Source organism: Denitromonas iodatirespirans, from assembly GCF_018524365.1.
GTDB lineage: Bacteria > Pseudomonadota > Gammaproteobacteria > Burkholderiales > Rhodocyclaceae > Nitrogeniibacter > Nitrogeniibacter iodatirespirans.
The window spans coordinates 1-57245 of record NZ_JAEKFT010000016.1 but is presented as its reverse complement, the minus strand read 5'-3'; the positions used below and the strand labels follow the sequence as shown (position 1 = coordinate 57245).

At 67.7% G+C, this 57245-nt stretch carries 50 protein-coding genes (1 of these 50 running past the window's edge); 23 read left to right on the top strand and 27 right to left on the bottom strand.

Annotated features, from left to right (window positions below; genetic code table 11):
- From I8J34_RS14505 to I8J34_RS14480, 6 genes are all read right to left on the bottom strand, one after another.
- Nucleotides 1–246 carry the 5' portion of a hypothetical protein gene (locus I8J34_RS14505; RefSeq protein ID WP_214362337.1) on the bottom strand. It extends 45 nt beyond the left edge of the window, so only the first 246 of its 291 coding nucleotides appear in the window; it begins with the start codon at nt 244–246; its stop codon lies beyond the left edge, outside the window.
- Between the two features lie 329 nt (nt 247–575).
- On the bottom strand, nt 576–1022 hold the full coding sequence (locus I8J34_RS14500; protein WP_214362336.1) for a hypothetical protein: 447 nt from the start codon (nt 1020–1022) through the stop codon (nt 576–578).
- Between the two features lie 253 nt (nt 1023–1275).
- On the bottom strand, nt 1276–2688 hold the full coding sequence (locus tag I8J34_RS14495) for an HlyD family type I secretion periplasmic adaptor subunit (protein WP_214362335.1): 1413 nt from the start codon (nt 2686–2688) through the stop codon (nt 1276–1278).
- Between the two features lie 4 nt (nt 2689–2692).
- Nucleotides 2693–4831, bottom strand: coding sequence for a type I secretion system permease/ATPase (locus tag I8J34_RS14490; RefSeq protein ID WP_214362334.1), 2139 nt, complete (start codon nt 4829–4831; stop codon nt 2693–2695).
- Between the two features lie 311 nt (nt 4832–5142).
- Entirely contained in the window at nt 5143–5928 is a 786-nt protein-coding gene (locus tag I8J34_RS14485; RefSeq protein WP_214362333.1) for a slipin family protein, read from the bottom strand.
- Nucleotides 5925–7352: an NfeD family protein gene (locus I8J34_RS14480; protein WP_214362332.1), complete on the bottom strand. Its 1428-nt coding sequence runs from the start codon at nt 7350–7352 to the stop codon at nt 5925–5927. Before I8J34_RS14480 ends, I8J34_RS14485 begins: the two co-directional genes overlap by 4 nt.
- A gap of 182 nt (nt 7353–7534) precedes the next feature.
- On the opposite strand from I8J34_RS14480, the gene I8J34_RS14475 reads away from it, so the two are divergent.
- The 8 genes from I8J34_RS14475 (at nt 7535) to I8J34_RS14440 (ending at nt 14348) form a co-directional block, all read left to right on the top strand.
- Nucleotides 7535–9277, top strand: a complete 1743-nt coding sequence (locus tag I8J34_RS14475) for a vWA domain-containing protein (RefSeq protein WP_230411846.1) — start codon at nt 7535–7537, stop codon at nt 9275–9277.
- Nucleotides 9274–9846: a sigma-70 family RNA polymerase sigma factor gene (locus tag I8J34_RS14470; RefSeq protein ID WP_214362331.1), complete on the top strand. Its 573-nt coding sequence runs from the start codon at nt 9274–9276 to the stop codon at nt 9844–9846. The genes I8J34_RS14475 and I8J34_RS14470 overlap by 4 nt, the downstream gene beginning before the upstream one ends.
- The gene (locus I8J34_RS14465) at nt 9843–10910 is read left to right on the top strand and encodes a hypothetical protein (protein ID WP_214362330.1); all 1068 of its coding nucleotides are present in this window, start codon (nt 9843–9845) and stop codon (nt 10908–10910) included. The genes I8J34_RS14470 and I8J34_RS14465 overlap by 4 nt, the downstream gene beginning before the upstream one ends.
- Before the next feature lie 94 nt (nt 10911–11004).
- Entirely contained in the window at nt 11005–11472 is a 468-nt protein-coding gene (locus tag I8J34_RS14460; protein WP_214362329.1) for a hypothetical protein, read from the top strand.
- Nucleotides 11473–11476: 4 nt separating this feature from the next.
- Nucleotides 11477–11992, top strand: coding sequence for an ankyrin repeat domain-containing protein (locus I8J34_RS14455; RefSeq protein ID WP_214362328.1), 516 nt, complete (start codon nt 11477–11479; stop codon nt 11990–11992).
- Between the two features lie 96 nt (nt 11993–12088).
- On the top strand, nt 12089–12643 hold the full coding sequence (locus tag I8J34_RS14450; RefSeq protein ID WP_214362327.1) for a VTT domain-containing protein: 555 nt from the start codon (nt 12089–12091) through the stop codon (nt 12641–12643).
- 14 nt (nt 12644–12657) lie between these two features.
- On the top strand, nt 12658–13308 hold the full coding sequence (locus I8J34_RS14445; RefSeq protein WP_214362326.1) for a Vat family streptogramin A O-acetyltransferase: 651 nt from the start codon (nt 12658–12660) through the stop codon (nt 13306–13308).
- Nucleotides 13305–14348: a DUF418 domain-containing protein gene (locus I8J34_RS14440; RefSeq protein WP_214362325.1), complete on the top strand. Its 1044-nt coding sequence runs from the start codon at nt 13305–13307 to the stop codon at nt 14346–14348. The genes I8J34_RS14445 and I8J34_RS14440 overlap by 4 nt, the downstream gene beginning before the upstream one ends.
- Here the strand turns inward: I8J34_RS14440 and I8J34_RS14435 are convergent.
- A complete protein-coding gene (locus tag I8J34_RS14435; protein WP_214362324.1) occupies nt 14345–15583 on the bottom strand; it encodes an MFS transporter in 1239 nt (412 codons plus the stop codon). The two genes, I8J34_RS14440 and I8J34_RS14435, sit on opposite strands and share 4 nt — an antisense overlap.
- A gap of 289 nt (nt 15584–15872) precedes the next feature.
- Between I8J34_RS14435 and I8J34_RS14430 the strand changes: the two genes are divergently transcribed.
- The 3 genes from I8J34_RS14430 (at nt 15873) to I8J34_RS14420 (ending at nt 18241) form a co-directional block, all read left to right on the top strand.
- Complete coding sequence (locus I8J34_RS14430; protein WP_214362323.1) at nt 15873–17192, top strand: sensor domain-containing diguanylate cyclase; 1320 nt, start codon at nt 15873–15875, stop codon at nt 17190–17192.
- Nucleotides 17193–17328: 136 nt separating this feature from the next.
- On the top strand, nt 17329–17661 hold the full coding sequence (locus tag I8J34_RS14425; RefSeq protein WP_214362322.1) for a hypothetical protein: 333 nt from the start codon (nt 17329–17331) through the stop codon (nt 17659–17661).
- Entirely contained in the window at nt 17648–18241 is a 594-nt protein-coding gene (locus tag I8J34_RS14420) for a hypothetical protein (protein WP_214362321.1), read from the top strand. Before I8J34_RS14425 ends, I8J34_RS14420 begins: the two co-directional genes overlap by 14 nt.
- A 48-nt stretch (nt 18242–18289) precedes the next feature.
- Here I8J34_RS14420 and I8J34_RS14415 read toward each other — a convergent pair whose 3' ends face one another.
- The 3 genes from I8J34_RS14415 to I8J34_RS14405 are packed head-to-tail and all read right to left on the bottom strand — an operon-like array spanning nt 18290 to nt 20311.
- Entirely contained in the window at nt 18290–18652 is a 363-nt protein-coding gene (locus I8J34_RS14415; RefSeq protein WP_230411845.1) for a hypothetical protein, read from the bottom strand.
- Nucleotides 18649–19419: an SIR2 family NAD-dependent protein deacylase gene (locus I8J34_RS14410; protein WP_214362320.1), complete on the bottom strand. Its 771-nt coding sequence runs from the start codon at nt 19417–19419 to the stop codon at nt 18649–18651. The genes I8J34_RS14415 and I8J34_RS14410 overlap by 4 nt, the downstream gene beginning before the upstream one ends.
- Before the next feature lie 52 nt (nt 19420–19471).
- Nucleotides 19472–20311: a DMT family transporter gene (locus tag I8J34_RS14405; protein WP_214362319.1), complete on the bottom strand. Its 840-nt coding sequence runs from the start codon at nt 20309–20311 to the stop codon at nt 19472–19474.
- 90 nt (nt 20312–20401) lie between these two features.
- On the opposite strand from I8J34_RS14405, the gene I8J34_RS14400 reads away from it, so the two are divergent.
- Nucleotides 20402–22840, top strand: coding sequence for an O-antigen ligase family protein (locus tag I8J34_RS14400; protein ID WP_214362318.1), 2439 nt, complete (start codon nt 20402–20404; stop codon nt 22838–22840).
- 50 nt (nt 22841–22890) lie between these two features.
- Here the strand turns inward: I8J34_RS14400 and I8J34_RS14395 are convergent, their stop codons facing one another.
- The 3 genes from I8J34_RS14395 to pyrE are packed head-to-tail and all read right to left on the bottom strand — an operon-like array spanning nt 22891 to nt 26268.
- On the bottom strand, nt 22891–24960 hold the full coding sequence (locus I8J34_RS14395) for a molybdopterin-containing oxidoreductase family protein (protein ID WP_214362317.1): 2070 nt from the start codon (nt 24958–24960) through the stop codon (nt 22891–22893).
- A gap of 29 nt (nt 24961–24989) precedes the next feature.
- Nucleotides 24990–25619 (bottom strand): hypothetical protein, encoded by a 630-nt coding sequence (locus I8J34_RS14390; RefSeq protein WP_214362316.1) that lies wholly within the window; start codon nt 25617–25619, stop codon nt 24990–24992.
- A gap of 4 nt (nt 25620–25623) precedes the next feature.
- Entirely contained in the window at nt 25624–26268 is a 645-nt protein-coding gene (gene pyrE, locus I8J34_RS14385; protein ID WP_214362315.1) for an orotate phosphoribosyltransferase, read from the bottom strand.
- 36 nt (nt 26269–26304) lie between these two features.
- Between pyrE and I8J34_RS14380 the strand changes: the two genes are divergently transcribed.
- Nucleotides 26305–27087 carry an exodeoxyribonuclease III gene (locus I8J34_RS14380; protein ID WP_214362314.1) on the top strand — a complete coding sequence of 261 codons (783 nt, stop codon included), beginning with the start codon at nt 26305–26307 and terminating at the stop codon, nt 27085–27087.
- Nucleotides 27088–27167: 80 nt separating this feature from the next.
- Here I8J34_RS14380 and I8J34_RS14375 read toward each other — a convergent pair whose 3' ends face one another.
- Nucleotides 27168–28610 carry a sensor domain-containing diguanylate cyclase gene (locus I8J34_RS14375; protein ID WP_214362313.1) on the bottom strand — a complete coding sequence of 481 codons (1443 nt, stop codon included), beginning with the start codon at nt 28608–28610 and terminating at the stop codon, nt 27168–27170.
- Nucleotides 28611–28878: 268 nt separating this feature from the next.
- Entirely contained in the window at nt 28879–29826 is a 948-nt protein-coding gene (locus tag I8J34_RS14370) for a helix-turn-helix domain-containing protein (protein WP_214362312.1), read from the bottom strand.
- A 117-nt stretch (nt 29827–29943) separates the two neighbouring features.
- On the opposite strand from I8J34_RS14370, the gene I8J34_RS14365 reads away from it, so the two are divergent.
- Complete coding sequence (locus I8J34_RS14365) at nt 29944–30471, top strand: cysteine hydrolase family protein (RefSeq protein WP_214362311.1); 528 nt, start codon at nt 29944–29946, stop codon at nt 30469–30471.
- Nucleotides 30472–30596: 125 nt separating this feature from the next.
- Nucleotides 30597–31838 (top strand): nitronate monooxygenase, encoded by a 1242-nt coding sequence (locus I8J34_RS14360; protein ID WP_214362310.1) that lies wholly within the window; start codon nt 30597–30599, stop codon nt 31836–31838.
- A 58-nt stretch (nt 31839–31896) separates the two neighbouring features.
- On the opposite strand, the gene ribA is transcribed toward I8J34_RS14360, so the two are convergent.
- The 3 genes from ribA to upp form a co-directional block, all read right to left on the bottom strand.
- Complete coding sequence (gene ribA, locus I8J34_RS14355; RefSeq protein WP_214362309.1) at nt 31897–32556, bottom strand: GTP cyclohydrolase II; 660 nt, start codon at nt 32554–32556, stop codon at nt 31897–31899.
- Between the two features lie 113 nt (nt 32557–32669).
- Nucleotides 32670–33914: a uracil-xanthine permease family protein gene (locus I8J34_RS14350; RefSeq protein WP_214362308.1), complete on the bottom strand. Its 1245-nt coding sequence runs from the start codon at nt 33912–33914 to the stop codon at nt 32670–32672.
- Nucleotides 33915–33978: 64 nt separating this feature from the next.
- Nucleotides 33979–34611, bottom strand: a complete 633-nt coding sequence (gene upp / locus I8J34_RS14345) for a uracil phosphoribosyltransferase (RefSeq protein WP_214362307.1) — start codon at nt 34609–34611, stop codon at nt 33979–33981.
- Between the two features lie 163 nt (nt 34612–34774).
- Here upp and I8J34_RS14340 point away from each other — a divergent pair, with 163 nt between their 5' ends.
- The 3 genes from I8J34_RS14340 to I8J34_RS14330 are packed head-to-tail and all read left to right on the top strand — an operon-like array spanning nt 34775 to nt 37180.
- On the top strand, nt 34775–36067 hold the full coding sequence (locus tag I8J34_RS14340; RefSeq protein ID WP_214362306.1) for an NCS2 family permease: 1293 nt from the start codon (nt 34775–34777) through the stop codon (nt 36065–36067).
- Between the two features lie 2 nt (nt 36068–36069).
- Nucleotides 36070–36612 (top strand): adenine phosphoribosyltransferase, encoded by a 543-nt coding sequence (locus I8J34_RS14335; RefSeq protein ID WP_214362305.1) that lies wholly within the window; start codon nt 36070–36072, stop codon nt 36610–36612.
- 10 nt (nt 36613–36622) lie between these two features.
- Nucleotides 36623–37180, top strand: a complete 558-nt coding sequence (locus I8J34_RS14330) for a hypoxanthine-guanine phosphoribosyltransferase (RefSeq protein WP_214362304.1) — start codon at nt 36623–36625, stop codon at nt 37178–37180.
- A 258-nt stretch (nt 37181–37438) separates the two neighbouring features.
- On the opposite strand, the gene I8J34_RS14325 is transcribed toward I8J34_RS14330, so the two are convergent.
- From I8J34_RS14325 to I8J34_RS14310, 4 genes are all read right to left on the bottom strand, one after another.
- Nucleotides 37439–38779 (bottom strand): sigma-54-dependent transcriptional regulator, encoded by a 1341-nt coding sequence (locus tag I8J34_RS14325; protein ID WP_214362303.1) that lies wholly within the window; start codon nt 38777–38779, stop codon nt 37439–37441.
- 4 nt (nt 38780–38783) lie between these two features.
- Nucleotides 38784–40697, bottom strand: coding sequence for a sensor histidine kinase (locus I8J34_RS14320; RefSeq protein ID WP_214362302.1), 1914 nt, complete (start codon nt 40695–40697; stop codon nt 38784–38786).
- 53 nt (nt 40698–40750) lie between these two features.
- On the bottom strand, nt 40751–42787 hold the full coding sequence (locus I8J34_RS14315) for a TRAP transporter permease (RefSeq protein WP_214362301.1): 2037 nt from the start codon (nt 42785–42787) through the stop codon (nt 40751–40753).
- Between the two features lie 88 nt (nt 42788–42875).
- On the bottom strand, nt 42876–43832 hold the full coding sequence (locus tag I8J34_RS14310; RefSeq protein ID WP_214362300.1) for a TAXI family TRAP transporter solute-binding subunit: 957 nt from the start codon (nt 43830–43832) through the stop codon (nt 42876–42878).
- A 351-nt stretch (nt 43833–44183) separates the two neighbouring features.
- On the opposite strand from I8J34_RS14310, the gene I8J34_RS14305 reads away from it, so the two are divergent.
- Both I8J34_RS14305 and I8J34_RS14300 read left to right on the top strand, forming a co-directional pair.
- A complete protein-coding gene (locus I8J34_RS14305; RefSeq protein WP_214362384.1) occupies nt 44184–45278 on the top strand; it encodes a response regulator in 1095 nt (364 codons plus the stop codon).
- Nucleotides 45265–48219, top strand: a complete 2955-nt coding sequence (locus tag I8J34_RS14300) for a PAS domain S-box protein (RefSeq protein WP_214362299.1) — start codon at nt 45265–45267, stop codon at nt 48217–48219. Before I8J34_RS14305 ends, I8J34_RS14300 begins: the two co-directional genes overlap by 14 nt.
- Nucleotides 48220–48236: 17 nt before the next feature.
- Here the strand turns inward: I8J34_RS14300 and I8J34_RS14295 are convergent, their stop codons facing one another.
- A complete protein-coding gene (locus I8J34_RS14295; RefSeq protein WP_214362298.1) occupies nt 48237–48782 on the bottom strand; it encodes a hypothetical protein in 546 nt (181 codons plus the stop codon).
- 2 nt (nt 48783–48784) lie between these two features.
- Entirely contained in the window at nt 48785–49273 is a 489-nt protein-coding gene (gene bamE, locus I8J34_RS14290) for an outer membrane protein assembly factor BamE domain-containing protein (RefSeq protein ID WP_214362297.1), read from the bottom strand.
- 178 nt (nt 49274–49451) lie between these two features.
- On the opposite strand from bamE, the gene I8J34_RS14285 reads away from it, so the two are divergent.
- From I8J34_RS14285 to I8J34_RS14275, 3 genes are all read left to right on the top strand, one after another.
- Nucleotides 49452–50564, top strand: a complete 1113-nt coding sequence (locus tag I8J34_RS14285) for a branched-chain amino acid ABC transporter substrate-binding protein (RefSeq protein WP_214362296.1) — start codon at nt 49452–49454, stop codon at nt 50562–50564.
- A gap of 96 nt (nt 50565–50660) precedes the next feature.
- Nucleotides 50661–51725 (top strand): calcium/sodium antiporter, encoded by a 1065-nt coding sequence (locus I8J34_RS14280; RefSeq protein WP_214362295.1) that lies wholly within the window; start codon nt 50661–50663, stop codon nt 51723–51725.
- Nucleotides 51726–51746: 21 nt separating this feature from the next.
- The gene (locus tag I8J34_RS14275; protein WP_214362294.1) at nt 51747–53054 is read left to right on the top strand and encodes a hemolysin family protein; all 1308 of its coding nucleotides are present in this window, start codon (nt 51747–51749) and stop codon (nt 53052–53054) included.
- A gap of 266 nt (nt 53055–53320) precedes the next feature.
- Here I8J34_RS14275 and I8J34_RS14270 read toward each other — a convergent pair whose 3' ends face one another.
- The 3 genes from I8J34_RS14270 to I8J34_RS14260 form a co-directional block, all read right to left on the bottom strand.
- Nucleotides 53321–54160 carry a T6SS immunity protein Tli3 family protein gene (locus tag I8J34_RS14270; RefSeq protein ID WP_214362293.1) on the bottom strand — a complete coding sequence of 280 codons (840 nt, stop codon included), beginning with the start codon at nt 54158–54160 and terminating at the stop codon, nt 53321–53323.
- A complete protein-coding gene (locus tag I8J34_RS14265; protein WP_214362292.1) occupies nt 54150–56279 on the bottom strand; it encodes a T6SS effector phospholipase Tle3 domain-containing protein in 2130 nt (709 codons plus the stop codon). The genes I8J34_RS14270 and I8J34_RS14265 overlap by 11 nt, the downstream gene beginning before the upstream one ends.
- A partial coding sequence (locus tag I8J34_RS14260) for a DUF2345 domain-containing protein (protein ID WP_214362291.1) occupies nt 56276–57245 on the bottom strand: 970 nt, incomplete at its 5' end. The genes I8J34_RS14265 and I8J34_RS14260, both read right to left, overlap by 4 nt.

Genomic DNA, 57245 nt, shown 5'->3' with positions numbered 1-57245 from the left:
AATTATCCCCAACAATGCAGCAGTAATTTCATCACTCCGAACCACCTTCTTTACCCTGCCACTCTTAGCGCCCATCTCAATCAGGTAGAGAACAGCAACAGAAACAATAACTAGACCCCTAAAAAATGGATCAACAACAGCAATAATTGAACGCCTCTCCTCCTGTTCAAAGAAAAACCACACCACCCAGTACATCACTGCCGGAACAATTGACGCACATATAAATAAAGTAGCTACTCGACGCACCAATAGGCTCCATTTACAGAAGTTCATTCAACAACACACTTACAGAAAGCAGGAACTCTCATTAGATTAAATCTGCGGCTTTGAAGCACAAACGACGCTCGAGTACGCCAGAACCGCGACGGCAACAGCGGCTGCCAATGTGATGCGGAAACCCCACAATGCCAATGTCGTTACACCAAACACGGGATTTGAAGCTTCCAGTTTCCGGAAGATAGTCGGAGTTGAATCGGAAAAGAACACGCCGAAGGTGAAGAAGCATAGTTTGCAGCAGCTTCACCGGCTACGGCCCCAACCTCCCCAGCCAAAACAACACCACCCATTATCTTCTCCTATCTAAACATTGATGCAACAAGCCCACACGCAAAAAATATCCCTAAGAACTGAACAGGAAGCACGACCCATACGTACAAAAACACCCCAATTTTATTCTTAATAGATTTAGATTCAACAACATACAGACCAATCTCATCTGCACACGGAAATTTAAATCTAGAATCATCACTCAAGCGAGGGAGCCATGCCGTCGCAACAGCCACCGCAATAGCCCCAAAAAAGCAATAAGCAACCAAAATGGCCTTTCCAATAAAATCAATCGAAGTTATAGACTCCCAAAAACCATAAACAAGCGCAAATAAGGCGTACGGATTATCTTGAAAAAACAATGGCGCACAAAAGAAAACGACGCCCGCAAGGAAAGATCCTGCAGCGAAATAATATTCATACTTGGCAAACAGCGGGACATTGACACCCTCAGAGCCGACAGAAGAGGAAACCATATCAACTCAACCCTTACAGAAAGTCTTAAAAAAACTCAAACAAAAAAAACCATCGCCAGACACGCCCATCACCTGACGACTTCGAAACAAGATACACCAGACATCTGCCAATTTCAGGAGCAGCGATACAATCATGACCCATGGCAAATAGATGATGCCCGTCACCAATTCAAAATCCTAATTAACGCCACGTCCGATCGGCCTAAACAGGGAATACAGCGCTTCATACATTTAATTAATCCGTCAAATTAATTTACCTTTCCCCCAAACTCTCATCAATCGTCGTCATCACCGGACTCAAGAAATACTCGATCACCCGCCGCTCACCGGTCTTGATCTCGGCAGTAATCGCCATGCCCGGTGTCAGATTCACGACCCGTTCATCCACCTTGAGCGTGCTGCGTTCGAGCTTGAGCCGGGCCGGAAAGACGAGGCCGCGCTGTTCGTGCTCGACGGCGTCGTTGGAGACGAAGGTGACCTGGGCGGGGATGGTGCCGTAGCGGGTGAAGGGGAAGGTTTCGATCTTCACTTCGGCCGTCTGGCCGGCCTGGACGAAGCCGACATCTTTGTTCTCCAGCACGGCTTCGACTTCGGCGGCGTAGTCGCTGGGGACGATGACCATCAGGGGTTGGGCTTCAGTGACCACGCCGCCTTTTGTGTGGATGGCCAGTTGTTGCACGGTGCCGGCGACCGGGGCGGTGAGGTGCATGAGGCGGGATTTGTTTTCGGTTTTTGCCACTTCGGCGGTGAGGCTGGCCACTTGTTGTTTGGCTTCGGCCAGCTCGCTGGTGACGGTGCGCAGGTATTCGGCTTGCCAGGCGTCGCGGGCGCCTTTGGCCTGGGCGATGGTTTGCGAAAGCTCGGCGGCCTTGGCGCGCTGGTAGGCCAGATCCCGTTCGGTTTCGATGCGGGCTTGCTGTTGTTCGAGGTAGGCGTGGCGGGAGACGAAGGCTTTGTCCACCAGGCCTTTGTAGTCTTGCTCGCGTTGTTGGTGGATGGGCAGCGTGGCTTCGAGCTTGGCGACGAGTTGGTCGGTGGCGTGTTGCTCGGCACGGGCGCGGGCGTGTTCGGATTCGAGTGCGGCAAGGCGGGTGCGGTATTCGGCGACCTGGCGCACGAGTAGGTTGGCTTCGGCGGCGTGGCGCGTGGGCGGGATGCCATCCATGGCCGGAAGTGCCGGCGGGCGATGGCTGTCGAGCGCGGTGAGCAGCGCCTCGGCGCGGGCGGCGCGCAGGCGGGCGGTTGTCAGGGCTTCCCGGGCCTGGGTGTCTTCGGCGCCGGCCGCGGTGGCGTCGAGCTCGACCAGCAGATCGCCAGCCTTGACGGTTTGCCCGTCGGTGACGTGAATGGCGCGCACGACGGCGGTGTCGATGGGCTGGATGATCTGCGCGCGGGTGCTGGGGATGACCTTGCCGGTGGCGACGGCCACGGTGTCGATGCGCCCGAAGGTGGCCCACAGCAGTGCGATGAGGAAGGCAGCCATCAAGGTCCACAAGATGACGCGCGGCAGCGGGTTGGGCGGGGAGTCTTGCAACTCCAGCGCGGCGGGGAGGAATTCGCGCTCCAGCGCGCCACGTTTGGGCGGGGTCATCTGGCGACGGGCTTGCCAGGCGGCGGTGAAGACGCGGCGGTATTTGCCGAGGAGGTCGAGGGTGGCCGAACTCATCGCCTCACCCCTGCTGCAGCGCGTAGAGCTTGGCGTAGGTGCCGTTGGGGCGCTCCTTGAGCTCGCCGTGGTGGCCTTCTTCGATCAGCTCGCCTTTGTCGAGCACCAGGATGCGGTCGGCGTCTTTTACGGCCGAGAGGCGGTGGGCGATGATGATCACGGTGCGGCCTTTGCAGATGTCGCGCATGTTCTGCTGGATGATGTGTTCGGATTCATAGTCGAGCGCACTGGTGGCTTCATCGAAGATGAGGATGCGCGGGTTGGTGAGCAGGGCGCGGGCAATGGCGATGCGCTGGCGCTGGCCGCCGGAGAGCGTGGCGCCGTGTTCGCCCACGGCGGTGTCGTAGGCTTCGGGCAGCTGCATGATGAACTCATGCGCGCCGGCCAGTTTGGCGGCGGCGATGACCTGCTCGATGGGGGCGCCGGGGTCGGTGAGCGCGATGTTGTCGCGAATCGAGCGGGCGAACAGCACGTTCTCCTGCAACACCACGCCGATCTGGCGGCGCAGCCAGACGGGGTCGGCCAGGGCGAGGTCGACCCCGTCGACCAGCACCCGGCCGCGCTCGGGCACGTAGAGGCGCTGGACGAGCTTGGTGAGCGTGCTCTTGCCCGAGCCCGAGCGCCCGACGATGCCCACCACCTGCCCGGCCTCGATGGCGAAGCCGATGCCGCGCAGCACCTCGGAGCCATCGGGCCGGTAGCGGAAGCGCACGGCGTCGAATTCGATGCGGCCTTGCATGGGCGGCAGCGCGGCGCGGCTGGCGGGCATTTCGGAGCGGGTGTTGAGGATGTCGCCGAGCCGGGCCATGGAGATGCCGGTCTGCTGGAACTCCTGCCACATGTTGGCCAGGCGCATGATGGGCTGGGCGATACGCCCGGCGAGCATGTTGAAGGCGATGAGCCCGCCGACGGTGAGCCCACCGTCAACGACCTGGTAGGCACCCAGCCACAGGATGCCGACCGTGACCAGCTTGTTGATGAGGCCCACGCCCTCGGAGGCCCAGGCGCCCAGGCGCGTGACGCGAAAGCCCGAGGCCACGTAGCCGGCGAGCTGGTTGTCCCAATGGCGGGTGAACTGCGGCTCGACGGCCATGGCCTTGAGCGTGTGGATGCCGCTGACCGATTCGACCAGGAAGGCCTGGTTGTCGGCCCCGCGGTTGAATTTCTCGTTGAGGCGGCGGCGCAGGATGGGCGTGACCGACAGCGAGAGGATGGCGTAGAGCGGGATGGAGCCGAGCACGATCCAGGTGAGCGTCATCGAGTACCACGCCATCACGGCGAGAAAGACCACCGAGAAGAGCAGATCCATGACCAGCGTGAGCGCCGAGCCGGTGAGGAACTGGCGGATATGCTCCAGTTCGCGCACCCGGGCGACCGAATCGCCCACGCGGCGCGCTTCGAAGTACGACAGGGGCAGCGCGAGCAGATGCTTGAACAGGCGAGCGCCCAGTTCGACGTCGATGCGGCTGGCGGTGTGGGCGAACAGGTAGGTGCGCAGGCCCGAGAGCAGCCCTTCGAACACCGTGACCACCAACAGGCCGATGCCGATCACGGTCAGCGTTGAATAGCCCTTGTGCACCAGCACCTTGTCCATCACCACCTGGAAGAACAGCGGGGTGACGAGCGCGAACAGCTGGAGGAAGAAGGCGGCGACCAGCACCTCGCCCAGCAGCTTGCGGTACTTGACGATGGCCGGGATGAACCACGAGAAGTCGAAACGGGCCAACTCGGCGGCCAGCGAGGCACGCGAGGTCAGCAGGATGAGCCGCCCACTCCAGCGCGCGTCGAAATCCGCCACCGGCAGGATCTCGGGGCGCGAGGTGAGCGGGTCATGGATGAGCACGCGCTGGATGTCGTCGGGGGCGTGCTCGGCGTCGGTCTCGACCCGCGCCAGGATGAAGAAGCGCCCGTCCTTGCCGAGCGCGATGGCGGGCAGGGCCATGCCCGCCAGTGCCGCCAGAGAGAATCGCCCGGCCTTGGCCTTGAGCCCCGTGCTGCGCGCGGCGCGCAGCAGCGCCGACTCATCGACGACGGCCCCGACCGGGGCGAATTCATGCGACAGCTGCGCCGGATCGACCGCCACGCCGTGCATCCGGGCGAGCAGCGCAAGGCATGCCAGACCGGTATCGGTGTCTTGAGACACGCTGACCTCGTTTGTTGTTGTTATGCATCGCCTGCGGACAGGCGGGAGGGGCGAGGATATCCCCTGAAATATGCTGTTGCAATTACTCGAAAGTCATAGGCGCGGATTTTTCAGCGGTGTTCTCGGGTTGAAACCCACCCGACGGTGGGATGCGGCGGTCGTTGTGCGGTGACGGCGCAAATGCGTAGGGCCGGATTCATCCGGCCATCGGTAAAGGCGGGCCGAAACGCTTAGGCGGATAGGCGCAGCGCATCCACCAAACAGCGCCCCGATGCGGCACCGATGGCGGATGCGCCGTCGGCTTGTCCGCCCTACGAGCCGGCGGGCTGGGGCTTGGCGGCCGTGCTCTGCTTGAGCAGGCCGTCGAGCAGGTTGCCGGGCACCGGGAAGATCACCGTCGAGGTGCGGTCGCCGGCCACCTGGGTGAGGGTCTGCAGGTAGCGCAGCTGCATCGCCGCCGGCTCGCGCGAGAGCATCTGGGCGGCTTCGAGCAAGGCCACCGCGGCCTGCTTTTCGCCCTCGGCATGGATCACCTTGGCGCGCCGCTCGCGCTCGGCCTCGGCCTGGCGGGCAATCGCGCGGATCATCGATTCGTCGATGTCCACATGCTTGATCTCGACGTTGGCCACCTTGATGCCCCAGGCATCGGTCTGGGCGTCGAGGATTTTCTGCACGTCGAGGTTGAGGCGGTCGCGCTCGGTGAGCATCTCGTCGAGCTCGTGCTTGCCGAGCACCGCACGCAGCGTGGTCTGCGCCAGCTGGCCGGTGGCCATGAGGAAGTTCTCGACGGCGATGATCGCCTTCTGCGGGTCGACCACGCGGAAATACACCACCGCGTTGACCTTGACCGACACGTTGTCGCGCGAGATCACGTCCTGGCTGGGCACGTCCATGGTCACCACCCGCAGGTCGACCCGCACCATCTGCTGGATGCCGGGGATGAGGATGATCAGGCCCGGCCCCTTGACGCTGGTGAAGCGCCCGAGGGTGAACACCACGCCGCGCTCGTATTCGCGCAGGATCTTGATCGACGCCGCCAGCAGGGCGACGAGCAGGATGATGACCGGCGCAACGCCGGTGAGGGTTTCGAAGCTCATGAGGGACTCCCTTGGTCAGATTCGATCGGTTCGACGGTCAGCACCAAGCCATCGATGCCGGTGACGCGCACGCGCTCGCCGGGGTTCAGCGGCCGACGGCTCGACACCCGCCAGCTTTCGCCATGCACCAGCGCCCAACTGTCGACGCCTTCGGTGACGGTGACCTGGCCGGTGAGGCCGAGCATCTCTTCGGCCCCGCTCGACAGCGGCCGGCGTCGGCTGCGCAGGAACAAGGTGCCGGCGAGAAACACCAGCGCGGCCGCAGCCACCGCGGTGCCGGCGATAAAGGGCAGCGGCACGGCAAAGCCGGGCGCTTCCTGGTCGAGCAGGAACAGGCCGCCGAGCACGATGGAGACGATGCCGCCGACGCCCAGCACGCCGAAGCTGGGCATCAGCACCTCGGCCACCAGCAGGATCATGCCCAGCGCCACCAGCGCCACGCCGGCCCAGTTGATGGGCAGCATCTGAAAGGCGTACATGGCCAGCAGCAGGCAGATGCCGCCGGCCACGCCGGGCACGCCGAAGCCGGGGCTGGTGAATTCCACGAACAGGCCGTAGAAGCCGATCATCATCAGCACCAGCGCCAACTGCGGATTGGCCAGCACCGCCAGCATGCGGGTGCGCCAGTCGGGCTCGCGGTTGTCGATGACGGCCCCGGCGGTGGCCAGCGTGCGCTTGCCGGCGGGCAGGGCGACTTCCTTGCCGTCGATCTGTTTGAGCAGGTCGGGCACGTCGACCGCCAGCACCTCGATCACGCCCTCGCGCAGCGCGGCCTCGGCCGACAGGCTGGCTGCCTCGCGCACCGCGCGTTCGGCGAAGTCGACATTGCGCCCGCGCAACTCGGCCAGGCTGCGGATGTAGGCGATGGCATCGTTGGTGGCCTTGCGCGCCAGCGTGTCATCACCCAGCGAAGGGGTCATCGGGCCGGTCTTGTCGGCGCTCTTCTGGGTCTTGTCGGACGCGTCGGATTTGTCGTCGCCGCCGTCATCGGCCTTGGGGCTCGGTCGCCCGCCGCCCGGCATGCCGCCCACCGCCACCGGTGAGGCGGCGCCGACATTGGTCGCCGGCGCCATCGCCGCCACATGGCTGGCATACAGGATGAAGGTGCCGGCGCTGGCGGCGCGCGCGCCCTCGGGCGTCACATAGGTGATGACCGGCACCGGCGAGGCGAGAATCGCCTTGATGATCTGGCGCATCGAGGTGTCGAGCCCGCCGGGCGTGTCGAGGGCGATGACCACCGCCTCCAGATCCGCCGCCGGCGCCAGCCCGCGCACGATGAAATCGGCCGAGGCCGGGCCGATCACCCCGTCGACCTGCAACACCCGCACGGTGGCGGCCTGCGCAGGCCACACGCCGAGCAGCGCCAGCATCAGCAGCATGCGGCGCACGGTCGGCCAGAACGCGGCGAAATCGCTTCGCATCATCGAATCCTCCCGGCAGGCGGCGCCCATGCACAAACAGGCATGGGCGCTACCCCTGTGAGCATCGGGGAGGCCACCAAGTTCCAGCCGGCATGGCAGACACATCTGCTTACAGCGTGATTCAACCCCGAATGGCCGGCCATTTCGTTAGACAGACATCGCCCCACCCCTCAAGGACATCGACCATGTCACGCACCGCTACCCCCCTCCTGCTCTGCCTCCTCCTCGGCGCCTGCACCCCCACCGGCCGTGCGCCGGTGGCCGAGACCCGCACCCCGCCCATGCCGACAGCGACCCTGCCCGAAACCGTCGGCAAGGTCGCCGACGCGTCGCGCGCCGAGCACGAAGTCGCCCTCGACGCAGCGGCAGCGAGCGGGCCGGCACCGCGCCAGCGCACCCTCGAGACACTGACGCGGATGGCCGAGCCCAAGCGCCTGCCCGCCCCGCCTCGCCCGGCACCGCTCAGCCCGCCACCCGCCGTCGACCGCGAGCGCTACCAAGCCATTGACGCCAACCCGGTGCATCAAGTCGCCACCGCGCCGGTGTCGACCTTCAGCATCGATGTCGACACCGGCAGCTGGTCGAACCTGCGCCGCTTCCTCAACCAAGGCCGCCTGCCGCCGGCCAACGCCGTGCGTGTCGAGGAATGCATCAACTACTTCCCCTACGACGATGCCCCGCCCACCGGCCGCACCCCCTTCGCGGTGCACACCGAGCTGGCGCCCGCGCCGTGGAACGCCGAGCGTCTGCTGCTGCGTGTCGCGCTCAAGGGGCAGGACATGGCCAAGCAGACCCTGCCGCCGGCCAACCTGGTGTTTCTCGTCGATGTGTCGGGCTCCATGCAATCGGCCAACAAGCTGCCGCTGCTCAAGAGCGCGCTCAAGCTGCTGGTGCAGCAACTGCGCGCACAGGACCGCATCGCCCTGGTCACCTATGCCGGCGCGGCCGGCGTGGCCCTGCCCTCGACCGCCGGTAGCGACAAGGCCGCCATCCTCGCCGCCATCGACGCCCTGCAGGCCGGTGGCAGCACGGCCGGCGCCAGCGGCATCGAGCTGGCCTACCAGACGGCGCAGGCCGGCTTCGTGCAGGGCGGCATCAACCGCATCCTGCTCGCCACCGATGGCGACTTCAATGTCGGCCAGACCAATTTCGAACAGCTCAAGGCGCGTGTCGAGCAACTGCGCACCACCGGGGTTCAGCTCACCACCCTCGGCTTCGGCACCGGCAACACCAACGAGCAGCTGATGGAGCAGATGGCCGACGCCGGCAACGGCGCCTATGCCTACATCGACACGCTGATGGAAGGCCACAAGGTGCTGGTCAATGAAATGAGCAGCACGCTGGCAACGATCGCCAAGGATGTGAAGATCCAGGTCGAGTTCAACCCGGCCGCGGTCAGCGAATACCGCCTGATCGGCTACGAGAACCGCCTGCTGCGCCGCGAGGACTTCAACAACGACAAGGTCGACGCCGGCGAGATCGGCGCCGGCCACTCGGTCACCGCGCTGTACGAACTCACCCCCGCCGGCCAGCGCGGCCTGATCGACCCGCTGCGCTACGGCAGCGACCCGCGCCCCGGCGCCGCCACCGTGGCGCGCTCGGCAGAGCTCGCCCATGTGCGCCTGCGCTACAAGCAACCGCACGGCAACACCAGCGAACTGGTCGAACACCCGGTGCGCCGCGACGCCGAGCGAGCGCTCACCGCCGCCAGCGACAGCTTCCGCTTCGCCACCGCGATTGCCGGTTTCGGCCAGATCCTGCGCGGCGGCACCTACACCGGCCAATGGTCCATCGCCGACGCCCGCGCGCTGGCCGGCGGCGCCCTCGGCGCCGACCGTTTCGGGTATCGTGGCGAAGCCCTGCGGCTGATGGACCTGGCCGCCGCGCTCAGCCCGCAGCCGCCCCAAGCCACCGCCCCGCTCGAATGACCGACACGCCGCCGCTCGCCACCCTGCCCGACGAAGACCTGATGCTGCTGGTCGCGCGCGGCATCGTGCGCGAGCCGGCGGCGGAATTGTTCGCCCGCCACAACCGCGCCCTGTTCAACTACCTCGCCTGGCTGGCCCAGGGCAACCTGGGCGAGGCCGAAGACATCGCCCAGAGCACCTGGATCCGCGTGCTCTCGCGCTGCGGCGACTACACCCCCACGGCGGCCTTTCGCACCTTTTTGTTCCAGATCGCCCGCAACCTGTGGCTCGATGCCCGCGGCAGCGCCTGGCAGCGCCACAGCGTGTCCGACGAGGCCGCGCCCGAAGCGAGCGACGAGGGCGAGCTGTCGCCCGACACCGTGCTGGCGCTGCAGCAGGACAGCCGCCGGGTGCACGCCGCCCTGCTGACCCTGCCCGCGGTGCAGCGCGAAGCGGTGGCGCTGCGCTTTTTCGCCGACATGAGCGTGGACGACATCGCCACCACCGTCGGCGTCGGCTTCGAAACCGTCAAGAGCCGGCTGCGCTATGCCTTTCGCCAGTTGCGCACCGCGCTGGAGGGGCCGGCATGAGTCCCGCCGAAGAGCGCTTCATCGCCGGCGAAGGCCCGCTCGCCGCGCTGATCCGCGCCCAGCCGGCCTTCGAGCCGCCGCCGCAGATGCTCGACCGCGTGCTGGCCGCGCTCGACGCTGCCCCCTCGCCCGCCGGCTTCGAACCGCCCGCCGCGCTGTTCGACGCCGTGATGGCCGAGGCCGAGCGCCTGGACGCCGCCCAGGCACCACGCCGTGAGGCGCTGCTGGCCGAACTGGCCGCCGGCAAAACCGCCAACGACACCCTCGGCGCCCCGGTCAGCCCGGCCACCGCCGAATGGCTGGCGCAGCAGCGGCCCGCCCCTGCCACGGCGCCGACTCGGCCTCGACGGCGCTGGCCCTGGCTGGCCGGCATCAGCACCGCCCTCACCGCCGCGCTGGCCGTCAGCGTCGCCCTGCGCATGGTGCAGGAACCCGCCCCGCCCCCGGAGATGCTTGCAATGCCGGCGGCCGCCCCCGCCGAATCGGCCATGGACACCCTGCGCCAATCCCCGGCCGGCGCGTCGGCCGAAGCCACCGTCGGCACCGCACGCAGCGCCGACAACACCCTCGCCCGCTCCACCCGGCCACCGCTTGCCGAACGCCTTGCCAAGGCCGAAGCGCCGCCGGCCAGCCCTGCCCGCAGCCGCGAGATGGCGCGGCCGGACGCCGAAGCCAAACGCGCCGCACCACGTCCCGCCCCGCCGGCGCCCGCCCAGGAAGAACCCGCCCCGGCCGCCCCCGCGGCAGCGCCGCCGATGCTGGCCAAGGCCCTGCGTGCACCGGCACCGAGCGCCCCACCCGCCGCCGAGGCCGATGCCGCGATCGCGGCCGCCGACCCCATCGACGCCCCGCTCGACACCCCGGCCGCCACCCTCGCCGCCCGACTGCTGGCCCGGCCGGCCCAGGCATGGACGCTGCACGTTGCTCCTGCCGACGCCGCCGCCGGCCGAGCCTTGCAGGCCGCCCTCCTCGCGCAACTCCAGGCTGCAGGGCGCGAGGACCCGATTACGCTCGCCGAGCACCCGCTCCCCCGCGGCCGGCTGCGGCTCTCGCCAACACGGTGACACCCCGCCCGCCGCCGCGGCGGGCGGCGGGTTTGCGTTTGAGCTGCCCGACAAATACCATTGGCATTTCGTTTTCGCTTCAGGGGAGTCCCCGATGGGCAGCATCTTGATCAACGTGCCAGACATTCCCGATTCCGACCTGATCTTCAATGACACGGAAACCCGTCAGATTCTCAAGTTCTTCTGGCCGGGTCTGGTGCACCAGATCGATGCGCTGACCATCGACAACCCGGCACGGCGCTTGGCACAAACCGCCTTGATCGCGGCCATCGATGGCTCTTACGCCATGGGCTATATCGAGATCCTGTTCAAAGGCCTCTCACGGCCCAGCAAGTCACTGTCCGCCCTGGCCAAAAAACTCGCCCGCGACTTCGCCCGGCACCGCTTCAACCACGCCACCCAGAAGGATCTGGATCATGTGCGAATCTATGAAACGATCCGGAGCGATATCAGCAACGCACTCAAGACGCGTTTGAGGATGCTGATCAACGGCATCGCGCTCCACCGAGCCCCGTTGTCCATTGCCCTGCTGCCGCATACCCCGCCGTTTGCTTGGTGCTAGGTCGATGAAACGCATCATTTTCTGGGCGCTCGGCCTCGTCATCGTCATCGTCTCGGGTCTTGCCTTTGAGCTTGTCCGGGAAACCCGCCAACACACACCGTCGCACTTGATGGCTTGCATGGAACGCGAGGCCGCCTTCATGTCCTGGGTGTGCAAGCAGGTTTTTTTCCATGACGATTTCTCCGCCGACGCCATCGCGACGCTGAACACGACCGCCGGCATCCGATCGGTGACCGTGTTGAGCGACCCCGCCGAAGCCGACGCAGCGTTCAGGCGGCTACGCGATGAAGGCGTCGACATCGATGCCACAGACGTCACCTTGCAGCACATGACCGCCCTCCATGCCGCGGCCATCGACGGAGACGTCCATCAAGTGCGCCGCTTGCTCGTCAACGATGCCAAGCGCGACATCCGGGACGACAACGGTCGTACGGCCATCGACTACGCCCGTGAGATGCAAGCGAAAAACCCGGATCAGCCACAGCGGGGCGAGATCATCGATCTCCTTTCAACCCCTTAAGGCAGCTTGCCGCCCGGCACCTTCGTCGCAAAATTCCGGCATCATGCCCCCGGCGACGGGCGGCACCCCGCCCGTCACTGCCTGGAGGCCATCGACATGGGGCGATACCGGCGGCTGCTGGCCGTGCTGCTGTTTGTTGCGATCCTGCTCGGCATCGTCGAGTGGCTGGGCTTGCGCGGGCATTTCAGCCTGGCCTATCTGCAACAGCAGCTGGCCGGCCATCCGGTCGGTGGCGTGGCGGCGTTCGTGGCGCTGTTCGCGCTCGGCAACCTGATCCAGATCCCGGGCTGGGTGTTTCTGGCCTCGGCGGTGCTGACGCTGGGCCAGCTCGGCGGCGGACTGGTCACCTATCTGGCGGCGATCGTCTCCTGCATCGTCACCTTCGTTTCGGTGCGCACGGTCGGCGGCGATGCGCTGCAACGGCTCGACAGCCCCGTCGCCACCCGCCTCCTCGGCCATCTGCAGGCCCGCCCGGTGGGCATCATCGCGCTGCTGCGGATGCTGTTCCAGACCCTGCCGGCGCTCAACTACACGCTGGCCCTGTCGGGCGTGCCGTTTCGCCACTACCTGAGCGGCACGCTGCTCGGCCTGCCGCTGCCGATCGCCGCGTATTGCCTGTTCTTCGACTATCTGGCCAGCCACTGGCTGTGAGCCGGGAGATTTTCATGTACGGCCCCGACCCCAAGAACCCCCACCCCATGCCCGGTTTCCCGCAGGTGTGCTTCATCAAGAACTGCGTCAGCAACCCGAACATCGTCATCGGCGATTACACCTATTACGACGATCCGGACGATCCGACCGGCTTCGAGCGCAATGTGCTCTATCACTTCCCGTTCATCGGCGACAAACTCGTCATCGGCAAGTTCTGCGCCATCGCGCGCGGCGTGAAGTTCATCATGAACGGCGCCAACCACAAGCTGTCGGGCATCTCCACTTATCCCTTCCAGATATTCGGCGGCGGCTGGGAGGCGGCGATGCCGGCGCCGGGCGAGCTGCCGTTCAAGGGCGACACGGTGGTGGGCAACGACGTGTGGATCGGCTACGAGGCGCTGATCATGCCGGGGGTCAGGATCGGCAATGGCGCCATCGTTTCCTCGCGCTCAGTGGTGGTGGCCGATGTGCCGGCCTACAGCATCGTCGGCGGCAATCCGGCGCGGGTGATCAAGTCGCGCTTTGCGCCCGACATCGTCGCCACGCTGGAGGCCCTGGCCTGGTGGGACTGGCCGGTGGCGACGATCACCGCGCATCTGCCGCTGATCGTCGCCGGCGATGTCGAGGCGCTGCGCCGCGCGGCACCGCGAACCGTCGATCCATGACGCCGCACCGCCTCGACGGCCTCGACCTCGCCCGCTTTGTCGCCTTCGTGGGCATGGTCATCGTCAACTTCAAGATCGTCATGGGCGCCACCGGCAGCGCCGGCCTGCTCGGTGGGCTCACGCAGATGCTCGAAGGCAAGGCGGCGGCCAGCTTCGTGGTGCTGGCCGGCATCGGCCTGGGGCTGTCGGGCGCGCCGGGCTCGCAGGCACAGACCGTCTCGGTGACGCTGAAGCGGGCGCTCTTCCTGCTCGCCCTCGGCCTGCTCAATACCCTCGTTTTCGATGCCGACATCCTGCACTACTACGCGGTCTACTTCCTCTTCGGCGCCCTGCTGCTGCCGCTCGCCTCGGGCTGGCTGGTGGCCGGCATCGTCGGGCTGGGAGGGGCCTTCGTGGCGATGATCCTGACGCTCGACTACGACGCCGGCTGGCACTGGGCGAGCTATTCGTACACCGGCTTCTGGACCCCCGCCGGCTTCGTGCGCAACCTGTTCTTCAACGGCTGGCACCCGGTCGTCCCCTGGCTGGGCTTTCTGCTCTTCGGCATCGTGCTGAGCCGGCAGACGCTGTCGAATCGCGCCACCCAGCACCGCTTGATCCTGCTCGGCGCCCTGGCCGTGGCAGCGGCGAAAGCGGCCAGTGCGCTGCTCGCCGGACAACTCGCCAGGATCGATCCGGCGCTGGCGATACTGGCCACCACCAGCCCGGTCCCGCCCATGCCGCTCTACCTGCTGGCCGGCATCGGCGGCGCCGCGATGCTCATCGGCCTGTGCCTGCGCGGCGCCCCCTGGCTGGCCCGCGCCGGGGTGCTCGGCCTGGTCACACCCGCCGGCCGCCAGACCCTGACGCTGTACATCGCGCATATCCTGCTCGGCATGGGCACGCTCGAGGCGCTCGGCCTGCTGGGCAAGCAGACGATCACCGCGGTGGTGGCCGCGGCCGGCCTGTTCTGCGCGCTCGCCGCGCTCTATGCCTGGCTGTGGTCGCGCGCCTTCCGGCGTGGGCCGGTCGAAGCCCTCATGCGCCGGCTGGCCGGTTAGCCGGCCGCCACCGCGGCCTTGCGCTCCAGGCGCGCCAACCACAGCAGCGCGCCGAGGCTGACCAGCACCACCGGGAAGATGATGGCATTGACCGAGTCCCAGCCCCAGGCGTTGAGCAGCTGGCCGGAGGCGAAGGAGGCGAGGGCCACGGTGCCGAACAGGATGAAATCGTTGGCGCCCTGCGCCTTGCCCTTTTCTTCCGGCCGATAAGCCTCGGTGAGCATCGCCGTGGCGCCGATGAAGCCGAAGTTCCAGCCGATGCCGAGCAACACCAGCGCGCCCCAAAAGTGGGCCAGCTCGACCCCCAGCAGGGCGACCACCGCGCAGGCGACGAGGATGATCAGCCCCGTGGCGACGATGCGCGCCTTGCCGTAGCGGGCGATCAGGCTGCCGGTGAAGAAGCTCGGCACGAACATCGCCAGCACATGCCACTGGATGCCCAGCGTGGACTCCTCGGCCGTGAAGCCGCAGCCGATCATGGCCAGCGGCGCGGCGGTCATCACCAGGCTCATCAGCGCATAGGCGGCCGTGCCGCACAGCACCGCCACCGCAAAGCGCGGCTGGCGCAGGATCTCGCCGAGCGGCCGGCCGGTGTGCGGCGCACTGCCGTCGGCGGCCGGCGGTAGCGGGGTCGACGGCGCCAGGAACAGCATCACGACGAGCGAGGCCAGCAGCAGCGCCACGCCGCTCAGGAAGGCGCCGGCGAAGGGCACCGGCAAGAGCAGATCCTTGGTGTGGATGACCGTCTGCGGCCCGAGCACCGCCGCCGCGATGCCGCCGACCAGCACCCAGGAGATCGCCTTGGCCTTGAAGTCCATCTGCCCGCGGTCGGCCGCGGCGAAGCGGTATTGCTGCACGAAGGCGCCCGACACGCCATTGACCATCAGCGCCGCGCAGAACAGCCAGAACGAATGCACCGTCAGCGCCCAGGTGGCGAACAGCAGGCCGCCGATGCCGATCAGCGCGCCGGCCATGAAGCCGCGCTTGCGCCCGACGGCACGCATCAGCATGGCTGCCGGCAGGGCGCCGAGCGCCACGCCGAGGGTGTAGCCGGTCACCGGCGCGGTGGCCAGCCCCTTGTCGGGGCCGAGCAGATAGCTCCCGGCAATGGCGCCCAACGCAAAATTGAGCGGCGCGGCGGCACCGCCGAAGGCCTGGCAGGTGGCGTACAGCAAGGCGTTGCGCCGGGCGATGGCGTTTTCTTGTGCGGGGGTGATGGCGGTATCGGCGGTCATGGGCACTTCCAGGGCAGGCGGCAGCGTCATGATCGCGGCGTGTCGGGCCGGCTGCCAAGACACGATCTTGCCCACATCGCACGACATGTGTCCGTAGCGTGCGGCACCGGTGGATCTCCCGCACCTCCCGATCGGCTTCCGGCCGGTGCGCGCCATGCGCATCGCCTAGGACGTTGGCCTACCCGCCCCTGCATGCGACAATGCGACACACTTTTTAACCGGGATCCGCCGAGCCTGCGGCCCGCAGGGCAGACACCGCGCAGACGGTGCGTCAACAGAGAGAAACCGCATGTCACACCCCCGCTCGGCCCGCGGCGTCCTGCTGCGGCTCAAGTTCAATCTCGTGCTGCTCGCCATCTTCGTGCTCAGTCTCGCCGGCGCCGGGGTGTACTACTACCGCTTCCTCGAACAGGGCGCCTTCGGCGACGTGCGCCACGACTCGCAAGTAATGATGGAAACGGCGCTGGCCATCCGCAGCTACACCACCGACCAGATCAAACCCCATCTCGACCCGCTCAATGCCGACCGCTTCCTGCCGCAGACGGTGCCCGCCTTCGCCGCGGTCGAGACCCTGCGCCGCCTGTCCGGCCGTTACCCCGGCTTCGAGTACCGCGAGGCGGCGCTCGATCCCACCAACCCGCGCGACCGCGCCACGACCTGGGAGGCCGGGCTGATCGAACAGCTCGCCACCGCCCAGGCCAAGGCCCCGCGCGACGAGGTCGAGCTGTCCGGCGTGCACGGCACGGGCGTCGCCCGCGCGATGTATGTCGCCCGCCCGATCACCATTTCCGACCCCAGCTGCCTCAGCTGCCACGGCGACCCGGCCCTGGCGCCGCCCAGCATGCAGAAGGTGTACGGCCGCAACGGCGGCTACGGCTGGCAGATGGGCCAGACCATCGGCATGCAGATCGTCAAGGTGCCGATGCTCTACCCGCTCGAAAAGGCGCGCAGCACCTTCTACAGCTTCATGCTCTCGCTGGTGGCAGTGTTCGGGCTGATGTTCCTCGGACTCAACTTGGCGCTGTCGGCGATGGTCATCGAACCCATGGCCCGCCTCAACCGCCGCCTCGAAGAGCTGGCCACCACCGACTTCCTCACCGACCTGGTCAACCGCCGCCGCTTCTTCGAACGGCTCGCCGCCGAGATGGCCGACGCGCGCGTGCACGGCACCAGCCTGTCGGTGGTGATGTTCGATCTCGACTTCTTCAAGCGCATCAACGACACCTTCGGCCATGACAGCGGCGACCGCGTGCTCAAGCACACCGCCGTGCGCATCCGCGAACTGCTGCGCAGCTCCGACTGCGCGGCGCGCTTCGGCGGCGAGGAGTTCATGATCCTGCTGCGCGAAACCCCCATCGACGCCGCCATGGCGCTGGCCGAGGCGGTGCGCGCCAAGATCGCCGACGCCCCCTTCGAGGTCGTCGGCACCGTCAGCGCCAGCTTCGGCGTGGCCGAATGGAACCACGACGAAGACGCCCACGCCCTCATCAACCGTGCCGACCGCGCGCTGTACCAGGCCAAGGACCGCGGCCGCAACCGGGTGGTCCGCGCCAGCGACGCCCCGGTGCAGCGCGTGCTGGTGCCGATGGAGGGGAGCGAGGGGATTTGAGCGTGGCGCAGCGTCAGCATGCCGTGCTATCCAGCCTTGCCGAAAATGCCATAGCGTTATGCAAAAAGATTTTTGCTACACTCGCCCGCATTGAAACGCCGGCATCACTGGCATGACCGACAGGGCAGAAACCACCATGGAAGACATCACTGCAGCGGAAACACAGGAAATGCAGCAGCTCCTGGAACCGATCTTCGGCGCCCAGGTACACACCTGGCGAATCACGCTTCAGACCTACGAGGTGTTCAGCCGGTTGGTCGCCAAGAGCGGCCGCTGCACCGGCGCCATGCATCTGGTCCCCAGACCCTACAATCTCTCGGCCCCGGTTCGGTGGGCGCAGCGGCAGGTCCGCCAAGCGCTCCGACGCCATTTCCTCACCCGCGAAGGCAACCACTACCTGGTTTGCATGCGCACGGCTGGCCTGGCCATGCGGTATGACTTCTGGGAGGCCCAGAATGCGCCACAGTGAGCGGCAAGCATCCGGGCGCGGTTCGTGGCGGCTCCTCGGCATCGGACTCCTCAGCCTCATCGGCCTGTCGTCTCCCGCCCCAGCCCGCGCCGCCGCCTGCGAGGTGCCCGACTTCACCCCCCAGACGCCCGGCCCCGACCGGGCCGGAACAGGCTTTCCACTCAACATCGGCGCCTCGCTGCGCGCCACCGTGCCGACCGGCTTCGAGCGCCTGCGCTTTTCGAGCCATGCGATCGTTCTTGGCTACCCCGGGGGCGGCAGCGCCGTCATCGGCCTGGAGACCGCCGAGTCGATCGCCGTCATCGGGGCGGGCACCAGCCCTGCGGACTTCTATCGGAACGTTTTCTCGGGCGCCGACACGCTGGGCTGCGAGGTGCTCGCCGGCCTCGGGCTGGCCACCATGGACTACCGGATCACGCAGACCCGCGGCAAGGTCAAGATCTTCGCCTACGGCCAAGGCACGACGCATCAGTTCTACGCAATCAGCGACGACACGCCCCAGGTCGTCGTCGGCGGTCGTTTCACCGGGGTTGATCGCACGGCCTTCGACGACATTCTGTCGTCGATCGCTCCGCTCTGACATCCCGACGCTGAGCGCTCCCCCGGGGCATGGCGCCGGGTTGCCCGCTCAGCCGCCCTCGTCCGCCGCGTCGACCAACCGCTCGCATTCGGCCATCAAGGCCCGGGCATGTTCGGAGTCGTAGTTGGGGTCGAGCGCTTCCATCATTTCGTGCACCGTGAAGAGACCCGCCTCGACAGACAGCGAGGCCGCCAGGTGGCGGGCGAGCTGGTCGCTCAGATCGGACAGCTGGCGCCGCGCGGCCAGCGGCAGGCTGCGCCGGGTGCGCGCCAGCCAGTCGGCGGCGAGCGTGGCGCCCTGCCCTTCGGTGGGCCACTGGCCATGTTCATACCACAGCGAGAGACGCTCGGCGGTCAGCGCGAACACCAGCGCCGCGCGGGTGCCGCGGCTATCGGCCGGAGGCAGCGTCACGATCCGGCGTCCAGCCGCTGGAGGATCTCGCCCAAGGCATGGGCCGCGCCCATCGGCAGCCGGTGCCGCACCCGCGCGCTCACCGGCGTCTGCCCGGGATTGATCTCCACCGTCGGCACGCCCTGTTCCGCCGCCCACACCACCGGGCCGGCGATATAGGGGAAGAGGCTGGAGGTGCCGACGCTCATCACCAGATCGACACCGTCGGCCAACATGTGCTCCAGGCGCAGGATGCCGTCGCGCGGCAGGTCTTCGCCGAAGAGCACAACGTCGGGGCGCACGAGGCCGCCGCAGGTGGGGCAGGCGGGCGGGATCTGCAGGCCGGCGTAGTCGGGCACCATGCGGCCGCGGCCGCATTCGGTGCATACCAGTTGATGCAGGTTGCCGTGGATCTCGACCAGGTTGGCGGTGCCCACCTCGCGGTGGAAGCCGTCCACGTTCTGGGTGAACACCATCGAGCCGGGCCGCTCGGCGACGAGCCGGGCGATGGCGTGATGGGCGGCATTCGGCTGGGCGCCGCGGCAGTTGGCCTCGATCTGTGTCAGATAAGTCCAACTCACCTCGGGGCGGTTGGCCATCATCTGGCCGGAGAGCGCCTTTTCGATGGGCATGCCGTGGTCGGTGAGCTTGTCGTCGTACAGGCCGCCGATGCCGCGGTAAGTAGGCAGGCCGGAGTCGGCCGACAGCCCGGCGCCGGTGATGATGAGAATGCGCCGGGCCTGGCGCACCAGCGCGGCAACAGCATCGAGGGTTTCAGTGTCGGACATGACGGACGGGCGCCTGGAGCGAAGGCGTCATGATACGCCGGTCACGAAAACGTCACCTGCGCCGCAGGGTGGTCCACGCGGTGACACCGATGATCAGGCTGCCGCCGATCCACTCGCGCAGGCCGGGGATCTCGGCGAATAGCACCGCGGCCAGGGCGATGCCATAGACCGGTTCGAGCGCCGCCACCACGGCCGCGGTGTGCGGCGGCACCTGGCGCAGGCAGGCGATGAACAGCGTATGCGCCAGCGCCGTCCACACCACGCCGAGGGCGATCAGCCACAGCCATTGCACCGGGCCGCTGGCCAGCCCGCCGTCGATGAACGGCATCAGGCAGAAGGCGGCAACCGCGTTCTGCACCATCGCCAGGCGCACCGGCCCGCAGCCGCGACCGACACGCCGGTTGAGCGCCGCCAGCAGGGCAAAGCTCAGACCCGACAGCACGCCCCAACCGAGGCCGACCAGGGTGGCGTCGCCCAGCTGCCAGTGCGGCACCAGCACGATCAGGCCGAGCGTCACGGCGCCGGCACACAGCCAGTCGGCGCGCCGCGGCCGCTCGCCGCCCCAGGCCGCGAGCACGGTGGCGAACAGCGGATAGCTGGCATAGCCCATCAGCCCGATGGCCACCGACGAAACCTGGATGGCGACGAAGAAGCTCAGCCAGTGCACCGCCAACAGCGGCCCGGCGAGCAGGCTCAGCGCGCGGAAGCGCCCGGCCTCGGGCCGGGCCCGCAACCACAGCCACAAGGCCGCCGCCGCGATGGCGGTGCGGCCGAACACCAGCGCCTCGGCCGACAGCGTCAGCCCCTTGGCGAACAGCCCGGCACTGCCGAACAGGAAGACGGCCAGATGCAAGGCCAGCCAGGCGCGGGCAGGGACGGGGTTTGCGGGCATGGCGGCGATGATAGCGGGTTTCACCGGGCGTGGCAGACGGCGTCATTCGCTTCGGTTAGGATGTTGTCGTTTCCGTTTTCAGGCCCGTCCATGCCCGCTCTCCAGCCCGCCCTGCACGCACAACGCACCGGCCCCGCGGGGCGTCTCTGGTTCGCGCTCAGCGCCTTGGCGGCGCTGGCCGCGCTCGGCCTGTGGGCCTGGCACCATCCGCTCGATCGCGTGGCGGCCGTCGGCATCGCCGCCCTCGCCGTGCTGCTGTTCCTGGCACGGCCGAGCGCCTGGTTGGTGCTGCTGCCGGCGCTGTGGCCGGTCATCGATCTGGCACCGCTCACCGGCTGGATCCATGTCACCGAAAGCGACGCGCTGGTGCTGGCGGTGGTGGCCGGCGTCGGACTGCGCGAGGCGCAGGCGCCGCCGCTGCCGGCGCACGGCGCCGCCGCCTTCCGCCTGTCGCCGATCGCCCTGCTGGTTGCCTTGCTGTGGCTGGCCAGCTACGGCGTGTCGGCCTGGCGCACGCCGGTGCCACTGCCACCTTTCGACCCCAGCCTGTTCGCCGGCTACAAGACGCCGCTCAACGGTCTGCGCCTGCTCAAGGCGCCGCTGTTGCTGCTGTTGCTGCTGCCCTGCCTGCACGCCGCCGGCCGCGCCCGCGGGGCCGGCGCCCTCGACCGGCTCACGCTGGGCATGACGCTCGGTCTGCTGACCGCCTCGGCGGTCGCCGTGTGGGAGCGCTACGCCTTTCCCGGGCTGACCAATTTCTCGGCCGACTACCGCACCACCGGCCTGTTCTGGGAGATGCATGTCGGCGGCGCGGCGCTCGACGCCTGGCTGGCCCTGACCCTGCCCTTTGCGCTGGCCGGCTTCCTGCGGGCCCGCACGCTGTCCGGGCGGCTGCTCTTCCTGGCCGTGCTGGCGGTCGGCGGCTACGCCATCCTGACCACCTTCTCACGCGGGCTGTACGCGGCGGTGGCCGTGAGCCTGGTGTTGCTGCTGCTCGCCGGACGCCTAAGGGCCCCGCGCACCCGCGTGGCCGACAACGCGCCGCGCCCGCTGCCCGGCGGCGCCTGGCTGGCGGCGGCCGTGTTGGTCGGCGCCGCCATGTTGATGTTCGCCGGCGGCGGCTATCGCGGCCTGGCGGCGCTGCTCGGCTTTGCGCTGGCGGCCTATCTGCTCGGCGATGCCGCGCGGCGCCTGAGTGGCGCGCAGCGCCTGCTGGCCCTCGGCGCCGGCCTGGCGCTTGGCGCCCTCACCCTGGCCAGCCCGGCCATCGACAAAGGGCCGTATCTGGCCTTCGGCGCGCTGTGCGGCGTGGCCCTGGTGGCGGCCGTGCTGAGTTTCCGCCGCCCCGAGGCGCTGGCGCCGGCCCGGGTCGGGCTGGTGTTCACCGCCGCCAGCGCCGTGGCCGCCGCCGTGGTCGGTAGCTACTGGGGCGAAGGCATGGGCGAGGCCGGCATCATGGCGGCCGCGGCCGCCGGCCTGCTGGTGCTGGCCGTGCAACTGATGCTGCCGCGGCCGCTGTGGCAGCATGCCGGCGAGGGCGTCGCGCACGCGCTGCTGGCCCTCGGCGTGGCCGGCGCACTGGCCACCGGCGCCACCAGCTATTACGTGGGCGAGCGCTTCTCGACGGTGAGCGAGGATCTGGAAGGCCGCATGGCGCACTGGCGCGAAGGTGCGGCGCTGCTGCGCACGCCCGCCGACACCTGGCTCGGGCTCGGCCTGGGCCGCTACCCGGAGGCCTATTTCTGGTCCGGACCGCTGGCCGCCAACGCGGGCTCGTGGGAGCTGCCGGAAGAAGACGGCAACCGCTACACGCGCCTCGGCGCGGCACGCCATGTCCTGGGCTTCGGCGAGCTGTTCCGCGTCTCGCAGCATGTCGCCGCCGACACCACCGGCCCCTTTCACTACCGCATGAAGGTCCGCGCGCCGGAGCGCTCAAGCCTGCATGTGGAGATCTGCCGCAAGCATCTGCTCTACACGCAAAGCTGCGCCATCACCACCGTGCCGGTAGAAAGCGCGCAGTGGACCGACGTCCAGGGGCCGATGGAGGCGGGCAGCCTCACCGACCTCGTCGACCCGCATTTCCGGCCCAGCGTGCTGTCGCTGGCCACCGCGGGCCGCGCGCCGGTGGACGTGGATGACATCGAGATCATCGACAGCGCCGGCCGCTCACTGGTGGCCAATGGCGACTTCCAGGCGGGGGTGGATCGCTGGTTCTTCAGCTCCGACCGGCATCACCTGCCCTGGCATGCCAAGAGCCTGTTCCTGCATGTGTGGGTGGAGCAAGGCGTGCTCGGCATGGTGATGCTCGGGGTCATGCTGCTGGCCGCCGCCGGCCGGGTCGCGCTGGGCCGGGTGCGCACGCATCCGATGGCCGCGCCGCTGCTGGCCGGGCTGGCCGGCTTTGTCGCGGTGGGCATCTTCGACAGCCTGCTCGACATGCCGCGCATGACGCTGATGCTGCTCTTCACCGCCTGGCTGGCGCTGTGTCTGAACCCGGCTGCGCTCAAGGAGGCGCCGGGCCGTCCCTAGTTTCCTTGCCCCCTCGGGGGGCTGATGCGACGCGGCAGGTCTGGGGGCACTCAGATCGGCGCGACCTCGACCAGACAGTCGTAGAACACCGGCCCGCCACCCAGATCGGTGAGCGCCGACGAGGTGACGGCGTTGGCGTTTTCGCCGTCGCCGGAGAACTTCTGCCACCAGATCGACGGCGCCGCCACCACGCCGGCACGCACCCGGTCGGTCACCACCGCCAGCGCATGGAAGGCACCGCGATCATTGAAGATGCGCAGCCGCGCCCCCTCGGCGATGCCGCGTGCGGCGGCGTCGTCGGGGTGGATCTCCAGCGTCGGCGCGCCTTCCTTGTCGCGCCAGCGCGGCAGGTTGGCGAAGCTGGAGTTGAGAAAGTTGCGCGCCGGCGGCGAGATCATGGCCAGCGGATAGCGCGCCGCCAGCGCGGGGTTGCTGACCGGCGATTCGTGCGGCGGCACCCAGCCGGGCAGCGGGTCGAGGCCCTGGTCGGCCAGCGTCTGCGAGAAGAATTCGCAGCGGCCGGAGGGCGTGGGGAAGCCGCCCTTGGCAAACGGGGCGAAGGGACGCGGCAGGTTGAGCCGCGCCCAGCCGTTCTGGGCCAGCCCCTCGGCGAAGCCCAGACTGCGGGTATCACGCGGGTTGAAGGCCGCGGCGGCAATCGTGGCGTCGTCCTCGAACAGCGCCGCATCGTCGAAGCCCAGGCGCGCGGCGAGTCGGCGGAACACTTCGCTGTTGGGCAGCGACTCGCCGACCGGCGCAATCGCCGGGGTGTTGGCCACGGCATACAGGTGGCCGTAGGCCTTGTGCACGTCGACATGCTCGAGCTGCGTGGTGGCCGGCAGCAGGATGTCGGCGTAGTCGGCGGTGTCGGTCTGGAACTGCTCGTGCACCACGCAGAACAGGTCTTCGCGGGCGAAGCCGGCGCGCACCCGGTTGCTGTCGGGCGCCACCGCGACCGGGTTGCTGTTGTAGACGTAGATGGCGCGGATCGGCGGGTCGTTGGCGGTGAGCAGCGCCTCGCCGATGGGCGACATGTTGACGGTGCGCGGCGGGAAGCGCTCGGCATCCGGATACAGGTCGGGGCGCTCGAGCGCCGCGGTGTCGACCGGGAAATTGCCGGAGGTGGACAACACCGCGCCGCCAGCCGCCTCGCGCCAGGCGCCGACCAGCGCCGGCAGGCAGGCGATGTTGCGCACCGCGGAGCCGCCGCCGGCGCAGCGATTGAGGCCGTAGTTGAGGCGGATCACGCTCGGCCGGGTGTGACCATAGTCGCGCGCAAGCGCCCGGATCGCCTCGGCGGGGAGGCCGGTGAGCGGCGCGGCCCATTCAGGGGTGCAGCTGCGCACCCGTTCGGCCAGCGCCTCGAAGCCGAGGGTGTGCCGGGCGATGTAGTCGTGGTCGATCAGGTCTTCGGCGATCAGCACCTGCATCATTGCCAGCGCGATGGCACCGTCGGTGCCGGGCAGCGGGGCGAGGTGCAGGTCGCATTTTTCGGCGGTCTGCGTGCGCCACGGGTCGATGCACACCAGCCTCGCGCCCTGGCGCTTGGCCTGCTGCATGAAGCGCCAGCCGTGCAGGTTGGAAACCACCGGGTTGGCGCCCCAGATGAGGATCAGCTTGGCGTCGGCGATGGCTTCGGGGTCGGTGCCGACCGAGGCGCCGATCACCGATTTCCAGCCCGCACTGCCGGCCGAGGCGCAGATGGTGCGATCCAGCAGCGAGGCGCCGAGGCGATGGAAGAAGCGGCGGTCCATGCCCGAGGACTGCACCAGACCCATGGTGCCGGCGTAGCTGTAGGGCAGGATGGCGCGCGGATCATCCGCGGCGATTTCGGCGAAGCGGCTGGCGATGGTGTCGAGCGCCTCGTCCCAGCTGATGCGTTCGAAGCGGCCCTCGCCCTTCTTGCCGACGCGCTTCATCGGATGGGTGAGGCGGTCGGGCGAATAGACGCGGTCGAGGTAGTGCGCCACCTTGGTGCACAGGGCACCGTGGGTGAAGGGGTGGTCCTCGGCGCCACGCACCTTGACCGCCCGCCCGTCCTCGACGGTGATATGCATGGCACAGGTGTCGGGGCAGTCGTGCGGACAGGCCGCGCGGACGATGCGGGGGTCGGACGCCATCGAGGCCTCCCGGGCAGTGCGTGGGCCGGTCAGCGACCGGCGGCGGTGGCGGTCAGCGCCTTGTAGCGCTCGCGGTCGCGTGCATAGCGGGCGCGCACGGCGTCGATGTTCTTGAGCTTGGCGTCGATCACGGTTTCCTGCGCGGCCAGTTCGGACTGGTTGTCGCGGATCGCTTGCGTCAGCTCGGCCGGCACGGCACCGGCCGGATGCAGCTTGGCCTCTTCCTGCAGGCGCTCCTGGGCTTGGCGCAACTGGGCCTGGCGATCCTTGGCCTTGGCCAGATCGCGCTCGATCTCGCCCACGGCACGGGATTCGCGGCCGTCGATGTCGTCCACGCTGCGATAGGTGTCGAGCAGCGCGCGGTCTTGCAGGCGCTGCATGCGGCGGCGGGCTTCTTCGAGCTCGCGCAGGCGCGACTCGCGCTCGGCCTCGATGCGCTCGGCCTCGCTCATCGGCGCGGCAATGCGCTCGATGATGGTGCCGTCGGAGGCTACCCGGCGATAGGCCCGGCCATAGCAGGCCTGCGGCAGCACATCGCCGCATACCCGGCGCCCGTCGGCGTTCTCGCAGCACAGGATGGCCCCGGAGGCGGCCCGGGCCGGGACGCTGAACCCACTGGCCAGCACCAGCGCCACCGCTGCAACACAACGCACAATCATCGGCTTACTCCGCGGCAACGCCGTAGGCGTCGCGATAGGCCTGCACGGCCGAGAGGTTGGCGGCCAGGTCAGCACTGTCCGCCAGGAAATCGATCAGATCGGTGAGTGTCGCCACGGCGATCACCGGCATATCGTACTGGGCTCGCACTTCCTGCACCGCCGACAGCGCGCCCTGGCCGCGTTCCATGCGGTCGAGGGCGATCACCACGCCGGCCGGCGTGGCGCCGTGGGCGCGGATGATGTCGACCGATTCGCGCACCGAGGTGCCGGCGGAGATCACGTCGTCGAGGATCAGCACCCGGCCGACCAGCGGCGCGCCGACCAGCGTGCCGCCTTCGCCGTGGTCCTTGGCTTCCTTGCGGTTGAAGCAGTAGGGCAGGTTCACGCCCTGCTCGGCCAGGCGCATGGCCGTGCCGGCCACCAGCGGAATCCCCTTGTAGGCGGGGCCGAACAGCATGGTGGCGTCGATGCCGGAGGTGAGGATGGCGCGCGCATAGAAGCTGCACAGCGCACCGAAGGAGGCACCGTCGTTGAACAGCCCGGCGTTGAAGAAGTAGGGCGACTTGCGCCCCGCCTTGGTGACGAACTCGCCAAAGCGCAGCACACCCTTGTCACAGGCCAGTGCGATGAAATCCCGGCTAAAATCCACGTTGGCCCTCAATCAGAACGATTCTCAAGAGACCGAATGTTACGCGTCATCACTATCAACCTCAACGGCATCCGCTCGGCAGAACGCAAGGGCTTTTTCGCCTGGATGTCGGCCCAGAATGCCGACATCGTGTGCCTGCAGGAACTCAAGGCGCAGCATGCCGACCTCACCGCCGACATGCTCGCCCCGGCGGGCTATCAGGGCTTTTTCCATTGTGCCGAGAAGAAGGGCTACAGCGGCGTCGGCCTCTACTGCAGACGGGCGCCGGACCGCGTCGTCGAAGGGCTGGGCAATGCCGAGTTCGACGCCGAGGGGCGCTACATCCAGGCCGACTTCGGCACGCTGTCGGTGGTGTCGCTATACCTGCCCTCGGGCTCCAGCTCGGAGGAACGGCAGGCGGCCAAGTACCGCTTCATGGACATCTTCCTGCCGCACATGCAGTCGCTGATCGACAGTGGCCGCGAGGTGATCGTCTGCGGCGACTGGAACATCGCCCACCGCGAGGCGGACCTCAAGAACTGGAAATCGAACCAGAAAAATTCCGGCTTCCTGCCCGAGGAGCGCGCCTGGCTGACGCGCCTGTTCGACGAGGTAGGCTGGGTGGATGTGTATCGCAGCCTGCATCCGGACACCACCGACGCCTGCTACACCTGGTGGTCGAATCGCGGCCAGGCCTGGGCCAAGAACGTCGGCTGGCGGCTCGACTACCAGATCGCCACGCCGGGCACCGCGCTCACCGCCAAGACATGCGCGGTGTACAAGGACGAGCGCTTCAGCGACCATGCCCCGCTGACCGTCGACTACGCCATCACGCCCTGAGCGTTTGCGAAGAAAGCGTAGCGAGCCGTGCCGAGTGCGCACGGCGGATCGCATCCCATGCGCCGGGCGGCCAGGCGCTACTACGCCATGACCGTGCGGTTGCGCCCTTCCTGCTTGGCCCGGTAGAGCGCCCGGTCGGCGCGCGCCAGCCAGGCCTCGTGGCCGCGATCGTCGGGGGCGAAGGCCGCCACCCCCAGGCTGACGGTAAAGCGGATCTGGCCATCGCCGACCGATAGCGGCCACGGCTCGATCTGCGCGCGCAGGCGCTCGGCGAACTGCCAGGCGCCCTGGGCGTCGGTCTGCGGCAGCAGCACAACGAATTCCTCGCCGCCGTAGCGGCCGGCCACGTCCATGCCACGCATGACCCCACGAATCGCTTCGGCGACACGCCGGATCACCGCATCGCCGGCCGGATGGCCGAAGGCGTCGTTGATACGTTTGAAGTGGTCGATATCGAGCATCACCAGCGCCCCGCCGGCACCGGTGCGTGCCGCGCGATGCCACTCGTTCTCCATGCGCACATCGATGGCGCGGCGATTGAGCAGGCCGCTCAGCGCATCGGTATGGGCCAGCGCGTCGAGCGCCCGGTTGGCCCCGTGCAACTCCGCCAGCAGGCGGTCGTTGGCCTGCTGCCAATGGGAGAACAGGCGGTAGCCGAAAAAGGCGATGAACAGGATGATCAGGGCGAACACCCAGAAGAACACCCAGCTCGTCTGCCGCATCACCGTCGCCGCCTGGCTGACCGCCTCGTTTGCGCCCTGGGCAGCCTGCGCGAGCTGAGCGCCGGCCAGGTCGAGGGTCAGAAAGCCATAGGCCAGCACGCCCGCCGTCACTGCTCCGAGCAGATACAACACCGAGCGACGCCCGTCGCGCGCCGCCGGCGCCAGCAGCTCGGGGCGGGCGGCCAGCCAGCGCGACAGGCGCGGCCACAGCAAGGCCATGAGCGGCCCCACCAGCACCACGCTCTGCAAGAAGGCGCCCAGCCACCAGCCCTGCCAGATCGGCAGCAGCTCGGTACGGTCGATGCCGTTGGTGTACCACCAGATCAGCGCTCCGCTGGAGCTGAAGATACTGGCCACGAAGCTGAGCTGGACGAAGAACATCACCGCGCCGGGATCGCGCAGGTCGCGCGCGGCCGGAATGGCGCGATAGCCGATGGCCATGACCGCGAAGTAGAGCGGATCGGCACAGGCGAACAGCACGGCCCAGGGCAGCGGCATGCCGGCATACAGCGCCAGCGTGAAGGTGGCCAGGTAGGCCGGGATGGCGCCCCACCACCAGCCGAAGGCCAGCGCCAGCAGCAGACAGATGAGCAGCGGCGGATAGATCGTGATGTAGACCTCGACGCCACCGAAGCGCAGCGGCAGGCCGGACCACTCGAAGATCACCGCCACCAGCCCGAGCCCCACGCTGGCCAGCAGCAGGCCCGACCACCCGAGGGCCATCCACGCCAGCTCGCGGCGGGTGCCATGGCGCAGGGCGCGCGTCAGCGACACGGCGCGATACATGGGCTCCGAGGGCAAGGCAGGCATCTCCGCGTCAGGGGAATCGCCAAGGCGTGTTGGCACCACGCATTGTGAACCGTCGCCGGCGAATACACCATACGGGCAGCCGGCGGCGCGCACGGCGTCAGCGCCTGAGCGGTTTTCGGGCGTGGCCGAGCCGCGCCCCAAAGACGGCCTGATCCAGGCGCGAAGCACAGCCCTAGCTCGGGCGATGGCGAGCCTTTGCAACGACGAGCGGGTCGTCTTTGGGGGAACGAGCGGGCATGAACAAAAGACGCTCAGGCGCTCAGCCCTTGAAGGCCTTGCGCCACACGCTCGGCGAGATGCCGAAGGCGGCCTGGAAGCGCTGGCGCAGGGTCGCCGCGGTGCCGAAACCGGCCAGCTCGGCGATACGCTCGACGCTCTGCTCGGATCCTTCGAGCAGTTGCTGGGCGCGTGCCAGGCGTTCGCTGGCCAGCCAGTCGCCGACGGTCTGCCCGGTGTGCAGGCGAAAACGCCGGGTGAAGGTGCGCCGCCCCATCAGTGCCCGCGCGGCGAGGTGGTCGAGACTGTGCGACTGATCCAGCCGGGCGCGCATCCACGCGATCACTTCGCCCAGACGATCGTCGCGCGCGGTGGCCGGCACCGGTTGCTCGATGAACTGGGCCTGCCCCCCCTGGCGATGCGGCGCGACGACCAGCCGCCGTGCAATCCGGTTGGCCGCTTCGGCGCCGTGGCGCGCGCGGATCAGATGCAGGCAGCAGTCGATGCCGGCGGCGGTGCCGGCCGAGGTCATGACCCGACCGGACTCGACATAGAGCACGTCGGGATCGACCTCGACCGCCGGGAAGCGGCGGGCGAAATCGGCGGTGAACCCCCAGTGGGTGGTCGCCCGGCAGCCGTCGAGCAGGCCCGCGTCGGCCAATACATAGGCGCCCAGACACAGCCCCACGATCTGCGCACCACGCGCCTGCGCGGCCACCAGCGCCTCGCACAGAGCCGCCGGCGCGCGCTCGGCGGGATCGCGCCAGCTGGGCACGATCACCGTGTCGGCCTCGGCCAGCGCGGACAGGTCGTGATGGACCACGAGATCGAAACCCGCGGTGGTCGTCAGCGGCCCGGGCTCGGCGGCACATACCCGCAGCTCGACGTCCGGCACCCCGGGGTGGGGCTCGCCGAAGACCACGCAGGGCACCGAGATATGGAACGGGCTGATGCGGTCGAAGGCGACCACGGCGATGACCGGGCGAGACATGGGGCGCTCCTGGTGTGGCATTGGCCCGATTCTATCGATTGTTGTCATTCGGGCCACTGCCACCCGCCGGGCGGCCGGCCGAAAATGCCCTCACCCCCCGCAACCCGGAGCCATCTCATGAACCCATCGAACACCGCGCTGGTCGTCATCGACCTGCAGAACGACTACTTCGCCGACGGCGGCTTCCCGCTGTGGAACGCCGACGAGACCCTCGCCAATGTCGAGGCCGCCATCCACCGTGCCCAGGCGCTGGGCATGCCGGTGGTCCTGGTGCAGCATGTCGCCGACGCCAGCAAGGGCATCTCCCCCTTTTTCAACGCCGACACGCCGGGCGTGGACATCCATCCGCGCATCCGCGCCGCGGCACCGGACGCGCCGGTGGTGGTCAAGTCCTTCGCCGACGCCTTTCACCAGACCACGCTGGAGAGCACGCTGCAGGACCTGGGCGTCACCGCCCTGCTGCTGTGCGGGATGATGACCCAGAACTGCGTCACCCACACGGCGCTGTCGCGCACCGCCGAGCGCTACCAGATCAGCGTGATTCCCGAGTGCTGCACCACCGTCAGCCAGATGCTGCACCTGATCGCGCTGAACGCCTTGTCCACCCGCATGGCCCTGACGCCGGCCAGCGCCGCGCTCGCCTGACGCATTGGTCTCGCCTGGTGACAGCGTCATTTCCCGCCCGCTGTTGCGCCCCCCTCTGGCAAAAACCTGCGTAAAACAGGCGAGTGCGCGATAATGGCGCCTCAGCCATGGGGGGCACTGACCGAATGAAATGTGTAGATGATTTCCGCCTGCGACTGGGCCAGCACGAGCTCGTGCCCATTATGGTGGGCGGCATGGGGGTGGACATCTCCACCGCCGAACTGTCGCTGGAAGCGGCCCGACTCGGTGGCGTGGGGCATATCTCCGACGCCATGGTGCCGACCGTCTCGGACCGGCGCTTCAAGACCAAGTACGTCAAGGACAAGCTCCGTCAGTACAAATTCAACGTGGCGAACTCCGACAAATCCGTCGTGCAGTTCAACATGGGTCTGCTCGCCGAGGCGACCACCCGTCACGTGGCCTCCACCATGGAAGCCAAGCGTGGCCCGGGGCTGATCTTCATCAACTGCATGGAGAAGCTGACCATGAACGCGCCCAAGGAAACCTTGCGCGTTCGCCTGCGCGCGGCCATGGACGCCGGCATCGACGGCATCACCCTGGCGGCCGGCCTGCACCTGGGCTCCTTCGCGCTGATCGAGGATCACCCGCGCTTTCGCGACGTGAAGCTCGGCATCATCGTCTCCTCGCTGCGCGCGCTGCAGCTGTTCCTGAAAAAGAGCGCGCGCACCGGCCGCCTGCCCGACTACGTGGTGGTCGAAGGCCCGCTGGCCGGCGGCCACCTCGGCTTCGGCATGGACTGGGCCGAATACGACCTGGCCACCATCACCGCCGAAATCCAGGCCTGGCTGAAGACCGAGCAGCTCGACATTCCGCTAATCCCGGCCGGCGGCATCTTCACAGGCACCGACGCGGTCAACTTCCTCGAAGCCGGCGCAGCCGCCGTGCAGGTGGCTACGCGCTTCACCGTCACGCACGAGTGTGGCCTGCCCGAGGATGTGCAGCAGCACTACTTCACCTCCGACGAAGATGACATCGAGGTGAACCAGATCTCGCCCACCGGCTATCCGATGCGCATGCTCAAGAGCAGCCCGGCGATCGGCGACGGCATCCGCCCCAACTGCGAGGCCTACGGCTACCTGCTCGACGCCAAGGGCAACTGCCAGTACATCGACGCCTACAACCGCGAAGTGGCCCTGCACCCCGACGCCAAGCGCATCAAGGTGATGGACAAGACCTGTCTATGCACCCACATGCGCAACTTCGACTGCTGGACCTGCGGGCACTACACCTATCGCCTGAAAGACACCACGCGCCAGGGCGACGACGGTCGCTACCAGATCCTGACCGCCGAGCACGTGTTCAAGGACTACCAGTTCAGCAAGGACAACACCATCGCCTTGCCGTAAGCGGCGCATTTCAAGACCGCACGCGCCGCCCCAACCGGCGCGTGCTCGTCGCCCCCCCTCAGGCCGTTTCGCGCTCCGCCGCAGCAGCCCCGCCCGCCGGTTTGCGATTGGGTGCCCGATAGGCCACGGCCGGCTTCATCAGATGGCCGAGCTTGCTCGCCTTGGTGTCCAGATAGGCCGTGTTGTAGGGGTTGCGGCCGACTTGCAGCGGCACCCGCTCCACCACCAGCAGCCCATGGCTGCGCATGCTCTCGAGCTTGCGCGGGTTGTTGGTCATCAGGCGCAGCGCGCGCACCCCCAGATGCGCCAGCATCGGCTGGCAGATGCCGAAATCGCGCATGTCGGCCGGAAAGCCGAGCTGCTCGTTGGCCTCCACCGTGTCGGCGCCTTCGTCCTGCAGCTTGTAGGCGCGGATCTTGTTGAGCAGACCGATGCCGCGCCCTTCCTGGCGCAGGTAGAGGATCACCCCCCGCCCCTCGGCCACGATCTGGCGCATCGCCGCCTCCAGCTGGTAACCGCAGTCGCAGCGTTCGCTGAACAGGCCGTCGCCGGTCAGGCATTCGGAGTGGATCCGCGCCAGCACCGGCGTGCCGTCGGTGACGTCGCCATGGGTCAGCGCCAGATGCTCGATGCCGGTGGCGGTGTCTTCGAAACCATGCAGCGTAAACACGCCGAAACGGTTCGGCAGTTTGCAGGCTTCGACAAAACGAACGGTCATTCAGGGTTCTCCTAGGGCATTGTTATTGTCTCGCCGCCAGCGGCGGTCGAGGGTCGCGTGCGCCAGGCCGCGACAGGGCATATCAGTGACAGTATCCGTGCCGCCCCGTTCCTTCAAGCCGGACGACGCGACGGCAGCAGCAGATGCAGGCCGATCGCCGCCACCGCGCACAGGCTCACGCCCTGCAGGCTGAAGCCGTCGAGGTTGACCGCCAGCCCGCCGATACCACACACCAGCACCGTGGACACGATCACCAAGTTGCGCGGCTCGTCCATGCTCACGCGCGCGGTGATCAGCGTCTTCAGGCCGATGCTGGCCACCGAGCCGAACAGCAGCATCATGATGCCGCCCATCACCGGCACGGGCACCGACTGCAGGATGGCGCCAAACTTGCCGAAAAAGGCCATGGCGATGGCAAACACCGCCGCCCAGGTCATCACCACCGGGTTGAAATTGCGCGTGAGGGTCACCGCGCCGGTCACCTCCGAATAGGTGGTCACCGGCGGCCCGCCGATCAGGCCGGCGAACAGCACCGCCAGCCCGTCGCCCGCCAGGGTGCGATGCAGGCCCGGCTTCTCGGTGTAGTCCTGGCCGGTGATACCGCCGATGGCCACCACGTCGCCCACATGCTCGATCGCCGGCGCCAGCGCCACCGGCAACATGAACAGCACCGCCTTCCACTCGAAGCTCGGCGCCACGAAGGTGGGCACGGCAAACCACGGCGCCGCCGCGATCTTGCTCAGATCCACCAGCCCCAGCATCACGCTGAGCACATAGCCGACCAACACCCCGGCAAGAATCGGCACCAGACGCAGGAAACCGCGCGCGAACACCGACACCGCAATCGTCGTCAGCAAGGACGCGGCCGCCACCACCATCGCCGTGCCGTAGGGCACCAGCACGGCCGCGCCGTCGCCGGTCTTGCCCATCGCCATGTTCACCGCCACCGCCGCCAGCGACAACCCGATGATCATGATGATCGGCCCGATCACCACCGGCGGCATGAAGCGATGCACGATCTCGGCGCCATGTTTGCGCACCAGTGCGGCAAACACGAAATAGACGAGGCTCACACAGGCCAGCGCACCCATGGTGGCCGACACGCCCCAGGCCTGCGTGGCGTAGATGATCGGCGCAATGAAAGCGAAGCTGGAGCCCAGGAAGATCGGCACCTGCCGTCCGGTCATCGCCTGGAAGAGCAGCGTGCCCACCCCCGCACCGAGCAGCGCCAGACTGGGGTTGAGGCCGGTGAGCAGCGGCACCAGCACCAGCGCGCCGAATGCCACGAACAGAATCTGCGCGCCGGCGATGGCCTGGCGCCACTGGGGCTCGGCGCCCTGGATGGGAAGCTCACGCATGCAGGTTCTCCTGGACGGGGTCGAGCCCCGGATGTGTTCTTGAATGCAGGACAGCGCCCCGGGCTTACCCGTGCTTGGTCCCGAAGATCTTGTCGCCCGCATCCCCCAGCCCCGGGATGATGTAGCCGACCTCGTTCAGGTGGCTGTCGATGCTGGCGGTGTAGATGTCCACATCCGGGTGCTGCTCGGCCATCAGCGCGATGCCCTCCGGTGCGGCGACCAGCACCAGGGCCTTGATGTGGGTGCAGCCCTTGCGCTTGAGCATGTCGACGGTGGCTGCCATCGAGCCGCCGGTGGCCAGCATGGGGTCGATGATGATCGCCATGCGCTCGGCCAGATGGCCGACGAACTTCTCGAAGTAGGGCTCGGGGCGCAGCGTCTCTTCGTTGCGCGCGATGCCCGCCACACTCACCTTGGCGCTGGGGATCATGTCGAGCACACCGTCGAGCATGCCCAGCCCGGCGCGCAGGATCGGCACCACCGTCACCTTCTTGCCCTTGATCCGCTGCACCTCGACCGGTCCGTCCCAGCCGGGGATGGTCACCGTCTCGAGCGGGAAGTCCTGGCAGGCCTCGTAGGCCAGCAGGCGGGCGATTTCGGCGGTCAGCTCGCGGAATTTCTTGGTGCTGATGTCGGCTTCGCGCATCAGGCCGATCTTGTGCTTGACGAGCGGGTGGGCGATTTCGGTAATGGACATGGCGGCAGATGGCAAAGACGACGGGCGCGCGGCGGGCGCCGCGACGAATCGCGCTAGTTTACTCCGCCGCCGCCCGGCGCGCCTCGTCCTTGACCGGATCGGTGGGCGCGGGCGGCGCCATCCCCTAGAATCCGCTCTTTCTCCCGCGCGATCCGCATCCACCATGCTCGATTCGTTCTTCCAGCTCCGGGCCCACGGCACCACCGTGCGCACCGAGGTCCTGGCCGGTCTGACCACCTTCCTGACCATGGCCTACATCATCTTCGTAAACCCCGACATCCTCTCGGCCGCCGGCATGCCGAAGGACGCGGTGTTCGTCGCCACCTGCCTGGCCGCGGCGCTCGGCTCGCTGATCATGGGCCTGTGGGCCAATTACCCGATCGCGCTGGCGCCGGGCATGGGGCTCAATGCCTATTTCGCCTTTGCCGTGGTGCAAGGCATGGGCTTTACCTGGCAGGCGGCGCTCGGGGCGGTATTCATCTCCGGCGTGCTGTTCGTCCTGATCAGCCTGTTCCGCATCCGCGAGTGGATCGTCAACGCCATCCCGCATTCGCTCAAGCTGTCGATTTCGGCCGGCATCGGCCTGTTCCTGGCGATCATCGGGCTCAAGAACGCGGGCATCATCACCGGCCATCCGGCCACCTTGCTGACGCTCGGCAACCTGCATGCGCCGGGGCCGATCCTCGCTGCCCTCGGTTTCGTGCTGATCGCCGCCCTGGCCTACCGCAAGGTGCCCGGCGCGATCATCATCGGCATCCTGGTGGTGACCGTGGCCGGCGTGCTCACCGGCCAAGCCGAGTTCGCCGGCGTGTTTGCCCCGCCGCCCTCGCTGGCGCCGACCTTCCTGCAGATGGACCTGGCCGGTGCGCTCAACGCCGGCCTGCTGACGGTGATCATGACCTTCTTCCTGGTCGAGCTGTTCGACGCCTCGGGCACCCTCATCGGCGTGGCCCACCGTGCCGGCCTGCTCGACGCCAACGGCAAGCTGCCCCGCCTGAACCGCGCCCTGCTGGCCGACTCGACCGCCATCGTCGCCGGCGCCGCCATGGGCACCTCGTCCACCACCGCCTACATCGAATCGGCCGCCGGCACCGCGGTCGGCGGGCGCACCGGGCTGACCGCCGTGGTGGTCGCGCTGTGCTTTCTGGCCGCGCTGGTGCTGGCGCCGCTGGCCGGCACCGTGCCGGCCTTCGCCACCGCGCCAGCGCTGATCTACGTCGCCATCCTGATGACCCGCGGCCTGGCCGAGATCGACTGGGACGACATGACCGAAACCGCCCCCGCCGTGGTCACCGCGGTGGCGATTCCCTTCACCTTCTCCATCGCCCACGGCATCGCCTTCGGCTTTCTGAGCTATGTGGCGATCAAGTTGCTGGCCGGGCGCACCCGCGACCTGTCGCCGGCGGTGGTGGTGATCGCTGCCGTGTTCCTGATGAAATTCATTTTCCTGGAGTGATCATGCAAAGCGCCGCCGACATCCTTCGCCAGCACATCCGCACCGTGCCCGACTGGCCGCAGCCGGGCGTGCAGTTTCGCGACATCACCCCGGTGCTGCAGGATCCGGTGTGTTTCCGGCTGCTGGTGCAGACCCTGGTGGTGCGCTACATGCCGCGCGACATCGATGTGGTCGCCGGCATCGACGCGCGCGGCTTCATCCTCGGCGCGGTGGTCGCGCACGAGCTGAACGTCGGCTTCGTGCCGGTGCGCAAGAAGGGCAAGCTGCCCTTCAAGACCGTGTCGGAAGAGTACGAACTCGAATACGGCTCGGCCACCGTCGAGCTGCACACCGACGCCGTAAAAACCGGCGACCGGGTGCTGCTGGTCGACGACCTGATCGCCACCGGCGGCACCATGATGGCCGCCAAAAAACTCATCGAGCGGCTCGGCGGCACCATCGTCGAAGGCGCCGCCATCGTCGATCTGCCCGAACTGGGCGGCTCCGCGCTGCTGCGCGCCGCCGGCCTCCCACTGTTCACCCTGGTCGACTACGCCGGCCACTGAAGGAAACCCCATGTCTGTCGATCTGAAAGAAATCCGCCGCGCCATGGACGAGGCCGACTGCCTCGCCGACAACGCCGCCGTCGAAGCCGCCCTGGACAAGATGGCCGCCGAGATCACCGAGCCGCTGCGCAACACCAACCCGCTGGTCTTCGTGGTCATGAACGGCGGCCTGATCCTCGCCGGCCGCCTGCTGCCGCGCCTGGGCTTCCCGCTCGAAGTCGCCTACCTGCACGCTACCCGCTACGGCCATGCGCTGCAGGGCAATCTGCTCGACTGGCGCGTGCGCCCCACGCAAGACCTGCGCGGGCGCACCGTGCTGGTACTCGATGACATCCTCGACGAGGGCCACACCCTGGCCGCCATCGTCGACCACCTCAAGGCCGAAGGCGCCGCCTCGGTGCACACCGCGGTGTTGGTGCACAAGGCACATGACCGCAAGGCCATCCCCGGCATGCGCGCGGACTTCACCGGGCTCGACATCCCCGACCGCTTTCTGTTCGGCTGCGGCATGGACTACAAGGGCTACTGGCGCAACGCGCCGGGGATTTACGCGCTGAAGGGACATTGAGCCGCGCTCGGCCGCCGGAGGCACTCCCCGGCCGTAGGGCGGAAGAGCGAAGCGTCATCCGCCACTTCGAGGAAATCGCCATCACATCCGGCGGAAGGCGCTACGCTTTTCCGCCCTACGCAATCTAAGCCGATTGCCTGGACACACCCCGCGTCGTCCTCAAAATGGCCGCATCTGTTTTGGGTATCTGAAAGCACCGTAGGGCGGGATTCATCCCGCCAAAACATCGCCATCACCGCTGGCCGGATGAATCCGGCCCTACTCCCCGCGAAAATCCTCGGGGAACAGGTGGTGCCGGTTGAGCTTGTCGTAGAGCGTCTTGCGCGGGGTGTCGAGCACCTCGGCGGCAGCGGTGACATTGCCGTGGGTCTGGCGCAGCGCGGCTTCGATCAGCTGGCGCTCGTAGCGCTCCATCTGGCGCGCCAGCGAGCCGCCCGTGCTGCCGGCAGTGTCGGCGGCGGGGCGGCGGCCGGCCACGCCGAGGCAGAAGCGGTCGACCGCGTTGCGCAGTTCGCGCACGTTGCCGGGCCAGTCCTGCTGCATCCAGCCGGCCATGTCTTCCTCGCGCCACATCGGCGGATCGAGCCGGTAGCGTGAGGCCGCTTCGCGCAGAAAGTGTGCGGCCAGCAGCGGGATGTCGGCCTTGCGTTCGCGCAGCGGCGGCAGCTCGAGGCCGACCACGTTGAGCCGGTAGTAGAGATCGGAGCGAAAGCGCCCGGCGTCGGACAGCGCCTTGAGGTCGGCCTTGCTGGCGGCGATGATGCGGCAATCCACGGGAATCGCGGCATTGCTGCCGAGCCGCTCGACCACGCGCTCCTGCAGCACCCGCAGCAGCTTGACCTGCAGCACCGCCGGCATGGTCTCGATCTCGTCGAGAAACAGGGTGCCGCCGCGCGCATGCTCGATCTTGCCGATGCGCCGCTTGAGCGCACCGGTGAAGGCGCCGGCCTCATGGCCGAAGATCTCGGATTCGAACACCGTTTCGGGCAGCGCGCCGCAGTTGATCGCCACGAACTCGCCGGTGCGCCCGCTGGCGGCATGGATGGCGCGTGCAGCCACTTCCTTGCCGGTGCCGGTTTCGCCGTAGATGAGCACGTCGGCCTCGGTCGGGCCGATGGCGGCGATGGTGTGGCGCACGCGGCGCATCGGCGGGGCATCGCCGATCAAGGAGACCGACTCGCGCGCCGACAGGCTGGCCTTGAGGCGGCGGTTCTCGATCACCAGTGCGCGGCGGTCCTGCGCGCGGCGCACCACCTCGACCAGGCGATCGGAGGAAAAGGGCTTCTCGATGAAGTCGTAGGCGCCCTCGCGCATCGCCGCCACCGCCATGGTGATGCCGCCGTGCCCGGTGATCAGCACCACCGGGATCTCGCGGTCGATGGCCATCACCGCGCGCAGCAGGGCCAGGCCGTCCATGCCGGGCAGGCGCACGTCGCACACCACGGTGCCGGGAAAGTCCGGACCGATGCGCGCCAGCGCCGGTTCGGCGGCGTCGAAGCCGCGCGCGGGCAGGTCGTCGAGTTCGAGCGCCTGCTCGATGCCCAGGCGCACCTGCGGGTCGTCCTCGATCACGATCACATGCGGTCGGTGGTCAGGCATGTCCTCAGAACTCCCCACGCGCCAGCGGCAGGCGCAATTCGAAACAGGCGCCGCCGCCATCGTCGTTGGCAGCGGTCAATGATCCTTGCAGGCTTTCGGCGATCAGCCGCGAGATCGCCAGCCCCAGGCCGAGGCCCTTGCCCACCGGTTTGGTGGTGAAGAAGGGTTCGAACAGGTGCGGCCACACCTGCGGGTCGATGCCGCCGCCGGTGTCGCGCAGGCGAATGATGCCCTCTGCGCCCTCGATGCGGGTGTCGATCGACAGCTCGCGCGCCGCCGCGCCTTCCATGGCGTCGATGGCATTGACCGCCAGATTGACGATGACCTGCTCCAGGCGCGTGATGTCGGCCTTGACCGCCAGGCCGGCCGTGGCATGGCGCACCGTGACCGTGACATCGGCGCCCTGGCGGCGCGACTCGACCAGCAGCAGGGCGTTGTCGATGGCGTCGGCCACATCCACCGGCACCAGCGTGTCGGCGCTCTTGCGCGAGAAGGTCTTGAGCTGCGCCACGATGCGTCCCATGCGCTGGGCCACGCGGGCGATATGGCCGAGGTTTTCGGCGGCGGCCTCGGGCTTGTCGCGTTCTATGAAACGGCGCGCATTGTCGGCCAGGGTGGTCAGCGCGGCCAGCGGCTGATTGAGTTCGTGCGTCACGCCCGCGGCCATCTGCCCGAGCACCGCCAGCTTGCCGGCCTGCACCGCGGTGTCGCGGGTGCGCGTCAGGATCTGCTCGGCGTCCTTGAGCGCGCCGACGCGTTCTTCGAGCGTGCGGTTGGCGGTCACCAGTTCGGCGGTGCGCTCGGCGATGCGCGCTTCGAGGTCGGCCTGCACCCGCTCCAACGCCGCCCGGGCCGCGCGGCGCTCCTGGGTGCGGCGGCGGCGCGTATGCCACAGGCCGATGGCCATCACCAGCAGCAGCACCGCGAGGGTCAGGGCAGCGGCCATGACCAGGGCCAGTTTGCGCGCGTCGGTGAGGTCGGCCAGGATGATCAGCCGCCAGTCGTAGTCGGGCAGGGCGATGGATTCGGACAGCAGCGCCTGGGCTTTCCCGTCGGCGGCGACGAAGGGCAGCGCCCGGCCGGTCAGTTCCAGGCGCCGGCCGCTGCCGTCGGCGTTGAGGATCGGCTTGCCGTCGGTGGCCAGCAGCAGCGCCAGGTCGGCATCGAGGTATTGCCGGGTGCGCGCCAGCGCCTCGCGGTCGGCCCCGCCCAGCGGAAACAAGCTGCGGAACTTCCAGCTCGGCGAGGAGGCCAGCACCACCACGCCCAGCCGGTCGGCCACCAACAGCAGATCGCCGGAGCGGCGCCAGGCGTCTTCCAGCGCGTCGAGGCGGATCTTGACCACCGCCACGCCGGTGATCACGCCATCTACATAGACCGGGGCGGAGAGGAAATAGCCCGCCTCCAGGGTAGTCACGCCAACACCGAAGAAACGCCCCGGCCGGCCGGCCATGGCGTCATGAAAATAGGGGCGGAAGCCGTAGTTCTTGCCGACGAAGGAGGTCGACTCGCGCCAGTTGCTCGCCGCCAGCACCTTGCCGCCGGCATCGAGCAGGTAGGTGACATGGATCACCGGGTCCTGGCTGACCTCTTCCAGGTAGCGATTGACGGCCGCCGCCTGCTCGCCGTCCTGCGCCTGGGCGAGCAGGCCGCGCACCCGCCCGTCGAGGCCGATCACATTGGGCAGCAGACGGAATTCCTCCAGCGTCTGCGCCAGGGTGCGGCGGTAGAACTCCAGCCGGAGCTGGCTGAACTCGGCCAGCTGCGTCACTTCCCGGCTGAGGAAGGCCTGGTAGCTGGCCACACCGAGCACCACCGCCAGCAGGCCGAGCACGAGCAGCGGCTGCAGGAAGCGGTAGGCGGCACGGGTCAGCGGCATGGGGTCGAGGGCACGGCGGGGGGTGGCAGTGCCGAGCATACGGCCTTGCACGCCGCCGGCCAAGATCCGCCCTCCCGCGCCGCTTCAGGCGCTCAGGCAGCGGCAACCAGTTTGCGCCGGCGCCACCAGGCGGTGCCGAGCACCACCGCCGCCACCGCCAGGCCGACTTCGTCGGTGATCGGCTGTGCCGTCACCAGCAACACGGCGCCAGCGCCGGCGACCACACGGGTCGGCCAGCCCAGCTTCGCCCCCAGGTAGCCGATGCTCGCCGCGCCCCACAGGATGATCGCCATCACCGCCTTGAAGACGATGTAGAGCACCGCGAGCACGGTCCAGTCGCCCTGCAGCATCAGCTCGGGCGCATACACCGCCATGTAGGGAACGATGAAACCGGCAATCGCGATACGCAGCGCCTGCATGCCGATCTTCATGCCCGAGGTGCGCGCGATCGGCGCCGCCGCGAAGGCCGCCAGGGCCACCGGCGGGGTCAGGTCGGCCATGATGCCGAAGTAGAAGACGAACATGTGGCTGACCACCAGCGGCACGCCCAGTTCGAGCAGGGCCGGCGCGGCCAGCGAGGAGGTGATGATGTAGTTGGGAATGGTCGGGATGCCCATGCCCAACAGCAGGCACACCAACATGGTCAGCACCAGCGAGAGGATCAGGCTATCGCGGCCCAGGTCGATGATGGTGTTGGCGAACATGGTGGCCGCGCCGGTCAGCGTCAGGCAGCCGATGATCACACCCACCAGGGCGCAGGCCACGCCCACCGGCAGCGCATGGCGCGCGCCTTCGGCCAGTGCGGTGACCGCCGCCTTGAGGGTGTCGCGCCCGCCCTGGACCACGAAGCAGGCCAGCACCAGCAGCGCGATGAGGCCGAAGAAGACGCCAATGCCGAACTTGAGAAAGGCCGAGCAGGCCAGCGCCAGCGCCACCCAGAAGGCCACCCGCAGGGCGGTGCCCTTGAGGCGCAGGGCCACCGCGGTACCGAAGATCAGCATGGCGGTCAGCGCCAGGCCGACGGTGCCGGAGAACAGCGGGGTGAAGCCGGAGAACAGCAGCCACACCAGCACGCCCAGCGGCACCAGCAGATACCAGTCGCGCTTGAGCGCGGCGATGGGGTCCGGGCACTCGCTCTTGGGCAGGCCGACCAGCTTCTTGCGACCAGCCTCAAGGTGCACCATCAGGAAGGCGGTGAAGAAGTACAGCGCGGCCGGAATCGCCGCCGCCAGACAGATCTCGACATAGGGCACGCCGATGGTCTCGGCCATGATGAAGGCCACCGCGCCCATCACCGGCGGCATGATCTGCCCGCCCATGGAACTGGTCGCCTCGACCCCGCCGGCAAATTCGCTGCTGTAGCCGAATTTCTTCATCAGCGGGATGGTGAATTGGCCGGTGGTGACCACGTTGGCCACGCCCGAGCCGCTGATGGTGCCCATCAGGCCCGAGGACACCACCGACACCTTGGCCGGCCCGCCATGGGTGTGGCCCACGGTGCCGAGCGCGAAATCGGTGAACAAACGGATCATGCCGGCCTGTTCGAGAAAGGTGCCGAACAGGATGAACAGGAAGATGTAGCTCGACGACACATAGGTCGGAATGCCGTAGATACCTTCGGTGCCGAAGCCGAGCTGGTCGATCACCTGCGACAACGCGTAGCCGCGATGCGCCAGATCGCCCGGCAGGTATTGCCCGAAGAGGGTGTAGGCGAGAAAGCCCAGACAGATGAGCGGCAGGGCCCAGCCCATGACGCGGCGCGCCGCTTCGAACACCATGACGATGGTCACCGCGCCGATCACGAGATCGAGGTCGGTCGGATCGCCCGCCCGCTGGATCAGGTCGCCTTCATAAATCCAGTGGTAGAAGGCCATGAAAAAGCCGGCCAGCCCGACCAGCCACAGCACCCCCGCGACCCCGTCGAAGCGCGGCCGGACGGCGGCGGCGATGCCGAAGGTCATCAGCATCAGAAAGCCCACGTGGACCGCCCGCACGATCGTGGACGACAAGGGGCTGAAGGACGCGGTGATGATCTGGAATGCCGAAAACAGGATGCCGATCAAAAACAGCATGCGTGCCTGGGGCCCCAGCGACCAGCCGTACGACAACTGCGCGTGAGAGTCAGACATGGTGAGGTCTCCTCGCACCGGGCGGTGCGGTGTTTCGTTATTGTCTTGGCGGCCGCCCCCGAGGGGACGGCCGTGGCATCAAAGTCGCTTACTGCTTGGCGGCCTTGCTGGCTTCAGCATAGAAGCGGGCAGCCCCCGGGTGCAACGGCACCGGCAGACCGGTCGAGGCTTTCTCCAGCACGATGCCCTTGGCGGCGGAGTGCGCTGCCACCATGGCATCCATGTTCGAGAACATGGCCTTGACCATGGCGTAGACGGTATCGGCATCGACACCTTCGTGGGTCACCAGGATGTTGCGGATCGCCACGGTCGGCACATCGGTGGTCTGGCCCTCGTAGGTGTTGGCCGGCACCACGCCCTGCTGGTAGGCCGAGTCACCGATCTTCTCCACCACGTCGGCCGGCACCGGCACCACCACGATCTTCATGGTGCTGGCCAGATCGCGCAGCGAGGCCACGCCCAGGCCGGCGGACTGCAGGGTGGCGTCCAGCTGGCGGTTCTTGATCAGCTCGACCGACTCGCCGAAGGGCAGGTATTCCACCTTCGACAGGCCTTCATAGCCGATACCGGCGGCCTTGAGCACGGCACGGGCGTTCAGCTCGGTACCGGACTTGGGCGCGCCCACGGAAACCCGCTTGCCCTTGAGGTCGGCCAGCGTCTTGATGCCCGACTCTTCGGAGGCCACGATCTGGATGTAGTTCGGGTAGATCGCCGCCACGCCGCGCAGCTTGTCCAGCTTCTGCTTGAAGCCCGCTTCCGCGTCGCCCTTCCAGGCATCGGACACGGCGTCGGCGAGGGCAAAGCCCACTTCGCCGCGACCGGCCTGCAGCAGGTTCAGGTTTTCCGCGCTGGCCTTGGTCGACTGGACGCTGACCTTGGACTCGGGCAGCGCCTTGCCGATCTGCTGCGACAACGCCACGCCCAAGGGGTAGTAGATCCCGCTGGTACCGCCGGTCAGCACGTTGATGAACTTCTGCTCGGCCTGGACGCCGGTCGACACGATCAGGGCAGCGGTGGCCAGCCCCAGGGTACGGATCAATTTCATGGTGGTCTCCTCCATGGATGACTTGGAATACTTGCGTCGGCGGGCAAACGAGACGGCGGCGCAGTGAGGGAGAACTCCACCCCCGTTCGCGCCCGGCCTGGGAGACCTTTGCAAGCCCCGGGCCAGTTTCCGCACACCCGGCTTTTCCCCACCGAATCAATCGTTTAATCGAAACACCGGATCGCTCTCCCCGGTCAAGTGTGCGGGCATCCGCCCAGTGTGCGCCGCCGCCGTGCGAAATGTCGCACAAGTATCGGCCCATCGTGCCGTTACTGCTGGCTGATCGCTACACTTGTATCTATTCGTTCGCCGCCCGCCGGCGGAACGCGCCGTTTGTCAGGAGGGATCGTGATACCGGCCGCCCCCAACACCCGCCTCCTGATCGTCGACGACACCCCGGAAAACCTGGCCGTGCTCGGCGACGTGCTGCAGCCCGAATACACCGTCCAGGCCACCACCTCCGGCGAGCGGGCGCTGGCCATCGCCGCCCAGGACCCGCAGCCCGACCTCATTCTGCTCGACATCATGATGCCCGGCCTGGACGGCTACGCGGTGCTCGACCGCCTGCGCAGCAACCCGGCCACCCGCGACATCCCGGTGATCTTCCTGACCGCGCTGGACGATACCCGCGACGAAGAACACGGCCTGAACCTCGGCGCCGCCGACTACATCGCCAAACCGATTCGCCCGGCGCTGGTGCTGGCGCGGGTGCGCACCCAGCTCGACGTCAAGCGGGCGCGCGACACGCTGCGCGATCACAACCTCTTTCTCGAGTCCGAAGTGGCCCGGCGCATGGCCGAAAACGACCATATCCAGGCGGTCAGCATCCGTGCCCTGGCGCACCTGGCCGAAACCCGCGATCCGGAAACCGGCAACCACATCCTGCGCACCCAGGCCTATGTCGAGCACCTGGCCCGCGCCCTGGCCGCGCATCCGCGCTTCGCCGCCACGCTCACCCCGCGCTACATCGAACTGCTGGCCCGCTCGGCCCCGCTGCACGACATCGGCAAGGTCGGCATCCCCGACCACATCCTGCTCAAGCCGGGCAAGCTCGACGCCGACGAATGGGCCATCATGCAGACCCACTCGGTACTCGGCGCCACCGCGCTGGCCCAGGCCGAACAGGATGTGCGCGAGGCCGTGCCCTTCCTCGCCCTGGCCAAGGAGATCGCCCGTCACCACCATGAGCGCTGGGACGGCAGCGGCTACCCCGACGGCCTGGCCGGCGAGGCGATTCCGGTATCGGCGCGGCTGATGGCGCTGGCCGACGTCTTCGACGCGCTGATCCACGCCCGGGTGTACAAGCCCGCGCTGCCGCTCGATACGGCCCGCGACATCATCGTCGCCGGGCGCGGCAGTCATTTCGATCCGGCCGTGGTCGACGGCTTCCTCGCGCATTTCACCGCCTTCGTCGACATCGCCGAGCGTTACCGTGACCCCGACTGAGCCCACCCCCTTCCCGCGCCCCGCCGAGCAACGCGGCCGCGTGCTGCGCATCGTGGCGCTGTATGCCCTGTTCGCCGGCCTGTGGATCGTGTTTTCCGACCGGGCGGTCGAGCACCTGTTCACCGACCCCGCCCAACTGGCCACGGCCAACACCTTCAAGGGGCTGGCCTTCGTGCTGGTCACGTCGCTGCTGCTCTACGGCTTGGTGTCGCGCCTGGCCCGCCAGATCACCGACACCGCGCGGGCCGCCTACACGGCGCAGGCCGAGCATCTGCAAGCCCTCAAACTGCTCGACGCCATCGCCAACGGCTCCCGGGACGCCATCTTCGCCAAGGACAGCGACGGCCGTTATCTGCTGTTCAACCCCGAGGCCGGCCGCGTGACCGGCACCGTGCCGAGCGCCATGGTCGGGCGTGACGACACCGCCATCTTCCCGCCGGCGCAGGCGGCGCTGGTCATGGCCAACGACCGTCAGGTCATGGCACGCAATCAGGTCGAGACCTTCGAGGAAGATCTGACCACCCAGGACGGCGAAGTCACCTTCATGGCCACCAAGGGCCCGCTGCATGACGCCGACGGCCGGGTCGTCGGCCTGTTCGGCATCTCGCGCGACATCACCCGCCTGCGCCGCGCCGAGCGCTCGCTGGCCACGCAGAACCTCACGCTCGAAATGGTCGCCTCGGGCGCGCCGCTGCGCGACACGCTGGACGCCCTGGCCCGCACCCTCGAAGCCCACGGCGCGGGCATGAAGGTATCGATCCTGCTGCTCGACGCAGCGCGCGGCACCCTGCACAACGGCGCCTCCCCCAGCCTGCCGGCCGACTATGTGGCAGCCATCGACGGAGAACCCATCGGTGAAGCCCAAGGCTCCTGCGGCACCGCCGCCTGGCGCCGCGCGGCGGTCATCGTCGAGGACATCGCCACCGATCCGCTGTGGGCCCGCTACAAGGATGCCGCACTCGCCTTCGGCCTGCGCGCCTGCTGGTCCACCCCGATCCTCGGCAACGACGGCGGCGTGCTGGGCACCTTCGCGCTGTACTACGACCACCCGGCCAAGCCCTCGGCCTGGCACCTGGACCTGATCGACCAGGCCATCCATGTCGCCGCCATCGCCATCACCCGCGACCGCGAAGAAGCGCTGCTGCGGCAACTGTCGCTGGCGGTCGAGCAAAGCCCCGAGAGCATCGTCATCACCGACCTCGACGCCCGCATCGAGTATGTGAACGACGCCTTCTGCCATATCAGCGGCTACACGGCGGCGGAAATCGTCGGCCAGAATCCGCGCATCCTGCAATCGGGCGGCACGCCGCCGGCCGTGCACCGCGACATGTGGGCCACCCTCACCCGCGGCGAGGTGTGGCAGGGCGAACTGCACAACAAGCGCAAGGACGGCTCGCTGTACATCGAGCAGGCGATCGTCAGCCCGATCCGCCAGGCCGACGGGCGCATCACCCACTATCTGGCGATCAAGCAAGACATCACCGAGCAAAAGCGCGTGGCCGACGAGCTGGCGCGCCACCGCCATCACCTCGAAGAACTGGTCGAAGCGCGCACCGCCCAGCTGGTCGACGCTCAGCTCAAGGCCGAAGACGCCAGCCGCGCCAAGAGCGCCTTTCTGGCCAACATGAGTCACGAGATCCGCACGCCGATGAACGCCATCGTCGGCCTCTCCCACCTGCTCGCCCGCGACCACCCGACCCCCAAGCAGGCCGAACGGCTGGCCAAGATCGAGGTGTCGGCGCGCCATCTGCTGACCCTACTCAACGACATCCTCGACCTGTCCAAGATCGAAGCCGGCAAGCTGGTGCTCGAACAGCTCGACTTCTCGGTCGACACCGTGCTCGATCAGGTCCACTCGCTGATTGCCCCGCAGGCGCAGGAGAAGTCCTTGCGCGTGGTGGTCGAAGGCACCGGCGAATCGACCTGGGTGCGCGGCGACCCGACCCGGCTGCGCCAGGCGCTGCTCAACTACGCCGGCAACGCCGTCAAGTTCACCGAGGCCGGCCAGATCACCCTGCGGGCACGCATCGAAGCGCGCTGCGCCGATCGGCTGACCCTCCACTTCGCAGTGAGCGACACCGGCATCGGCATCGCCCCGGAAACCTGCGGCCAGCTGTTCAACGCCTTCGAACAGGCCGACACCTCGACCACCCGCAAATACGGCGGCTCCGGCCTGGGCCTGGCCATTGCCCGGCGGCTGGCCGAGTTGATGGACGGCACGGTCGGTGTGGACAGCACCCCAGGCGAAGGCAGCACGTTCTGGCTCACGGTGACCCTGCCGCACGGCCAGGCCCAGCACGCGCCCGCCGTCGCCGACACCCCCGTGGCCGTGGCCGAGCCCGCGTCGCTGCGTCTGCTGCTGGCCGAAGACAGTGCCGTCAACCGCGAAGTGGCCCTGGCCCTGCTCAGCGCGCGAGGCTGGGTGGTGGATACCGCCGAAGACGGTGCCCAGGCCCTGAAGGCCGCCCGCGCACGGCCCTACGACCTGATCCTGATGGACATCCAGATGCCGGAGATGGACGGGCTCGAAGCGACCCGCGCCATTCGCGCCCTGCCCGGCTATGCGGCGGTCCCGATCCTGGCCATCACCGCCAACGTGTTCCAGCAGGACCAGGAAGCCTGCCTGAAGGCCGGCATGAACGACTTCATTCCCAAACCGGTGGAACCCGAGCAGCTGTTCGAGACGCTGGCCCGCTGGTTGCCGGCGAGCCCGCCGCCGGCCGACGCACCGGCGGCCGACCCGACCGGCGCCGCCCGCGTGCTGGCCGAGCTACGCCCGCTGCTGGCCGCCAGCGACATGCGCGCCAACACGCTGCTGCAAACCCATGCCGGCCTGATCGGCGCCACCTATGGCGAGGCCGGCCGCCGCCTGATGCGTGAGGTGAGTCGCTTCAACTACCCCGAGGCACTGGCCGCGCTCGATGCCTTGCCGCCCGGCTGAGCACCGACGGCCGGCGCTCAGCGCACGCCGATACCGATATTGATCCCGACCCCCATCCCACTCCCGCCATGGATGCCGAAGCCGCCGAAGAAGCTGCCGTCGCGCGGGAACTGGTAGGTGGTCGAAGTGCGCACCACCCGGTCGTCGCGGAAATGCACATTGAAGAAGGTGGCGGTGCCGGGGTTGCCGCTGTTGCTGATGTTCCAGTCGTACACCGTCTCGCCCGACAGGGCGAAGCGTTCGACCGAGCGCTGCGGGCCGAGCCGCTGCTGCACCTCGTCGAGCGTCATGCCCGGCTGGATCTGCGCCAACCGGTCGGCGGCCAGGCCGTCCCAGGTGTCGACCACCTGGCCGGCCGCATCGAACTTTACCTGGATGAAGGTCGTGCCGAAGGGCTGGGTGGCGTACTGCCACAGCTCGCCACCGTCAGCCTGGGGCAGGATGCGGGTCGGCGCGCCCTGCTCGGCGCGCACCTGGGCGGCGCTCTGGCCCGGCACGATCGGCGGCATCAGCGCGCACCCCGCCAGCCACAGCACCACCACCAGCATCCATCCGCGTTTCATGATCAGCGCCCCTTGTATTCGATGTCGCGCCCGGTGCGCAGCACCTGCCCCTGCGGGTTGAAGTAGACATTGAAATACACCGGCTCGGCCGCAGCGGTGTTGTCGATCAGCCAGTCCCACACGGTTTCGTTCTTGAGCTGGAAGTATTGCGTCTTGGCCGACTTGCCGAGCAGGCGGCGCACCTGGTCCTGGTTCATCCCGGGCTGGATGCGGGTGAACTGCGCCTCGGTGAGCACCTGCTCGACCTTCTGCACCACCTGGCTGCCGTCGATCGTGATCAGGTAGCAGGTGGTGCCCATCGGCTGCTGGGTGTATTCCCAGGTCACCGTGCCATCGTCGTTGCGCCACTCGATGCCCGGCGGGCCGAGCTTGTCGCGCACCTCGAAGGCGGTCGACACCCCCGGTTTGAGGTCTTCGATGACGAACTGGTCGCAGGCACTCAGGCCGAACAGGCTCAGCACACCGCATAGCAGGGACAACAGTTTTTTCATGCGCGCTCCGTGAAAAGCGACCGCACCGTGCGTGGGCGCGCCCCCGGAGCTAGAATGGCGGGGGCTCGACGCACCGATTCCGCGATGTCAGCGGAATGCCGGGACCGCAGATCCCGGGCCACACAGGCAGGCGTCGGCCCCATTCTGACACTCCATCGCTTCCAGGAGGGCTCGCAAAATGCAAAAAACAGTACTCGCACTGGCCCTGTTCGGCCTCGGCCTCGGTGTGGCCCAGGCCGACACCGTCAAGATCGGCCACGCCGGCCCGCTGACCGGCCCGATCGCCCACATCGGCAAGGATGGCGAGAACGGTGCCCGTCTGGCAGTCGAAGACGCCAACGCCGCCGGCGTCACCATCGGCGGCAAGAAAGTCACCTTCGAGCTGATGGGCGAAGACGACCAGGCCGACCCGCGCATGGCCACCACCGCCGCCCAGCGTCTGGCCGATGCCGAAGTGGCCGGCGTGGTCGGCCATGTCACCTCCGGCGCCTCGATCCCCGCCTCGCGTGTGTATGAGCAGGCCGGCATCCCGGTCATCACCCCCTCGGCCACCAACCCCAAGCTGACCCGCCAGGGCTACAAGGTCACCTTCCGCGTGATCGCCAACGATCTGCAGCAGGGCGCGGCCATGGCCAAGTACGCCGCCGAATCGCTCAAGCTCAAGAAGATCGCCATCATCGACGACCGCACCGCCTACGGCCAGGGCCTGGCCGATGCCTTCGGCGAGAGCCTCAAGAGCCATGGCGTGCAGGTGGTGGGCCGCGAGTTCACCAACGACAAGGCCACCGATTTCTCGGCCATCCTGACCAAACTCAAGGGTGCCCAGCCCGACGCCATCTTCTACGGCGGCATGGACGCCCAGGCCGCGCCGATGCTGCGCCAGATGCGCCAGCTCGGCTTCACCGGCAAATTCCTCGGCGGCGACGGCGTGTGCACCGGCGAGATGCTCAAGCTGGCGGCCGAAGCGATCAAGGAAGACACCTACTGCTCGCAGGCCGGCATCCCGATGGAGAAAATGCCCAAGGGCGCCGACTTCAAGGCCCGCTTCAAGAAGCGCTTCAACACCGACGTGCAGCTCTACGCCCCCTACAGCTACGACGCCGCCATGGCGCTGATCGAAGCCATGAAGGCGGCCGGCTCGGCCGAACCGGCCAAGTACCTGCCCGCACTGCAGTCGCTGTCCTACCAGGGCGTGACCGGTCAGATCGCCTTCGACAAGTTCGGCGACATCAAGACCGGCGGCACCACGCTGTTCCAGTACAAGGACGGAAAGTGGGTCACGCTGGACTGATCGCCCCTCGCTGAGCGGCATGGCCCGCCCCCGTGGCGGGCCTTGGCCGGCTATCGCCGCCCGGGCGACGATCGGCCGCCGCACGGCACCTGCCCCATGACCCAACTCCTGCTTTTCATCGCCGGCCTCTTCGCCCTGACGCTCGGTGCCGACGTGCTGGTGCGCGGCGCCGCCCGGCTGGCCCTGTCGCTGGGCCTGTCGCCGCTGGTGGTCGGGCTGACCATCGTCGCCTTCGGCACCAGCGCCCCCGAAATCGCGGTGGCCATCGACGCCGCCCTGGCCGGCCAGTCGGCGCTGACCATCGGCAACGTGGTCGGCAGCAACATCTGCAACCTGCTGCTGATCCTCGGCATCGGCGCGCTGGTCACCCCGCTGTCGATCGCCGGCCAGGTCCTACGCCAAGAAGTGCCGGTCATGATCCTGGCCTCGGCACTGGTCGTGGCGCTGGCCTACAACGGCGTGATCGGCCAGGCCGAAGGCGCCTTGCTGGCCGCCCTGCTGGTGATCTACCTGATCTTTCTGGTGCGCCAGTCGCGCCGCGCCTCGCGCGCCGAGCAGGCCCACTACGGCGACCTGCCGACCGACACCGCCGGTGGTCACTGGGGCCTCGACATACTCAAAGTCGGTGCCGGGCTGGCCCTGCTGGTGCTCGGTGCCGACTGGCTGGTCGAGGCGGCGGTGTTCTTCGCCCGCGCGCTGGGGGTCGACGACCTGGTGATCGGTCTCACCGTGGTGGCGGTCGGCACCTCGCTGCCCGAGATCGCCACCTCGGTCATGGCCGCACTGCGCGGCGAGCGTGACATGGCCATCGGCAACGCCGTCGGCAGCAATGTGTTCAACCTGCTCGGCTGCCTCGGCCTAGCCGGCCTGATCTCGCCCACCGGCCTGCCGGTGCCGGCCGCCGCGCTCGATTTCGACCTGTGGGTGATGCTCGCCGTCGCCGTCGCCTGCCTGCCGGTGTTCGTGGTGCGCCGCGAGATCGCCCGCTGGGAAGGCATCGCCTTCATCGCCTACTACGCCGCCTATGTCGCCTACCTGGTGCTCGACGCCACCGGCAGCGGCGCGCTCAAGACCTTCACCACCGCCATGCTCGGCTTCGTCATGCCGCTGTCGCTGGCCACCCTGATCGCGCTCACCATGCGCCGCCGCCGCTCACGCTAGGTCCTCTCACGGAGTCTGTCCATGGATGCCTTCTGGATCCTGTTATTGCTGATCGGTATCTCGAGCCTGTTCTCGCTCTCCGAGATGGCGCTCGCCTCGGCGCGCAAGGCGCGGCTGCACCAGATGCGCGAAGCGGGCGACGCGCGCGCCGGCATCGCGTTGGCGATCAAGGACGCCCCCAGCCACTTCCTCGCCGCCACCCAGACCGGCATCACCGCCGCCTCGCTGATGGCCGGCATCTTCGGCGAATCGGCGATGAAGACCGGCATCGAAACCACGGTGCAGGACCTGGCCCCCTGGGCCGCCGACTGGGCCGGCCAGATCGCCCTGGCGGCCACCATCGCCATCGTCACCGCGGTGTCCATCGTCTTTGGCGAGATCGTGCCCAAGCGCATCGCCATCGCCCACCCCGAGCAGGTCGCGGTGCGCACCGCGCCGCTCATGCACCTGTTCATCCGCCTGCTGTCGCCGGCCATCCGCTTCCTGTCGTGGTCGGCCGACCGCGTGCTGAACGCCCTGCCCTTCCAGTCGGCGCCGGCCGTCACCGGCGTCGAGGACATCCTCGCCTATGTGGACGAGGGCGAACGCGCCGGCGCCATCGGCCCGGAAGAGAGCCACATGCTGGGCAACGTCTTCCGCCTGGAAGACCGCCGCGTCGGCGCCGTCATGACGCCGGCCGCCGACGTCATCGTGCTCGACCTCCTCTCACCGCGCGAAGACAACCTGCGCTGCCTGCACGACAGCCACCTCTCGCGCTACCCGATCTGCAAGGGCGGGCTGCAGAACGTGATCGGCGTGGCCGAAAGCCGCGACCTGCTGCAGGCCGCGCTGGCCGGCGACATCGACTTCGGCGAAATGCCGATGACCCCGCCGCTGTTCGTCCCCAGCGTGCTGACCCTGATCGACCTGCTGCGCCATTTCCGCACGCATCGCAGCGCCTTCGCCTTCGTGGTCAACGAGTTCGGCCAGACCGAAGGCATCGTCACCCTCTACGACCTGCTGCAGACCGTGGTCGGCGACATGAGCCCCACCGCCGACGACCCCGACGAAGCGCTCGCCGTGCGCCGCCCCGACGGCTCTTGGCTGCTCGACGGCCTGCTGCCGCTCGACGAGATGAAGGAAAAACTCGGCATCCGCCACCTGCCCGACGAGTCGCTCGGCAACTACCACACCGTCGGCGGCTTCGTGCTCGCCATCCTCGGCCGCATCCCCAAAAAATCCGAACGCTTCACCTGCGACGACTGGGCCTTCGAAGTCATGGACGTCGACCGCAACCGGGTCGACCAGGTGCTGGCCTCGCCGATCGACGCTGACAGCACGCCGCTCTGACGAGCGCCGACCGCTTCGCGGCGGCGTTCTCACCCATCCGGCGCAAGCGATCATCGGTTGACTCAGGGCTCGCCGTTCAGCCCAACGACGATTGGTCTGGCGACTTCCGCGTGCGGCCCTCGTCGTATGCATCGACCCGGAAACTGCGCCCGCTCACCTTCAGGCAACGGGGCGGGCGAGCCGGCCGTTGGAGACGCATACGCTCGCGGTGCGCACACTTTTCAGGATATGGCGTTGAAAGCGGATGCTCCGGCTGGAAAACCGTTTCAGCGCATCGCCCCGACAGCCCAGGTGACCGGCCGCGCCACGGTACGCCCGAGCCCATCGAGCACGGCCAGCTGAAAGGCGTTCCAGCGGCTGCCGGCGGTTGGCTTGGGCTCGCCTTCGAGGTCGGGGTCGCAGCGCATCTGCGACCAGCCTTTGTAGTCCTTCACTTCGGGGATGGTGGTGGGGAGGTTTTGGAATTCGGGAAGATGCTTGTACTTTGTTGTTGGTAGATGGTTTTCGACGTCGATGACTCGCATTCCCCAATGGTCTCCAAACGGTTTCGACGTCATGGCAAGTCTTTGATCACGTGTTTCGACGAAAGCCTGTTGTCCAATGACGGTTATAGAAAGCACGTTGTCTTTGCCAGGAAAACCGAAGGGGTGCGTACCAACCCATCTCGCTGTGTTGAAGGTTTTTCCGTAATCCTTCGAAACCTCGAAGGCAGATCCATCTTCGTACGGCACGACCAGATAGCCACTGTCGTTATCGGCGTGCACATATCGCCCGAGAAAGAGGCGCCAGAACTGACTCACTACTTCTGTTCGTATCTCCCGATTCGTGTCGACGAAGCTCACTGCGCCTTCGCACCCGTAGCCGGTTAATTCCAAATAACGATGGTCGTCGAAGCGATATACGATCTGCGTCGACGGTTTCCTCGGCGGTTCGGCGTGACTGGACGGCAGCCACGGAATCAAAGCGCTGATCGCCAGGCCTGCAGACAGCAGACGAGCGGGTTTCTTAAACATCCACTGACCGAACATCCAGCAGGCCAGCGCTAGGCCGAGCACCCATAGCGGAATCAACCAAATCAAAGTGCTCTCCATCGTTTCATTCAGCATGCACGACCGGGAAGCGCGTATCCCGCTGGCGTGTCATCTCGTGCATATGTTCGATCGATTTACGCTGGCGTTGCAGGTCGCGCATGCGCTCTTCCCATTCGCGTGCCGGCCATCGGCTGCGCTCACGCTCAAGACGGGCGATGCGTTCGTCGATCCGGTTTAGCTCCCAGTCGTACAAGGCGGAGTCAGTACTTTCGCTGACCAAGCCGGGGATGACTGGAGGTTTGTTCATTTGTGCTTTGATGCCAGGTGGCAAAATGCCGTCCCGATAATATGCACGATCGAGTGGCTCTGCGCTTTCCCGCCAATCCGCCACCCGCAAAAGCTTCTGCCAAAACGCCCCGCCATCGATCTTGCACGTGTCGTAGCTGCGGCAACGGCCAATGGCCAGGTCGAAGGCCGCTGCACAGCGCGAGGCGGCTTCGTCGAGGACGATGGCTGAATGGTTGGAGGTGGTCGTCGGTGTGTCGCGGGCATGCTCGCGCAGTTCATCCGGTGTCATGAGACGCGTCACAAACAGGCCGTCGGCGGTTGCCGTGGCGCGCACCAGCGTCCAGTGCTCGCCGCGTTCGGCGAAGGCCGCTTCGAGCTCGGCCAGTTCGGCCGGCAAGAGCAGGTGCATATGGCCGCGGGGTAAGGTCCGGGCGCCTGGGCGCGGGTCGGCGCTCTGGAACTGGGTGACGTTGCGCCCCTGTGTGGCCATGGCCGAGGCATTGCCCCCCCAGTCGGACGAACCCAGCGTGTCGCAGCCCGCCGGCAAGGCAAAGGTATAGCCCAGATCGGGCAGCGCCGGGGCGTTGATGTCGCGCACCTGGCCGTCGGGCACATCGCGGTTGGCGAGGACTTCCTTGAAGCCTGGGCGCTGCAGGTCCGGCAGCGTGATCGACCCCGGCGGGCTGTGCATGGCCCGCCCCTGCAGGAAAATGCGCTGCGCCAACGCCGGCGCACAATGCGTCGCCACGCCAGGCGGAATGCCCTGCCAGCCCATGCCCTGCACGTTGCGCAGCGATACCGTTTGGTCATGCGGGCAGAAGTAGTTGAACACCTTGCCGTGGTTGTCGCGCATGGCCAGCGGGTCGGTGGCGACTTTGGGATCGGCGATGCCTTCGTGGATGAGCGTGTCGACGGCGGGCCCCGGCAGGCGCTGCGTGTCGATCAGCTGGCAGAAGTTGACCAGAGTGTCGGTGCGCGCCCGGCGTGACTGCTGGGGACCGTACGACTGCATGGCTTCGAGCGTCGGCGTTTCGAGACTGTAGGGGGAGTGATTGAGGATGAGGCAGTCGGCGGGGCGTTCCTTTTCCTGTGCTACGAGAAGATTCGCCAGCATGGAGACGAGCGTTCCTTGGCTATGCGCGACGATATTTATGGAGTCATCCCCCGTCGTGTCGTTTCCTCGAATCATCAAAATCAAATTCGCCAACCGCTGCGCGGCATTGACCATGTAAATGCGATGGGGGTTGTCGAAGATGGCGTGGCTCAGGTCCTGCCCCGCGCCCGCGAGCCACTTGGCCACGCCGAAGATGTTGCCGCCCGGCCCCCACATGTCGATCAGGCTGGTGGTGGCGTTGGCGAACACGCCGCCGTTCTTGGCAAAGTGTTCGTCGAGCCGGTTGTCGAAGCAATCGACGTTCTCGAAGCCGCGCCTCGGGTCGGATCTGCCGTCGATGTAGTAGGCGTCGTAGGGCGCTTCGGGGTCGGCCATGCGCTTTCGGAGTTCGTCGCGATAGCGTGCCTGATCCGTTTCGTAGGTGGCCTTGTCCACCGGCCGATACCCCCAGTAGAAGGGGATGATCGGGTTGAAGCCTTGCTGATCGGCGCGGCGCTCGTAGCTGGCCACGCGGTTGTCGCGGCAGGCGCGGGCGACATCCCAGTTGCCGGGGGTGAGGTCGGCGCGCCCCAGGCGCAGGTTCAGCCCCTCGCACAAACCTTTGGCCTGGGTGGCGTAGGCTTCGCCCACGTCGTTGACGCCATGGACCAGGATGATGATGCCGGGCATGGCGCGGGCAACGCACACCTGCTTCGCCGGTGCCATGCCTTTGGATACGTTGGTGACGGTAGAGACCCGGTCGCCGTTGAGACGGGCGTCGCGCATGCGTGGGTTGGGGTGCCAATGTGTCATGCGTTGCCGGGCTCCTCAGGTAGCACCTCGATCGAGGCTGTCTGGAAGTGGGCCATGTCGAGCAGTTCGGTCTGGCCGGCGCCGTCGGTACGCCCTTCAATGATTCGGCCGTCCTCCAGCGTGGCGCGAAAGCGCCGATTGGCGACCGGGGTGTCCGAACCGTCCCAGGTCAGCACGGGTTTCACATGAAAGCCGTCTGTCGGCGTGAAGCTCGGGGCGTCGTAGCTCAAACTCGTCGGCCCACTAAAACTCTTCTTGCTCGCATGCACCGTAATCGTCCCCGGGCACTCGACGGTGATCCCCCCGTCGATGGTGATGCTCGCGCCGCCTTCGACGGCCAGCACGATTCTTTTACCGGCGGCGAAGTCGATGTGCTCGGTGATCGAGCTGAGCGTCACCTCGTCCTTGGCCTGGAACTTCATCTCGTCGCTTTGCGCCTGCATCTCGATGTCGTCGCGGGCGGCGATCATCGTGATGCCGGTGTTGTTCTCGCCCGGGCGAATGGCGCCGGCGACGAGGCCGATGGCCTGGCCGGTGTGGATACGCGCTTTGCCGGCGACGGCCAGGTTGGTGTCCTCGCCGCTCATCAGGTTGAGCGTCTCGCCGTTACTCAATTGCAGATGCCCGCCGGCGACGAGGCCGAGGCCGGCCTTTGCGGCCTGGACGATGGCCGCGTCTGTGAGATGGGGCAGCTTGCCGGCGGTGGCGGTGTTCTTCTGGCTGACGTCGGCCAGTGCGGCGTCGAAGTCGGTGCCGTCTGCCATGCCGCGGGTGACGGTGTGCAGGGCCTTGAGCGGGGCGGCGTTCGGGTCGAGGGTGCTTTGGTTGGCACCACTGCTGCCGATGGCGGCGGCGAGTGGCACGGTTTGGTGGGTGGCGGCGGCTTTGGAGAGGGTTTGGGCCAGGGTGTCGGCCTGGCCGAGCAAGGCGGCGGCGGGGGCCATGTCGCCGGCCGGCTCGGCGTCG

Bases quoted from the DNA above. Each gene is read 5' to 3' on its own strand.
- I8J34_RS14500 (WP_214362336.1), bottom strand. From the start codon at position 1,022: ATGGTTTCCTCTTCTGTCGGCTCTGAGGGTGTCAATGTCCCGCTGTTT.
- I8J34_RS14495 (WP_214362335.1), bottom strand. From the start codon at position 2,688: ATGAGTTCGGCCACCCTCGACCTCCTCGGCAAATACCGCCGCGTCTTC.
- I8J34_RS14485 (WP_214362333.1), bottom strand. From the start codon at position 5,928: ATGAGCTTCGAAACCCTCACCGGCGTTGCGCCGGTCATCATCCTGCTC.
- I8J34_RS14480 (WP_214362332.1), bottom strand. From the start codon at position 7,352: ATGATGCGAAGCGATTTCGCCGCGTTCTGGCCGACCGTGCGCCGCATG.
- I8J34_RS14475 (WP_230411846.1), top strand. From the start codon at position 7,535: ATGTCACGCACCGCTACCCCCCTCCTGCTCTGCCTCCTCCTCGGCGCC.
- I8J34_RS14470 (WP_214362331.1), top strand. From the start codon at position 9,274: ATGACCGACACGCCGCCGCTCGCCACCCTGCCCGACGAAGACCTGATG.
- I8J34_RS14465 (WP_214362330.1), top strand. From the start codon at position 9,843: ATGAGTCCCGCCGAAGAGCGCTTCATCGCCGGCGAAGGCCCGCTCGCC.
- I8J34_RS14460 (WP_214362329.1), top strand. From the start codon at position 11,005: ATGGGCAGCATCTTGATCAACGTGCCAGACATTCCCGATTCCGACCTG.
- I8J34_RS14455 (WP_214362328.1), top strand. From the start codon at position 11,477: ATGAAACGCATCATTTTCTGGGCGCTCGGCCTCGTCATCGTCATCGTC.
- I8J34_RS14450 (WP_214362327.1), top strand. From the start codon at position 12,089: ATGGGGCGATACCGGCGGCTGCTGGCCGTGCTGCTGTTTGTTGCGATC.
- I8J34_RS14445 (WP_214362326.1), top strand. From the start codon at position 12,658: ATGTACGGCCCCGACCCCAAGAACCCCCACCCCATGCCCGGTTTCCCG.
- I8J34_RS14440 (WP_214362325.1), top strand. From the start codon at position 13,305: ATGACGCCGCACCGCCTCGACGGCCTCGACCTCGCCCGCTTTGTCGCC.
- I8J34_RS14435 (WP_214362324.1), bottom strand. From the start codon at position 15,583: ATGACCGCCGATACCGCCATCACCCCCGCACAAGAAAACGCCATCGCC.
- I8J34_RS14430 (WP_214362323.1), top strand. From the start codon at position 15,873: ATGTCACACCCCCGCTCGGCCCGCGGCGTCCTGCTGCGGCTCAAGTTC.
- I8J34_RS14425 (WP_214362322.1), top strand. From the start codon at position 17,329: ATGGAAGACATCACTGCAGCGGAAACACAGGAAATGCAGCAGCTCCTG.
- I8J34_RS14420 (WP_214362321.1), top strand. From the start codon at position 17,648: ATGCGCCACAGTGAGCGGCAAGCATCCGGGCGCGGTTCGTGGCGGCTC.
- I8J34_RS14410 (WP_214362320.1), bottom strand. From the start codon at position 19,419: ATGTCCGACACTGAAACCCTCGATGCTGTTGCCGCGCTGGTGCGCCAG.
- I8J34_RS14405 (WP_214362319.1), bottom strand. From the start codon at position 20,311: ATGCCCGCAAACCCCGTCCCTGCCCGCGCCTGGCTGGCCTTGCATCTG.
- I8J34_RS14400 (WP_214362318.1), top strand. From the start codon at position 20,402: ATGCCCGCTCTCCAGCCCGCCCTGCACGCACAACGCACCGGCCCCGCG.
- I8J34_RS14395 (WP_214362317.1), bottom strand. From the start codon at position 24,960: ATGGCGTCCGACCCCCGCATCGTCCGCGCGGCCTGTCCGCACGACTGC.
- I8J34_RS14390 (WP_214362316.1), bottom strand. From the start codon at position 25,619: ATGATTGTGCGTTGTGTTGCAGCGGTGGCGCTGGTGCTGGCCAGTGGG.
- I8J34_RS14380 (WP_214362314.1), top strand. From the start codon at position 26,305: ATGTTACGCGTCATCACTATCAACCTCAACGGCATCCGCTCGGCAGAA.
- I8J34_RS14370 (WP_214362312.1), bottom strand. From the start codon at position 29,826: ATGTCTCGCCCGGTCATCGCCGTGGTCGCCTTCGACCGCATCAGCCCG.
- I8J34_RS14365 (WP_214362311.1), top strand. From the start codon at position 29,944: ATGAACCCATCGAACACCGCGCTGGTCGTCATCGACCTGCAGAACGAC.
- I8J34_RS14360 (WP_214362310.1), top strand. From the start codon at position 30,597: ATGAAATGTGTAGATGATTTCCGCCTGCGACTGGGCCAGCACGAGCTC.
- ribA (WP_214362309.1), bottom strand. From the start codon at position 32,556: ATGACCGTTCGTTTTGTCGAAGCCTGCAAACTGCCGAACCGTTTCGGC.
- I8J34_RS14350 (WP_214362308.1), bottom strand. From the start codon at position 33,914: ATGCGTGAGCTTCCCATCCAGGGCGCCGAGCCCCAGTGGCGCCAGGCC.
- upp (WP_214362307.1), bottom strand. From the start codon at position 34,611: ATGTCCATTACCGAAATCGCCCACCCGCTCGTCAAGCACAAGATCGGC.
- I8J34_RS14340 (WP_214362306.1), top strand. From the start codon at position 34,775: ATGCTCGATTCGTTCTTCCAGCTCCGGGCCCACGGCACCACCGTGCGC.
- I8J34_RS14335 (WP_214362305.1), top strand. From the start codon at position 36,070: ATGCAAAGCGCCGCCGACATCCTTCGCCAGCACATCCGCACCGTGCCC.
- I8J34_RS14330 (WP_214362304.1), top strand. From the start codon at position 36,623: ATGTCTGTCGATCTGAAAGAAATCCGCCGCGCCATGGACGAGGCCGAC.
- I8J34_RS14325 (WP_214362303.1), bottom strand. From the start codon at position 38,779: ATGCCTGACCACCGACCGCATGTGATCGTGATCGAGGACGACCCGCAG.
- I8J34_RS14320 (WP_214362302.1), bottom strand. From the start codon at position 40,697: ATGCTCGGCACTGCCACCCCCCGCCGTGCCCTCGACCCCATGCCGCTG.
- I8J34_RS14315 (WP_214362301.1), bottom strand. From the start codon at position 42,787: ATGTCTGACTCTCACGCGCAGTTGTCGTACGGCTGGTCGCTGGGGCCC.
- I8J34_RS14310 (WP_214362300.1), bottom strand. From the start codon at position 43,832: ATGAAATTGATCCGTACCCTGGGGCTGGCCACCGCTGCCCTGATCGTG.
- I8J34_RS14295 (WP_214362298.1), bottom strand. From the start codon at position 48,782: ATGAAACGCGGATGGATGCTGGTGGTGGTGCTGTGGCTGGCGGGGTGC.
- bamE (WP_214362297.1), bottom strand. From the start codon at position 49,273: ATGAAAAAACTGTTGTCCCTGCTATGCGGTGTGCTGAGCCTGTTCGGC.
- I8J34_RS14285 (WP_214362296.1), top strand. From the start codon at position 49,452: ATGCAAAAAACAGTACTCGCACTGGCCCTGTTCGGCCTCGGCCTCGGT.
- I8J34_RS14280 (WP_214362295.1), top strand. From the start codon at position 50,661: ATGACCCAACTCCTGCTTTTCATCGCCGGCCTCTTCGCCCTGACGCTC.
- I8J34_RS14275 (WP_214362294.1), top strand. From the start codon at position 51,747: ATGGATGCCTTCTGGATCCTGTTATTGCTGATCGGTATCTCGAGCCTG.
- I8J34_RS14270 (WP_214362293.1), bottom strand. From the start codon at position 54,160: ATGCTGAATGAAACGATGGAGAGCACTTTGATTTGGTTGATTCCGCTA.
- I8J34_RS14265 (WP_214362292.1), bottom strand. From the start codon at position 56,279: ATGACACATTGGCACCCCAACCCACGCATGCGCGACGCCCGTCTCAAC.